The sequence below is a fragment of the Caloramator sp. CAR-1 genome, assembly GCF_030546345.1.
Taxonomy (GTDB): domain Bacteria; phylum Bacillota; class Clostridia; order Clostridiales; family Caloramatoraceae; genus Caloramator; species Caloramator australicus.
In genome coordinates this window covers 1-43969 of the sequence record NZ_JAUONW010000006.1, presented here as the reverse complement: position 1 = coordinate 43969, position 43969 = coordinate 1, and the positions used below count along the sequence as shown (strand labels likewise).

General features: G+C 32.7%; 43 protein-coding genes. 11 read left to right on the top strand and 32 right to left on the bottom strand.

All coding sequences use genetic code 11. The features are described from left to right. The 3 genes from tnpB to Q3V94_RS01430 all read right to left on the bottom strand — a co-directional run. Positions 1-999: IS200/IS605 family element RNA-guided endonuclease TnpB (gene tnpB / locus Q3V94_RS01440; protein WP_303524744.1), on the bottom strand; the 999-nt coding region annotated here is incomplete at its 3' end. Positions 1000-1103: 104 nt separating this feature from the next. Further along, positions 1104-1868 (bottom strand): LytTR family DNA-binding domain-containing protein, encoded by a 765-nt coding sequence (locus tag Q3V94_RS01435; protein ID WP_303524743.1) that lies wholly within the window; start codon positions 1866-1868, stop codon positions 1104-1106. After that, complete coding sequence (locus Q3V94_RS01430; RefSeq protein ID WP_303524741.1) at positions 1840-3492, bottom strand: LytS/YhcK type 5TM receptor domain-containing protein; 1653 nt, start codon at positions 3490-3492, stop codon at positions 1840-1842. Before Q3V94_RS01430 ends, Q3V94_RS01435 begins: the two co-directional genes overlap by 29 nt. A gap of 148 nt (positions 3493-3640) precedes the next feature. Between Q3V94_RS01430 and Q3V94_RS01425 the strand changes: the two genes are divergently transcribed. Together Q3V94_RS01425 and mgtE are read left to right on the top strand one after the other, a co-directional pair. Further along, a complete protein-coding gene (locus Q3V94_RS01425) occupies positions 3641-3802 on the top strand; it encodes a hypothetical protein (RefSeq protein WP_156792075.1) in 162 nt (53 codons plus the stop codon). Continuing rightward, entirely contained in the window at positions 3753-5087 is a 1335-nt protein-coding gene (mgtE, locus tag Q3V94_RS01420; RefSeq protein WP_008909267.1) for a magnesium transporter, read from the top strand. The genes Q3V94_RS01425 and mgtE overlap by 50 nt, the downstream gene beginning before the upstream one ends. 29 nt (positions 5088-5116) lie before the next feature. Here mgtE and Q3V94_RS01415 read toward each other — a convergent pair whose 3' ends face one another. Then, positions 5117-6751 carry a carbon starvation protein A gene (locus Q3V94_RS01415; protein ID WP_008909268.1) on the bottom strand — a complete coding sequence of 545 codons (1635 nt, stop codon included), beginning with the start codon at positions 6749-6751 and terminating at the stop codon, positions 5117-5119. An 18-nt stretch (positions 6752-6769) separates the two neighbouring features. After that, positions 6770-7267: a hypothetical protein gene (locus Q3V94_RS01410; protein ID WP_008909269.1), complete on the bottom strand. Its 498-nt coding sequence runs from the start codon at positions 7265-7267 to the stop codon at positions 6770-6772. A 118-nt stretch (positions 7268-7385) separates the two neighbouring features. Here Q3V94_RS01410 and Q3V94_RS01405 point away from each other — a divergent pair, with 118 nt between their 5' ends. Next, complete coding sequence (locus Q3V94_RS01405) at positions 7386-7850, top strand: spore coat protein (protein WP_303524737.1); 465 nt, start codon at positions 7386-7388, stop codon at positions 7848-7850. Between the two features lie 57 nt (positions 7851-7907). Here Q3V94_RS01405 and glmS read toward each other — a convergent pair whose 3' ends face one another. The 17 genes from glmS to cdaA all read right to left on the bottom strand — a co-directional run bounded on the left by glmS (position 7908) and on the right by cdaA (position 25075). Continuing rightward, complete coding sequence (gene glmS / locus Q3V94_RS01400) at positions 7908-9737, bottom strand: glutamine--fructose-6-phosphate transaminase (isomerizing) (RefSeq protein ID WP_303524736.1); 1830 nt, start codon at positions 9735-9737, stop codon at positions 7908-7910. Positions 9738-10075: 338 nt separating this feature from the next. Next, a complete protein-coding gene (gene glmM, locus Q3V94_RS01395) occupies positions 10076-11422 on the bottom strand; it encodes a phosphoglucosamine mutase (protein ID WP_303524735.1) in 1347 nt (448 codons plus the stop codon). Positions 11423-11495: 73 nt separating this feature from the next. After that, a complete protein-coding gene (locus Q3V94_RS01390) occupies positions 11496-11957 on the bottom strand; it encodes a DUF134 domain-containing protein (RefSeq protein ID WP_303524734.1) in 462 nt (153 codons plus the stop codon). An 89-nt stretch (positions 11958-12046) separates the two neighbouring features. Next, complete coding sequence (locus Q3V94_RS01385) at positions 12047-12865, bottom strand: ABC transporter permease (RefSeq protein WP_274767229.1); 819 nt, start codon at positions 12863-12865, stop codon at positions 12047-12049. 10 nt (positions 12866-12875) lie between these two features. Continuing rightward, on the bottom strand, positions 12876-13700 hold the full coding sequence (locus Q3V94_RS01380) for an ABC transporter permease (RefSeq protein ID WP_303524732.1): 825 nt from the start codon (positions 13698-13700) through the stop codon (positions 12876-12878). Positions 13701-13708: 8 nt separating this feature from the next. After that, positions 13709-14707, bottom strand: a complete 999-nt coding sequence (locus tag Q3V94_RS01375; protein ID WP_274767227.1) for an ATP-binding cassette domain-containing protein — start codon at positions 14705-14707, stop codon at positions 13709-13711. A gap of 281 nt (positions 14708-14988) precedes the next feature. Then, on the bottom strand, positions 14989-15519 hold the full coding sequence (locus tag Q3V94_RS01370) for a 2-oxoacid:acceptor oxidoreductase family protein (RefSeq protein ID WP_008907388.1): 531 nt from the start codon (positions 15517-15519) through the stop codon (positions 14989-14991). Next, positions 15519-16271, bottom strand: coding sequence for a thiamine pyrophosphate-dependent enzyme (locus Q3V94_RS01365; RefSeq protein ID WP_008907389.1), 753 nt, complete (start codon positions 16269-16271; stop codon positions 15519-15521). Before Q3V94_RS01365 ends, Q3V94_RS01370 begins: the two co-directional genes overlap by 1 nt. Next, a complete protein-coding gene (locus tag Q3V94_RS01360) occupies positions 16271-17344 on the bottom strand; it encodes a 3-methyl-2-oxobutanoate dehydrogenase subunit VorB (RefSeq protein ID WP_274767224.1) in 1074 nt (357 codons plus the stop codon). Before Q3V94_RS01360 ends, Q3V94_RS01365 begins: the two co-directional genes overlap by 1 nt. Before the next feature lie 18 nt (positions 17345-17362). Continuing rightward, a complete protein-coding gene (locus tag Q3V94_RS01355) occupies positions 17363-17572 on the bottom strand; it encodes a 4Fe-4S binding protein (RefSeq protein WP_008907392.1) in 210 nt (69 codons plus the stop codon). Positions 17573-17595: 23 nt separating this feature from the next. Next, entirely contained in the window at positions 17596-18270 is a 675-nt protein-coding gene (locus tag Q3V94_RS01350; protein WP_008907393.1) for a hypothetical protein, read from the bottom strand. Between the two features lie 8 nt (positions 18271-18278). Then, positions 18279-19346, bottom strand: coding sequence for a butyrate kinase (buk, locus tag Q3V94_RS01345; RefSeq protein ID WP_008907394.1), 1068 nt, complete (start codon positions 19344-19346; stop codon positions 18279-18281). Positions 19347-19358: 12 nt separating this feature from the next. Then, a complete protein-coding gene (gene ptb / locus Q3V94_RS01340; RefSeq protein WP_008907395.1) occupies positions 19359-20267 on the bottom strand; it encodes a phosphate butyryltransferase in 909 nt (302 codons plus the stop codon). Further along, positions 20264-21346, bottom strand: a complete 1083-nt coding sequence (buk, locus tag Q3V94_RS01335; protein WP_008907396.1) for a butyrate kinase — start codon at positions 21344-21346, stop codon at positions 20264-20266. Before buk (Q3V94_RS01335) ends, ptb begins: the two co-directional genes overlap by 4 nt. An 88-nt stretch (positions 21347-21434) precedes the next feature. Then, the gene (locus Q3V94_RS01330) at positions 21435-23039 is read right to left on the bottom strand and encodes an NAD(P)/FAD-dependent oxidoreductase (RefSeq protein WP_008907397.1); all 1605 of its coding nucleotides are present in this window, start codon (positions 23037-23039) and stop codon (positions 21435-21437) included. Between the two features lie 12 nt (positions 23040-23051). Then, a complete protein-coding gene (locus Q3V94_RS01325; protein WP_008907398.1) occupies positions 23052-24260 on the bottom strand; it encodes a YbbR-like domain-containing protein in 1209 nt (402 codons plus the stop codon). Next, complete coding sequence (gene cdaA, locus Q3V94_RS01320) at positions 24233-25075, bottom strand: diadenylate cyclase CdaA (RefSeq protein ID WP_008907399.1); 843 nt, start codon at positions 25073-25075, stop codon at positions 24233-24235. Before cdaA ends, Q3V94_RS01325 begins: the two co-directional genes overlap by 28 nt. Before the next feature lie 133 nt (positions 25076-25208). On the opposite strand from cdaA, the gene Q3V94_RS01315 reads away from it, so the two are divergent. The 4 genes from Q3V94_RS01315 (at position 25209) to Q3V94_RS01300 (ending at position 29032) form a co-directional block, all read left to right on the top strand. After that, positions 25209-25856 carry a BON domain-containing protein gene (locus tag Q3V94_RS01315; RefSeq protein ID WP_303524726.1) on the top strand — a complete coding sequence of 216 codons (648 nt, stop codon included), beginning with the start codon at positions 25209-25211 and terminating at the stop codon, positions 25854-25856. 48 nt (positions 25857-25904) lie between these two features. Continuing rightward, a complete protein-coding gene (locus Q3V94_RS01310; protein WP_008907402.1) occupies positions 25905-26951 on the top strand; it encodes a hypothetical protein in 1047 nt (348 codons plus the stop codon). A gap of 120 nt (positions 26952-27071) precedes the next feature. Then, a complete protein-coding gene (locus Q3V94_RS01305) occupies positions 27072-28238 on the top strand; it encodes a peptidoglycan-binding protein (protein ID WP_008907403.1) in 1167 nt (388 codons plus the stop codon). Between the two features lie 92 nt (positions 28239-28330). Then, positions 28331-29032, top strand: a complete 702-nt coding sequence (locus tag Q3V94_RS01300; RefSeq protein ID WP_303524724.1) for a L,D-transpeptidase family protein — start codon at positions 28331-28333, stop codon at positions 29030-29032. Between the two features lie 33 nt (positions 29033-29065). Here Q3V94_RS01300 and Q3V94_RS01295 read toward each other — a convergent pair whose 3' ends face one another. Next, positions 29066-30094 (bottom strand): DUF5050 domain-containing protein, encoded by a 1029-nt coding sequence (locus Q3V94_RS01295; RefSeq protein WP_008907405.1) that lies wholly within the window; start codon positions 30092-30094, stop codon positions 29066-29068. Positions 30095-30352: 258 nt separating this feature from the next. On the opposite strand from Q3V94_RS01295, the gene Q3V94_RS01290 reads away from it, so the two are divergent. Beyond that, positions 30353-30508 (top strand): DUF1540 domain-containing protein, encoded by a 156-nt coding sequence (locus Q3V94_RS01290; RefSeq protein WP_008907406.1) that lies wholly within the window; start codon positions 30353-30355, stop codon positions 30506-30508. Positions 30509-30529: 21 nt separating this feature from the next. On the opposite strand, the gene Q3V94_RS01285 is transcribed toward Q3V94_RS01290, so the two are convergent. The 3 genes from Q3V94_RS01285 to Q3V94_RS01275 are packed head-to-tail and all read right to left on the bottom strand — an operon-like array spanning position 30530 to position 32481. Next, the gene (locus Q3V94_RS01285) at positions 30530-31123 is read right to left on the bottom strand and encodes a lysine exporter LysO family protein (protein WP_008907407.1); all 594 of its coding nucleotides are present in this window, start codon (positions 31121-31123) and stop codon (positions 30530-30532) included. A gap of 2 nt (positions 31124-31125) precedes the next feature. Next, positions 31126-31398, bottom strand: a complete 273-nt coding sequence (locus Q3V94_RS01280; RefSeq protein WP_008907408.1) for a LysO family transporter — start codon at positions 31396-31398, stop codon at positions 31126-31128. A 27-nt stretch (positions 31399-31425) separates the two neighbouring features. Continuing rightward, positions 31426-32481: a hypothetical protein gene (locus Q3V94_RS01275; RefSeq protein WP_303524719.1), complete on the bottom strand. Its 1056-nt coding sequence runs from the start codon at positions 32479-32481 to the stop codon at positions 31426-31428. An 84-nt stretch (positions 32482-32565) separates the two neighbouring features. Between Q3V94_RS01275 and Q3V94_RS01270 the strand changes: the two genes are divergently transcribed. Continuing rightward, entirely contained in the window at positions 32566-33393 is an 828-nt protein-coding gene (locus Q3V94_RS01270) for a methyl-accepting chemotaxis protein (RefSeq protein ID WP_008907411.1), read from the top strand. Positions 33394-33412: 19 nt separating this feature from the next. Here Q3V94_RS01270 and Q3V94_RS01265 read toward each other — a convergent pair whose 3' ends face one another. Further along, complete coding sequence (locus Q3V94_RS01265; RefSeq protein WP_008907412.1) at positions 33413-37498, bottom strand: phosphodiester glycosidase family protein; 4086 nt, start codon at positions 37496-37498, stop codon at positions 33413-33415. A gap of 189 nt (positions 37499-37687) precedes the next feature. On the opposite strand from Q3V94_RS01265, the gene hydE reads away from it, so the two are divergent. Together hydE and Q3V94_RS01255 are read left to right on the top strand one after the other, a co-directional pair. After that, complete coding sequence (gene hydE, locus Q3V94_RS01260; RefSeq protein WP_008907413.1) at positions 37688-38725, top strand: [FeFe] hydrogenase H-cluster radical SAM maturase HydE; 1038 nt, start codon at positions 37688-37690, stop codon at positions 38723-38725. A 44-nt stretch (positions 38726-38769) separates the two neighbouring features. Further along, entirely contained in the window at positions 38770-40065 is a 1296-nt protein-coding gene (locus Q3V94_RS01255) for a hemolysin family protein (protein WP_008907414.1), read from the top strand. Between the two features lie 20 nt (positions 40066-40085). Here the strand turns inward: Q3V94_RS01255 and Q3V94_RS01250 are convergent, their stop codons facing one another. The 5 genes from Q3V94_RS01250 to Q3V94_RS01230 form a co-directional block, all read right to left on the bottom strand. Continuing rightward, positions 40086-41036: an L-threonine 3-dehydrogenase gene (locus tag Q3V94_RS01250; protein ID WP_008907415.1), complete on the bottom strand. Its 951-nt coding sequence runs from the start codon at positions 41034-41036 to the stop codon at positions 40086-40088. Between the two features lie 174 nt (positions 41037-41210). After that, positions 41211-42578, bottom strand: coding sequence for a sodium:alanine symporter family protein (locus Q3V94_RS01245; RefSeq protein WP_303524716.1), 1368 nt, complete (start codon positions 42576-42578; stop codon positions 41211-41213). Positions 42579-42761: 183 nt separating this feature from the next. Continuing rightward, complete coding sequence (locus Q3V94_RS01240; RefSeq protein ID WP_303524715.1) at positions 42762-43013, bottom strand: DUF5320 domain-containing protein; 252 nt, start codon at positions 43011-43013, stop codon at positions 42762-42764. A gap of 126 nt (positions 43014-43139) precedes the next feature. Further along, entirely contained in the window at positions 43140-43595 is a 456-nt protein-coding gene (locus Q3V94_RS01235; protein WP_274767204.1) for a DUF134 domain-containing protein, read from the bottom strand. A gap of 229 nt (positions 43596-43824) precedes the next feature. After that, positions 43825-43969, bottom strand: a 145-nt coding sequence (locus Q3V94_RS01230; RefSeq protein WP_303524745.1) for a zinc ribbon domain-containing protein, incomplete at its 5' end; no start/stop codon positions are given.

The window sequence follows — 43969 nt, the reverse complement described above, 5'->3', positions numbered from 1 at the left end:
TTTCCATTCTCTCAATGCTAAATTCTTTACATCAGGATTTTTATATCCACATTCACTACATGTTTGACTTGATGCATAATTTTGTGGTGCTATTATTATTTCTCTGCCATACCATCTTGCTTTATATTCTAACATCCTTCTAAATTCTGCCCATGATACTTCTGTTATTGCTTTGGCTAATTTATGATTTTGTTGCATATTCTTTACCTGTAAATCTTCTAAAACTATCACTTGATTTTCGTGTATAATTTTAGAAGATAATTTGTGAAGAAAATCTTTTCTTTGATTTGATATCTTTTCGTGTAGTTTTGCAAGTTTTTGTCTTGTCCTTTCATAGTTTTTACTTTGCTTTTGCTTTCTTGATAATGATTTTTGTATAATTTTAATTCTTTTTTCTGTTTTTCTTAACCATTTTGGATTTTCTACCTTTGTTCCATCAGATAAAATAGCAAATTCTTTAATTCCTAAATCTATACCTACTTTTTTATCTATTTTAGGTAATTCTTTAATTTCTTCTTCTACAAGTATAGAAGCATAATATTTGCCTGTTGGCGTTTTTGATATAGTTACGGATTTAATTCTTCCTTCAAATTGTCTGTGTTGTTTTATTTTTATTTTTGTCTTTAACTTTGGAACTTTTAGATAACTACCTTCAAGTGTTACTGTCCCATTTTGATTATTTGTAGTATAAGACTGGTAACCTTTCTTTTTCTTGAACTTTGGAAAGGCTGTTTTTTTATCTCTAAAGAAATTTTTATATGCTTTTTCTAAATTAAGCTGTGCATTAGCAAGGGCAAGGCTATCTACTTCCTTTAGAAACGGATATTCTTTTTTATATTGTGCAGGTGTATTGTTTAGCATTTCCCCTGTTTTTTTATAATGTTCTATTCTGTCATGTAGCATTTTGTTGTATATAAATCTTACACAACCAAATACTTTAGCAAAATATTCTTCTTGTTCTTTTGTTGGATATATCCTGTATTTATAAGCCTTTAGCAAAATTACACCTCCTTCCTGTAATACTGATTATATCATAAAAAAGAATTTATCAATCAACATTCATCACCCACTTATAGAAGTGGGCGACTTCTGTTACTCTTTAGTTAAATTCCTAATGCCTCCTTTAAATCTTTAACCCTTAGGCGACTTACTTGAAGCTCTGTTTTTTCGTCATCGTTCATAATAATTTTATAAGTTCCATTAAACCAAGGATATATCTCCTTTATTTTATTTAGATTTACTAAATAACTTTTATGAATTCTAAAAAATCCTGTCTTTTCCTCAATCTCATTTAAGGTATAATTTGTAAGATATGTCTTGTCCTTTGTTTTAACGAGAGTCTTATCATTTTCTATATAACAAAAATAAATAGCATCCAAATCTAGCAAAATAATCTTTTCGTTTTTTTCGCATGCTAGTTTTTTAATCCTATTTTGCCCTTCAAATTTTTCAACTAAATTTTTTATGCTTTTTTCAAGTAAATTTTTGCCGGCATATTTTTCAACATAATCCCTAAGTCTAATTAATGTTTTTTCAATTCTTTTGTCATTAAAGGGCTTTAATATATAATCAACAGCTCCAACTTCAAAGGCCTTTAATGCATATTCCTCATAGGCTGTTATAAAAATAAAGTAAATTTCTTTATTTAAAAGAGTTATTTCCTTTGCCAAATCCAACCCACTCATTTCCGGCATATTGATGTCCAAAAAAACAACATCTATTTTATTCTCCTTCAACCAGTTTAAAGCTGCCTTACCGTCATTAAAAATTCCTTTGATTTCTATAAAATCATATTTATTTAAAATAAATTTAAGTTCCTCAATTGCAGGCATTTCATCTTCAACTATTATGCAATTTATCCTCTGCATATACTCCCTCCTTTGGGACTTCAAAGCTTACTTTAGTTCCAGCTCCATTCTCTGAAAAAATATTTAACGTTGCTCCTTCACCATAATAAATCTTTAGTCTATCGTTTATATTTTTAAGACCTATACCTGAACTATCCTTCAAAACCTTCTTTAATCTATCCTTCTCTATTCCAATTCCTGTGTCACTAACTTCAAAAAAGACTTTATCTTTTATATCCTGAACTTTAATCTTTACTAATCCACCATCATGCTTTTTAGTTAAGCCATGCTTTATAGCATTTTCTACTAAAGGCTGCAAAATAAACTGTGGTATTAATATATCCCTTAACTTCTCATCTATTTCATATTGAATTTGTATTCTCTCCCCAAATCTTGCCTTCTCTATATTAAGATAAAATTCAATAAGTTCAAGCTCCTTGTTTAATGTAACAAACTCTTCGGATTTTAATGTCCCCCTAAAATAATTTGATAAATCTAAAATAAGATCCCTTGCCTTTATAGGATCTAATCTACAGAAGGAAGCAATTGTATTAAGAGCGTTAAACAAAAAATGAGGATGGACTTGAGCCCTTAGAGCCTTCAATTCCGAAAGTGCAGCAGTCTCAACCTTTTTGTTTAGCTTATATATTTCAATCTGAATTGCTAAAAGCTCTGCAAGTTCCCTTAAAAATTCCTTAAATCTCTTATCATGGTCATCTAAGGAGTCTACTTCTATCCCTAAAACCCCCTCTATTTCATCATTAATTATAAGAGGAATAAAGTAAAAATAAATCTCTACATGATCCTTGTTGTAAAGCATAATTATCTTTTCCACAGGTTTTTTAAAATAATCCTTAACCTGCATATTTATAGTATCAACATCTAATTCATCTCCAATATAGCATAAAACCTTTTCCTTATCTCCAATTAAAACTCCCCTAAAATTTCCATCAAATTTAATAATTTCAGCAATCTTTAAGGATGTATGTTTATTTAGACCCCTCCTTAAATAAACCGAAGCTTGTTTTGCTATATTTAAAGATTTTAAAGCATTTATGGCAGCTATTTCATTGTAATGTCTCCTGACTGTTTTAATTATATCAATAAATATTGCAACACCTAAGGCATTAATTATAATCATTGGAATGCCAATTTCCTTTTCAAGTTCTAACGCAAGATAAAAGGGTTTTGCCAACAACAATACAAGGAATATTTGAATAGTTTCTGCAACCACACCTGCCAAAAGGCCAAGGAATGGAGATAGTTCATGGCTTTTTCCTCTAAAATAGGCTCCCACAAGACCTTCAATTATTGTTGCAATCGCACAGGCAAAACCGGTAAATCCGCCAAGCAAAAGCCTATGTCCCCCCGCAATAGCACCAACAATTGCACCTACTATCGGGCCTCCTATATATCCTGCTACTATTGCCCCAATAGGCCTTATATTAGCTATAGCACCGCCTGTCACCCTAACTCCAAGATAAGTGCCTAATATTGAAAATAGGCTAAAGGAAATTATTAATGCTACCTTATCCCCTACAGTTAAATTCTTTTTAAAGAATTTTTCGAACAATGGCGAATGGGTAAAAATATATGCTGCTAAGGCAACAAGGGCCATTCTTTCAAAGAGAGTTATAAAAAGCATCCTTTTACCTCCAGATTTTTAATTTCAACTTTAATTATAACATAAATTCTTTTGAGCTTATAAAGAAAAATATTTCCTTGTCTATATTATGTAAATACTTTATAATAAATTTGTTCACAAATAGTGTAGTAGGATGGGGGTGAAGAGAATGGAAGAAGGAGGCAGTAGTAAAATAATCTTAAAAACAAACAAGAAAATATCCCAAACTAATTTTCCATTCTTAAAATTAACCCTATCATATTACATTAGGAGTGATGAAAATGAAAAACATAATAGAATTAATAAATCAAAAAAAATTCCTGGAAGCTAGAGAGGAATTGGCAAAAAAGAATGTTGTAGATATTGCTGCGTTACTTAGCGAAATAAAAGACAAAGAATTGGTCGTTAAGATATTTAGAATTCTTCCTAAGGATATTGCCGCAGATGTTTTTTCCTACATGGAACATGAACAAAAACTTTTTATTATAAATTCAATAACCGATGCTGAGGTAGCAAATATAATAAATGATCTTTATATAGATGATACAGTAGACTTCCTAGAGGAACTTCCAGCAAACATGGTCAAAAAAATATTAAAGAATACTGATGAAACTACCCGTGCAATTATTAATCAATTTCTAAATTATCCCGAACATTCAGCTGGAAGCATCATGACTATAGAATATGTAGATCTAAAAAAAGAAATGACAGTTGAAGAGGCCCTTGAACATATTAGAAAAACCGGTGTAGACAAAGAAACTATAAACACCTGTTATGTTATAGATGAAAATAGAATCTTAGAAGGAATAATATCAATTAGAAAGCTTATATTATGCGATAAAAATAGTATAATTAAAGATATTATGAAAAAAGACTTCATTTATGTAAACACTTTAGATGATCAAGAAACTGTAGCAAAGCTCTTTAAAAAGTATGACCTTATTTCTATACCAGTTACTGATAATGAAAAAAGGCTTGTAGGGATTATTACAATTGACGATATTATAGATATCATAGACCAAGAGAACACAGAGGACCTTCAAAAAATGGCTGCCATGGCTCCAAGTGAGGAAGAATATTTAAAAACAAGCACCCTACAGCTTGCCAAAAATAGAATTACTTGGCTTTTAATACTTATGATTTCTGCAACTTTTACAGGCAACATCATAAGAAAGTTTGAGGATGTTTTACAATCAGTAGTAATTCTTGCCGCCTTTATTCCTATGCTTATGGATACAGGTGGAAATGCTGGTTCCCAATCATCAACTTTAATAATCAGAGGACTGGCTCTTGGTGAGATAAAGTCTAAAGATGTGCTAAAGGTTATAAAAAAGGAATTGGGTGTAAGTTTATTAACAGGAATTGTATTAGCATTTGTAAATTTTATTAGATTACACTTTTTAGAAAAGACTAGCCTTTTAATTTCCATTACTGTTTGTATAAGCTTGTTCTTCACTGTTGTTCTTGCAAAGGTTGTAGGAGGTATTCTTCCAATAGCTGCAAAAAAAGCTAAGGTTGACCCTGCAATAATGGCAAGTCCATTAATAACAACAATAGTGGATGCCCTTGCCCTTATCATATATTTTACAACTGCAAAAGTTTTATTAAAAATATAAGGCTACCCATAACAAGGTAGCCTTATATTTTACGCCTTTATATCCTGTGATATTTTCTTATTTTTTATAACATTAATAGCTTCTAATAATAGAACAATCGCAAGTATAAACAGAACTATTGCAATTACAACCAATATATAATTTTTAGCTATAAAGTAATTTCTGGTCAGTATAATCAACGCAGAAAGCGTAACGCAGAACATAAAAATCATTGGAATAAGAGTAACTATCCTATTCTTACCTATTCTTGTTAACCATGCGGTAACAGCTAATAATGCAAGTGCTGCAAGAAGCTGATTTGCTGATCCGAAAATCGGCCATATCTTTTGATATCCATATGCTAAAATTAAAGATGCACAAACAATTGTAATTATTGTTGCAACATATTTATTAGTTAAAGCTGAATTCTTTCCTCCTACAGTTTCAAAGAATTCCTGGAATACATACCTTCCAAGTCTTGTTGCAGTATCAAGACTTGTTAACGCAAAGGCTGTAAATGCTAAAATTACAAATACCTTTCCAAATTCTAATGGAATTCCAAAGCTATTCATAAAGGTTGCAACGCCATTTGCAAATATCAATGCGGGTGTTCCTTCTGCCTTTGAAACATAAGCAATTGAAATCAAAGCAACAATTGCTAACATACCTTCAATAAGCATTGCACCGTAACCTACAAGTTTTGCATCTTCTTCTTTATCAATCTGCTTTGCCGATGTCCCTGAACTTACAAGGGAGTGGAAACCTGAAATTGCACCACAGGCAACTGTTACAAATAGTATAGGGAATAGATATTGTGCACCAGTCTTTGTTGTAACTGTAAATCCTTTAAAAGCAGCAAGTTCAAGATTAGGATGTAAAATAAATATTCCTAATAATCCTCCAAGAAGCATTGCATAAAGCATAAATGAGTTCAAATAGTCTCTTGGTTGTAATAATAGCCAAACTGGTAATACAGAGGCTAAGAAGATATAAATAAGAAGTATTACATACCACGTTGACTTAGAAAGAGCTAAGAAGGGGAACTTATATCCTATCCATATTGCAAGGAAAAGTAGTATTACTCCAACTACTGTTGAAACTGCAACGCCATAGCCTTTTCTATATACCATAAAACCAAATAAAACTGCAAGGACCATGAAAAGCATAGATGAGGTTGCAGCTGCTGGCCCTGCCTGGAAACCTTGCACCTCTGGATTGTAAGCAAAGGATGATGCTACGATATCAGTAAATGCTGCAACAATTAAAACTAACGTAAGCCAAGCAAAAAGGTTAAAAAGTATCTTTCCTTTTTTACCAACATTAGCTTCAATTATCTCACCTATCGATTTACCATCATGTCTTATAGAAGCTACTAATGAACCAAAGTCATGCACGCCACCTACAAATATACTTCCAATAACGATCCAAAGATAAACAGGAATCCATCCAAAAATCGCTGCCTGAATAGGTCCTGCGATAGGTCCTGCACCAGCAATGGAAGCAAAATGGTGACCTAAAAGAACCTTAGAGTTAGCTGGAACATAATCTACTCCATCGTATTTTGTATGGGATGGTGTTGGCCTTTTTGAGTCAATTCCCCATTGTCTAGCAAGATATCCACCGTATAATGTGTAGGCTGTTAAGAATAAAATTGCGCCTATAATAACTAGCCATACAGAATTCATAAAAACACCTCCTTATTTTTAAGGTGCTTCTTCAAGCACCTTTTTTAACGACTTGGCAGCTTTGCTAAAAATTAATTCATCGCTGGACAAGTCAACCAAAACTACTCTTACCTCACTCCAACCATGTAGATAAAATTTATATACTTTTTTATACTTAAATTTCTTTATATATTTTTTAATATCCTCTGTTGAAGCTTTGATGAGCAATATACCTGTTATGACGGTTGACATGTGATTAGGATTGGGTTTTACAAATTCCTTTTGCAATTCGACAAGGTTATTAACAAATCGTTTGACCTTATTTATATCAGCATTATGCACTATTTTTACAAATATAAATTCATTATTTTCATAACAATCTATAATATCCTTTTTTGTTAAAAAGGTTCTTATATTTTTAACATGGCTTTTGGCAAATAAATCAAATATTTCTCCATTATACCTAAACCCACTGTCAATATCAAAGTTCCTTTTTAACTTCTCATATAAAAAGCTTATAAATTTTTCTTCCTGCATATTTATTCTCCTCTTTTAATATTTACTAATATTTATTTCTATATATGATAAATATTTCCTTCTTATTAAATGTTATATTTTTTTAATTAATACAAATATTATATTTGAGGTGATATATATGAATTTAACTCAAAAAGAAAGAATGTTACTACAAGATCAAAAGTCCCATGAAGAGTTATGCATAAAAAAATACACAACCTATGCTCAGCAGGCTAAGGATCCTCAACTTAAACAAATATTTATGAATCACGCTCAAATTGAGCAGCAGCATCTTAATACAATAAACCAAATATTAAACGGTCAGGTTCCTAATATGAATCAGCAGCAAGGTCAAACTCCTCCTTCACCAAGCTTTACTCCTCCTGCGACACAGGCTGGAATTCCAAGCCAAAGTGAGGCTGATATGTGCAAAGACATTCTCGCAACCGAAAAGTATGTATCCGGAACTTATGATACGACTATATTTGAATTCAGAGACCACAACATAAGGCAGGTTCTTAATCATATTCAAAAGGAAGAACAGGAACACGGAGAAGCCATCTTTAAATACATGGAAAGCAAAGGGATGTATCAAGTGCAGTAAACAAAAGACATGGCTCCAATAGGTTAAAATTCTATTGGAGCCATTCTTATCCATTAATTACTCAACTGTTACTGACTTTGCAAGGTTTCTTGGTTTGTCTACATCGCAGCCTCTTTCAACTGCTGTGTAGTAAGCAAGAAGTTGTAGCGGAATTACGCTCAAAACCGGTGCTAAGATTGATAAAGTCTTTGGAAGATATACAACTGCATCTGAAACCTTTGAAATATCGTCATTGCCTTCAAAGGCAAAGGATATTACATGGGCACCTCTTGCAACAACCTCCTTGATGTTGCTTAACATCTTTTCAAACAGTTCATCCTGTGTTGCAAGGGCAATTACAGGAACTCCCTTGTCTATTAATGCTATTGGGCCGTGCTTTAGTTCTCCTGCTGCATAAGCCTCAGCATGGATATAGGAAATTTCCTTTATCTTTAATGCACCTTCTAATGCAACAGCAAAGTCAAGGCCTCTTCCAATATAGAACATATCCTTATGAACATAGTGCATTGCTGCAAATTTTTGAATTGTTTCCTTTTGTTCTAAAAGATGTTCCGCCTTTTCTGGAAGCTTTAACATTTCGTCCCTTATAAGTCTAAACTCTTCATCTGAAACATTGCCGTTAAGCCTTCCAAGATAAAGGGCTATTATATACATCGCAATAAGTTGTGTTACATAAGCCTTAGTTGATGCAACGGCAATTTCAGGACCTGCCCATGTGTATAAAACATCAGTAGCTTCCCTTGCAACTGAGCTTCCAACAACATTTGTTACAGCAATCACCCTTGCTCCATTTTCTTTGCCAAGTCTTAAGGCAGCAAGAGTATCTGCAGTTTCTCCCGATTGGCTTATAACTATCATCAAAGTATTTTTGTTTATAAGAGGATTTCTATATCTAAACTCAGATGCCACATCAACCTCAACAGGGACTTTAGCAAGTCTTTCTATAACATATTTTCCAACCATTCCTGCATGATATGCAGTTCCACAGGCTACTATATATATTTTATTTATATTCTGAAGATCCTCTTTAGTTAGTTTAATATCATCAAGTTTTATTTCATCTACTCCCGGCATTAGCCTTGAAGTCATTGTATCCTTAATCGCCTTTGGTTGTTCATGAATTTCCTTAATCATAAAATGCTCATATCCGCCTTTTTCAGCAGATGCAGCATCCCATGTTACATGGAAAACTTCCTTATTAACCTTTAATCCTTCAATTGTATAAATTTCAACATTATCCTTTGTTAAAACAGCCATTTCCCTATTGTCAAGAAGATATACATCCCTTGTGTATGGTAAAACCGCTGGAATATCTGAAGCTATAAAGTTTTCACCATTGCCTTTTCCTACAATAAGTGGACTGTCCTTTCTAACTGCGATGAGTTTATCTGGTTCTTTGCTGCAAACAATTCCAAGGGCATATGAGCCTTCAATTTTTGATACAGCCTGCATTGTTGCCTTTACAATATCCCCATCATAGAAATAATCTATAAGATGTGGAACTACTTCTGTATCTGTTTCAGTTTTAAATTCATAGCCTAATGAAATAAGCCATTCCTTAAGCTTTAAGTAGTTTTCTATTATACCGTTGTGAACAACGCTTATTGTAAAATCCTTGTTAGAATGAGGGTGGGAGTTAACATCTGAAGGCTCCCCATGGGTTGCCCATCTTGTGTGTCCAATTCCTAAAGAACCATCTATTGGATTAGCCTTCAATCTTTCCTCTAAGGCAGAAAGTCTTCCTTTACATTTTTCTATCTCAATTTTTCCATTATTTACAATAGCAACACCTGCTGAGTCATATCCTCTATATTCAAGCTTTGATAAACCTTCAATCAAAATTGGAACAGCCTTTTTAGGCCCTATATATCCAACTATTCCGCACATATATTTTCTCCTTTCATATACTTTCTAGCTAGCATTTTTGACCCGCTCCCCCTTTGTCCCGAAAATCGCTTTTCGGTTTTGTAGGGTAGCTAACGGTGGTCAGCCGCAGGGCATCCGCCGATTACTCGATAAACCCTGACCTCGTCAACTTATTGGCAACCCAATAAGTCCCGGCGCTTATAAGTTTTAACATCAAATCATCCTACTTTACTCTACTAATCCTCCTCCCTTCCTTTATAAATAAAGTCAAAACCGCCAAAGGGCAGTTTTGACTCTATTATATAATAATTATATGCAATTTTAAATATAATTGTTAAAAATTAATAAATTATTTAATTTTATCTGCATTTTTTCTCAATAAGTTCGGCAATTTTCCTTGCCATATTAGTAATCTTATCTAAATCTTCACCTTCTATCATAACTCTAACTAAAGGCTCTGTTCCTGACGGCCTTATGAGAACTCTTCCACTTCCATTTAGTTCTGCTTCAGTCTTTTCTATTTCCTTTACAATCTCCCCATCCTTTAAGTATGCATCCTTTTTGTCATTAGCAACCTTTGCATTTATTAGAACCTGAGGAAGCTCCTTCATTATTGAAGCAAGTTCAGACATCTTCTTTCTGCTCTTTTTTAGAACAGAAACAAGCTGAAGGGCAGTTAAAAGACCGTCACCGGTGGTATTATAGTCAAGGAAAATAATATGCCCTGACTGTTCTCCTCCTATTTTATAGCCACCCTTTAACATTTCCTCTAAAACATATCTATCTCCAACCTTTGTTTTTACTGTGTTTATACCTTCCCTTTTGCAGGCTATGTCAAGTCCTAAATTGCTCATAACAGTAACAACAAGGGTATCTTTATCAAGTTTTCCCTTTTCCTTCATATCCTTTGCACATATTGTCATTATAAAATCTCCGTTGACGATGTTTCCATTTTCGTCTACAGCAAGGCATCTGTCGGCATCACCGTCAAAGGCAAGTCCAATATCGCATCCTTTTTCTTGTGTGAATTTTCTTAATTCCTCCATATGGGTTGATCCACAATTTTTGTTTATATTTTTTCCATTAGGATTATTGTGGATAACATAAACTTCTGCACCTAACTCTTTAAAAAGCCTTGGAGCTGCAAAATATGAAGCACCTTCAGCACAATCAAGGGCAATTCTTAACCCTTTAAAATCAACGTCTATAGTTGATTTTAAAAATTCAATATAATCTAAAATAGCATCCTCTTTAAATTCCCTAACTCCAAGATCTTCTCCAATTGGGGAAGGCACTTCTGTAAGATTATTATTAATAACCTCCTCAATTCTATCTTCTACTTCATCTGGAAGCTTATATCCATCCTTATTAAAAAACTTTATCCCATTATATTCAACTGGGTTGTGGGAAGCTGATATCACAACGCCTGCATCAGCATTATATAATCTTGTAAGGTATGCTACTGCAGGAGTTGGAACAACTCCAACGCATATTGCATGGGCACCTACAGACATTATTCCAGCAACAAGAGCTGATTCAAGCATATCCCCTGAAATTCTTGTATCCTTTCCTACAATGATTGTAGGCTTGTGGGCACCTTCCGTTAAAACATAGGCACCTGCCCTTCCAAGCTTAAAGGCAAGCTCCGCTGTAAGCTCTCTATTAGCAATACCTCTAACTCCATCGGTTCCAAACATTCTTCCCATATCCTACTCTCCTTCTTGTAAACTTACATTTGATATATTAGCATATAGATACTTTCATATCAATAATTACTTTTTACAAGCATCTACCATGTTTTCTTCCACAACCCCTGCACTGTCCTTTCTCTTCATCTTTTATGCAGGAAAACTCCCTTGAGCCACATCGTGGACATCTTTCCTTTGATATTAAATTGCCTGTTGCCGCCTTCCATACTTCTCCACATTTTTCACACTTTGCAGTGCATTCGTTTATTATATAGTTTCCACCTTCTATTCTTAACACCTTGCCATTTACTAAACTGTCTGCAACTTTTTTCTTGGCTTCTGTATAAATTCTTTGAAACGTAGACCTTGCCACCATCATCCTTTCTGCACATTCAACCTGATCTAACCCCTCAAGGTCCATAAGTCTTAAGCTTTCAAGTTCCTCAAAGGATAAAATTATACAATCTTCATCAGGGGTGTCATTATCAATGGGACCAAATAACTTTATATTAGGGACATAATATATTTTTCTTCTTTTTTTAGGCCTTGCCATTCCAATTCCTCCATAAATGTAATTTCCAATAATATTTTATCATTATTCCAGATTAATTCAACAAAAATAGTCCCCACTTTAAAGTGGGTTTAATGAGTCCCTAATATTCCAAGTTCTTTGCATTTCCTTTCTACCTTTGCAAAGGCATAACTTCCAACTAACCAAAAGATAAATATAGAAATAACAATTATTAGAAACTCTTTATCTAACGGCATTAAGGGAGTCTGACCTAATAATAATGCTCTAATACTATCATTTACATAAGTCATTGGCAAAATCATCGATATAAATACAAATCCCCTTGGCATTACCTTTATAGGGAAGGCCATACCTGACAAGGCATTTAATGTAGAATTTGTAATATCAACTATAGGTCCAGCTTCCTTTGCAATTAAAACTAACGAAGCAACGAAAAGTCCAAGGCCAAACAAACCTATTATACCCGGCAAAAGAAAGGAAATAGCCTTTAATATATTTTTATTAACTGTAAATCCAAAGGCAAAGTGACATACTATTCCTATTAAAATCACTTCAAAGGTAGTGGCTAAAAATTGAAATAGTGTCCTTCCTAAAAGTAGGGCGATTCTATTTGAAGGAGAGCTCCAATTTGATTCCAAAACTCCCTGTCTCATCTCATCCTTCAACGAAAATCCTACTGACCAAAATATCATAGAAACATATGCAGATACCATAAACCCAAGCACCATAAAACCTATATAATCTGAATTTCCAGTATATTTTTCAAAGCCTTCGATTCTTCCGTTGACGCTAAAGGCCTTACCCATGAAATAAAAGGGAGATAACCACATCAACGGCTCAAATAAAGTCATCAACACGTTTACCGGATATCTAAAATACATCTTCATGCTAATTAAAAACCTTGCCTTAAGCACATTTAAAAAGCTCATCTTCCCACCCCTAAAATCTTTCTAAAGAACCAGATATTTTTACTCTTTTTTCTACTAATTTAAAAACCAACATTCCCAATATTAAAAATATTATACCTTCACCAGAACATAATATTAAATTATATGCAGTTTCCAATAAGGTTTTATCCATAATCAAAATGTCCCTTGCAGCTTGTATTCCAAAGGTAAAGGGTAAAAACTTGGCTAAAGCTTGCATCCAATTTGGCATTATATATATTGGATAAGTTATTCCACAAAGTATCATCATGATTCCCCTTGCAACATTTACAGCAGCATTAACTTCCTTTGCCCAAAGTATTAAACTTGCGAATATCATTCCAAGGCCATAAACTCCAGGAAAAAGTATAAGAAATACAACTATCCAATCTATTAAATTTCCAGTAAATTTAATTCCATAAATTAGCCTGTATTCTATGATTCCAATCACGCTAAACATAATGGATAGAACCATAGAAATTATGCCGGCACCAAGCAAAATTGAAAATTTGTTTACGGGACACAGCCAATTGGACTCTAAAGTTCCCCTTAACTGTTCCTCCCTTAAATATCCTCCATAATTCCACATAGTAATATTAACTGCCATCCAAACCATGGTGCCAATTACTATATAGCCCATTATATTTTCAGTTCCTGCAACCTTTTGAAACACAATAAGTCCTTTTTTATCAGGTCCAGCATATGCAAAGGAAGTTAAGATGTATAAAAGTGGAAAAATAAGAGGCCAAATAATAACTGAAATAAACCATGTAGGATATCTAAATAAAGTTGCTAAATCCTTTTTAGCCACAGCTAGAATAACCCTTAAATTCTGCATTTTTTCACCTACTCCCTTAAACTCTTTCCTGTTAGATGGATAAACACATCCTCAAGGGACGGTTCTTCAACATTTATATTTAGAACCTTTGCTTTTTTCTTTAAAACATAATCTAAAATCTCATGAATGACGCTTTCTCCATCATGATGATGGATTGTAACCTCAAAGGTTCTATTTTGTTGATTATAGTGGCTTAATACATTTTGAACCTTTTCTAAATTTTTCAAACCCTCAATAGTCTCATAAGACGTCCCTATAAGTTCTAATTTCATAGTTTTCACTTCATTTATACTTTTTTTAAGATTATCTGGCTTGTCGAGGGCGATTATTTTTCCTGAATCTATAATAGCCACCCTATCGCTTAAAAAATCCGCCTCCTCCATATAATGGGTAGTCAATAGTATCGTCTTGCCTTCCCTTTTGAATTCAAGAATTATCTCCCTTAAATTTATAGCCGACTGGGGATCTAATCCTAGGGTAGGTTCATCTAATAATAATATTGGTGCATTAGGCATTAAGGCTTTACCAAGGGCCACTTTTTGTTTCATTCCAGTGGAAAATTTTTCAACTATTTGATCTGCCTTTTCGCTAAGTCCTAGCCTTTCTAAAATCATTTCTGCCCTTTCCTTTGCTTCTTTTCTTTTAAGTCCATAAAGGGCACCAAAATACTCGAGGTTTTCCCTTGCTGTCAATTTCCAATAAATACTTCTATCCCCAGCTAAAACTGTTCCAATATTTCTTTGGGCTTTTATAGTTTCCTTTACAACATCTATTCCCAAAACTAATATAGTTCCTTCAGTTGGGAGTAAAAGCCCTGTTATCATTTTTATTAAAGTTGTCTTTCCTGCACCATTAGGTCCTAAAAGGCCAAATATTTCTCCTTTATAAATATCAAAACTAACACCATCGACTGCTTTGAATTCTTTTACTTCTGATTTTTTAAATAGTGCTCTTTTCTTTGAATAAAAATATTTTTTTACATCTCTAACCTCTATTGCCTTCTCCACCCCTACAACACCCTTTCCAAAAATTTCTTATAAGTTTATTTTAACATAAAACTTAATTTTTTCAATATTCATTTTAATATTTTTAATATTGTTCTTAATTTTATTTTTATTTGTGATTTATATTTTTTATTTTTATAATATTATAATTAATTTTATAACTTCACAACCAATCAATCGGCTATTCGATAAATTAAGAATGATAAAATTGAAAAAATATAGAAAATTATTAGATAATGCTAAAATATGCTATATAAAAAATAAAAGAGAGGCTAAGCCTCTCTTTATTTTGCAAACTCTGCTCCTCTTTCAAGGGCCTTTTTATTTAATTCGTAGAACTGCTCTTTTCCATGCTCCTTCAATGCCTTAAGAAGTGACTCCATTGAAACTATCTTAGTCTTTTCAACAAGAGCTCCTAAAAGAACCATGTTGGCAATCTTCTTTGATCCAACCTCTTCTGCAATCCTTTGTGCAGGTATTTTAATAACTTCTATGTCCGTTCTTTCTGGCTCTCTATTTACAAGGTCGCTATCCATTATCAAAAGTCCACCTTTTACAACATATCTTTCAAACTTATCAAGGGATGGTCTATTCATTACTACAACAGCTGTTGCATCCGTTACAAGCGGAGCACCGATTGGTTCATCGCTTACTATAACTGAACAATTTGAAGTTCCTCCACGCATTTCTGGTCCATAGCTTGGGAACCATGAAACATTTAAGTTTTCTTCAAGACCTGCATGGGCTAAAAATTTTCCCATTGAAAGAATTCCTTGACCGCCAAATCCTGCAAATATTATCTCCTGATGTGGCATTATTTCACCTCCCCAGCTGTTATATCCTTCTTAACTCCAAGAGGATAGTATGGTATCATGTTATCCCTTAACCATTTAATTGCTTCGTTTGGTGACAATCCCCAGTTTGTTGGGCAGATTGAAAGAACTTCTACCATTGTAAAACCTTTACCCTGCATTTGTAATTCAAAGGCCTTCTTTATAGCCTTCTTAGCCTTTATTATATTTGGAACGCTATCAACTGAAACTCTTTCAACATAAACTGCACCATCAAGAGTCGCAATCATTTCTGAAACCCTTATTGGATGCCCTGCAGTATTTACATCCCTACCATAGGGTGATGTTTCTGTAACCTGGCCTGGAAGCGTAGTAGGTGCCATTTGTCCCCCAGTCATACCATAGATAGCATTATTTACGAATATAGTAGTTATCTTTTCTCCTCTTGCTGCAGCATGAACTATCTCAGCTGTTCCTATAGCCGCAAGGTCACCGTCTCCCTGATAAGTAAATACTATACTATCTGGCACTGCCCTTTTAATACCTGTAGCAACCGCTGGTGCTCTACCATGGGCAGCTTCATACATATCGCATGTAAAATAATCATAAGCAAGAACTGAACATCCAACAGGTGCAACACCTATTGTTTTATCTAAGATTCCAAGCTCATCTATAACTTCTGCCACAAGTCTGTGGATAACTCCATGGGTACAACCAGGGCAGTAATGGGTTGGCACGTCTAAAAGTGCCTTTGGTCTTTCAAATACTATAGCCATTACTTAGCACCTCCTACGATTTCCTTAATTTTATTTGCAATTTCAGCTGGGGTTGGAACCATTCCACCGCTTCTTCCATAGAAGAATACAGGCTTTCTTCCGTTAACTGAAAGTTTTACATCTTCCACCATTTGACCTTCGCTCATTTCAATTGATATAAATCCAGCTTTAACCTTGTCCATAACTTCATCAAATGCCTTCTTTGGATATGGCCAAAGGGTTATCGGTCTTATTAGCCCAACCTTTATTCCTTCCTTTTCAAGCATCTTAATTGCATTTTTACATATTCTTGATAATGTTCCATAGGATACTATTGCTAAATCAACTTCTCCATCAAAATTGTAAAGTTCATATTTAACTTCATTCTTTTCTATTTCAGCATATTTTGCTTGTAATTTTCTGTTGTGTGCTTCTAACTCCTCTGGCTTTAAGAAAAGTGAATTTATAACATTATGATTTTGTCTTCCTCTTAAGCCATTTGCAGCCCAAGTTTTTTCTGGAAGATTTCTTGTAGTTTGTCTTTCTTTAAATTCAACAGGTTCCATCATCTGCCCAAGCATTCCATCTCCCATAACCATAACAGGGTTTCTATACTGATCTGCAACATCGAAGGCTTCTTGAACAAGGTCAACAAGCTCTTGAACTGATGATGGTGCATAAACTACCATTCTATAGTCTCCGTGTCCGCCACCCTTTGTTGCTTGGAAATAGTCGGACTGTGCAGGCTGAATTCCACCAAGACCTGGGCCTCCTCTAACGATGTTTATGATTACACATGGAAGTTCAGCACCAGCTATATATGAAATACCCTCTGATTTTAAGCTAATTCCTGGACTTGAGGATGATGTCATCACTCTAACACCAGCGCCTGCTGCACCATAAACCATGTTTATAGCAGCAACTTCGCTTTCCGCCTGTAAAAATACTCTTCCAACCTGTGGCATTCTCCTTGACATATAGGCTGCAACTTCAGTTTGTGGTGTTATAGGATAACCGAAAAAGCATTGGCAGCCTGCATGGATAGCAGCTTCACCTATGGCTTCGTTACCCTTCATTAATACCTTTTTAGCCATCTTATTTACCTCCCTAAATTATTTTTCAACAGTTATAACAACATCTGGACAAATTCTTGCACATGAAGCACAAGCAATGCATTTTACCATCTTCTCTTCTGTCACTGTCGCTGGGTGATATCCTTTGATATTCAATTTTTCTGAAAAGGAGATGATTTTCACAGGACATACTTCGATACACAAGCCACATCCCTTGCACCTATCTTCTCTAAATGTTACCTTACCCATACATAGGCCTCCTTTTAAATTAATTACTCTAAGTCACGCCTCCAAGGAGGAAGCATAAATATTTTTATTGGGAAAATATTTCCCCCAATTTCTTCTTTAACTTGTGAAACCAAATCTTCCCTTACTGCCGTAAAGGCAATAGGAATATTAATTTTTTCTGAAACTTCCTTGACAATCTCAAATCCTTCTTTAATCATATCTACTGTTGTTTCATATGAAAGATTAGTATTATTAATAAGATATTTTACCTTTAGCCTCGATGCCCTTTGGATTTCATCTATATACTGAATTATGCTATCTACATCATTGGTTAAAGGCCTTATTGTATTAATAACAAAATACATATCATAGTCTTCTTCTCTAAAGTATTTATTGTATTGTCCTAAAGCAACAGCTCCCTGATCATCGCCACCAACATCTAAAACAACTTCATATGTTTTATCATTAAACACAGTTAAAGTATTTAAAGGCACTGTCCCAAGCTCTGCATTTGAAAACTCCTTTGGTGTAGCGATAACCTTTATACCCTTTTCTTCTAAATAATCTGTTTGATCTCTTGTGCAAAAATATGGATTTACTATATCAAGATCGGCAATCGCAACCTTTTTACCCTCTTCATTAAGTTTTAGAGCATAATTTATAGCTATTTCAGTTTTACCACTTCCAAAGTGACCTGTAAAAACTCTAATTCTTGACATTAAATCACCTACTTATATTCTTTAGCAATCTCTTCTCCCCTTAAAACTCTAAGTCCACCTTCTGCAAGGGCAAGCATCTCATCCTCACCCGGATAAACTACAACAGGTGCAATAAAGCTTATTCTTTCCTTGATCCATTCTACAAATGTCTTACCATATGCAAGACCGCCTGTTAGAATGATAGCATCTACTTCTCCCTTTAAAACAGTTGCACACATTCCTATTTCCTTCGCAACCTGGTATGCCATTGCCTTATAAACAAGTTCTGCTTCTTTATTTCCTTCATTCATCATCTTTTCAACGTCTCTTGCATCGTTTGTTCCAAAATAAGCCATAAGACCGCCTTTTCCTGTTATTTTTTTCTTTATTTCATCTAAAGTATATTTACCAGAGAAACAAAGTTTTACAAGATCTCCAACAGGTAGGCTTCCTGTTCTTTCTGGTGAAAATGGCCCTTCTCCATCTAAGGCGTTATTTACATCTACGACTCTTCCTTTTCTATGCGCTCCAACAGAAATTCCTCCACCTAGATGAGCCACTATTAAATTTAGCTCTTCATATTTTTTCCCATGTTCCTTTGCATATCTTTTTGCAACTGCCTTTTGATTTAAAGCATGGAATATGCTTTTTCTTTGTATTTCAGGCATACCTGATATTCTTGCAATTTCATCCATTTCATCTACTACAACTGGGTCAACGATAAATGCAGGAATGTTAACTGACTTTGCTATTTCATAGGCTATTACTCCACCTAAGTTAGATGCGTGTTGCCCTTGAACGCCAATCTTTAGATCTTCTATCATTTTTTCATTAACGTTATATGTTCCACCTTCGATTGGTTTTAAAAGTCCACCTCTACCAACTACAGCATTTAATGATTCGATTGGAACATTCTTTTCCTTTAAAGCACTTAGTATAACATTTTTTCTAAACTCGTATTGTTCAAATATAGTATTGTATGGTGCAAGCTCCTCTGATGAGTGTCTTAAAGTTTCAACGAATACGGGGTTTAAGTCATCAAAAACTGCTATTTTAGTTGAAGTTGAACCAGGATTAATAACAAGCATTCTAAACATAGAAATTCCTCCTTATTTTGTAACTTCAGCCACTAAACTAGCAAGGGCAATTGAATACAACTTGCTTTCGTTGCTATCAGCTCTCGAAGTTAATATTACTGGAGCAGCTGCTCCTGAAAGAATTCCTCCATTCTTTGCGTTAGATGTATATGTAAGAGTTTTATACATTGCATTTCCTGTTTCAATATTTGGAACTAAAATTATATCCGCATGGCCTGCAACAGGGCTCTTTATTCCCTTATGCTTAGCTGCTTCTTCTGAAAGGGCATTGTCTATTGCTAATGGTCCATCGATTATGCATCCCTTTATCTGTCCTCTATCGTTCATCTTTGATAAAACTGCTGCATCGATTGTTGGTTGCATATCAGGATTTACAACTTCAACTGCTGCAACAACTGCAACTTTTGGCATTTCCATTCCTATAGACTTCGCAACTACCACTGCATTTTCAATAATTTCCTTTTTAGTTTTCAAATCCGGTGCTATATTCATAGCAGCATCAGTTAAAAGAAGCATTCTATTTAATGCTGGAACTTCAAACACAGCAACATGGGATAAAACTTTACCAGTTCTAAGTCCCCTTTCCTTGTCTAAAACAGCTCTTAAGAATGTAGCTGTATCAACAAGTCCCTTCATTAGCATATGCGCTTTCTTGCTTGAAACAAGTTCAACAGCTAATAGGGAAGCTTTTGCATTGTCCTTTTCATCGATTATCTCAAACATATCCTCAGGAATTCCAAGGATTTTTTCACATTCTAAAATCTTTTCCCTATCTCCAACTAATATAGCATCTGCAATTCCCATTTTCTTAGCTTCAAATACAGCCTCTAATACAGGCTCATCCTGTGCAACAGCAACAGCGATTTTTTTAGTTGGATAGCTTTTAACTTTTTCTAAAATTTGATCAAATGTTTTAATCATATTACCACCTCTTTTTCATATATTTTTGCTTCTTCTTCACCTTTAACTACTCTAAAGGCACCCTCTGCAAGGGCAAGCATTTCATCTTCCCCTGAAACTACTTCTACATCTGCAATGAATTTTACTCTATCTATAATTAATTCATTTAATAAATTAGAATGAGCAAGGCCTCCTGTTAAAATTATCCTGTCAACTTTTCCACATAAAACCGCTGCACAAGCTCCTATTTCCTTTGCGATTTGATAAGCCATAGCTTCAAATATAAGCTTTGCATATTCGTCGCCTTCATTTATCCTCTTTACAACTTCCCTTGCATCGTTTGTTCCTAAATATCCAACAAGGCCACCTTGACCAACCATTTTTTTCTTAAGTTCCTTATATGTATATTTGCCTGAAAATGCTATTTTTACAAGATCACCAACTGGCACCCCTCCACATCTTTCAGGCGAGAAGGGTCCACCCTCATTAGCATTATTAACGTCTACTATTTTCCCATTCTTAAGAGGGGCAACAGAAATTCCTCCGCCTAGATGGGCAACAATAAAATTAACTTCATCTAACTTTTTGTTTAGCTTTTTAGCTACCCTTCTTGATACTGCCTTAATATTTAAAGCATGGACTAACGACCTTCTTGGAATCTCTGGAAGACCTGAGATCCTTGCAATATCTTCAAACTCATCTACGGCAACCGGATCTACTATATATGCATTTATCCCCTGTGAATCGGCTATAGATTTGGCTATTATCCCCCCAAGATTTGACGCATGTTCACCCTGATAACCTATCTTTAAATCCTCAATCATCTTATCAGTCACTAAATATGTCCCGCTTGGCATTGGTCTTAAAAGACCTCCACGTCCTACAATTGCAATAAATTGTGAAAGTTCAAATCCTTCTTCTTTGATCCATTCTAAAATAGCATTCTTTCTAAATTCATACTGATCAGCAATTTTTTCAAATTTTGCAAGTTCTTCTGCTGAGTGAGAAATATTTTGCTGCCTTAAATTTTCAGTTCCCTTAAAAATAGCTACCTTTGTTGAAGTTGAACCTGGATTAATTGCTAGTATCAGTTCCCTCATGATACCCCCACCTTTTAAAAAAGTATCCACTTATATTTTAATTTATTACACTTTAACTTTGCAACTATAATTTAAATTTAATTAAAACTTATCCTTCATAAGGTTTAAACTTTTGCATGATTTTTTCCGCAACCTTCATTCCATCAACAGCAGCTGAAATAATACCTCCAGCATATCCCGCTCCTTCACCTGCCGGATAAAGCCCTGATATATTGGCACTTTCTAAATTTTCATTTCTTTCCATTCTAATAGGAGATGACGTTCTTGTTTCAACCCCCGTCATAATTGCATCATATCTTGCAAAACCTCTTATTTTTTTGTCAAAATCCTTCAATCCTTCTTTTATGGAATTTATTACATAATTAGGTAGACATTCACTTAAATTAGCAAAATTATATCCCCTTGTATAACTTGGTTTAACCTTGCCCAATTTTGTGGAAATTTTATCCTTTAAAAAGTCTCCAACCAGCTGAACAGGAGCTAAATAATTTCCACCACCTTTTTTAAAGGCAAGGCCTTCATAATGTCTTTGAAATTCTACACCTGCAAGGGGGTGATCCGAACCAAAATCAGAAGGGTTAACTCCAACCACAATTGCACTATTTGCATTTTCTTTATCCCTAGCAAACTCACTCATTCCGTTAGTTACAACCATATTTTCCTCAGATGAAGCTGCAACTACAGTCCCCCCTGGACACATGCAAAAGGAATAAACAGGCCTTCCTGACCTTGTTGTATAGGTTAATCTGTAGTCAGCTGCCTTAAGCCTTGGATGTCCTGCAAATTTCCCATATTGATTTTCATCTATCATTTTTTGAAGATGTTCAATTCTTAATCCTATTGCAAAGGGCTTTGGTGATATTAAAAGTCCCTTATTGAATAAAACTTCATAAGTATCCCTTGCACTATGCCCTATTGCTAGTATAACTACATCACTGGGAATTTCAATGTTATCATTTACAATTATGGATACCAGTTTGCCATCCTTTATATTAAATCCAGTAACCTTAGAATTAAAGTAAATTTCACCTCCTAAAGATATAATCTTTTTTCTAATATTCTTCACAACCGTCTTTAATATATCCGTTCCAATATGTGGTTTTGCAACATACTTAATCTCCTTTGGTGCACCAGCCTTTACAAATTCATCTAAAACAAAATCACATCTTTTATCCTTTATTCTCGTTGTAAGTTTACCGTCTGAATATGTTCCTGCTCCGCCTTCCCCAAACTGAACATTGGATTCTTTATTTAGCTTACCTTCCCTCCAAAATATTTCAACATCTTTGTCCCTTTCATCGACTTCCTTTCCTCTTTCAAATATTATCGGCCTATAGCCATGCATAGAAAGTAAAAGTCCAGCAAATAATCCTGCTGGCCCTAACCCGATAATTATTGGTCTATAATTTAACTTTTCATTACCATATTCAATTTTCAATTCTTCTTCCTTTGGTTCAATCGTTATATCTTTATTCGATGCCCTTTCTACTATCTTTATTTCATCCCTACACTCAAACATAACTTGATAAACAAAATCAATTTTTCCCTTTCTTCTTGCATCTACCGATTCCTTTAAAATCCTGAAATTTTGCATATCGTCAACTGAAATATTCGCAAGCTTTGCTGCTTTAGGTTTTAATAGGCTGATGTCCTCATCAATAGATAGTCTTATGTTGTTTATTTTAATTGGCATATGCAACCTCCATCATTTTTTATTTATATTTACTGTAGCTTCATTTATATGCTTTCTTTTTAGAGCCACATTGTTAGGCAAATCAAGTTTTATTGGAATTTGATATTCGCCCTCCTGCTTATCTGATACATCTACATAAGCAATAATAGAATCTGAACTAAGAGAATTAATTATGCTTTCTGATCCCATAACTGTAACGTTAATCTTTGTTGGATAAACTAAATAATCATAATCGTTGTTAACATTATGAATTTGTAAATCTACCGATAATGTCTTTTCTATTTTATTTTCTACCTTTATGTCAACGGTTATACTTTTTATATTATTTGCTAGTGAAATGCCTTCTGGGATTATCAAATTAATATCTTTATAGGTTGATAAATTAATCTTTGACAAATCCATCGGTTCTGTCTCAATATAATCAACAGCATTAATTATGTCTTTTTCACCAATTATTTTAACAGATGCAGGCATTGGGCTTATTGAATGTAATATTTTATTGTCCGGAACTTCGCCCTTTGTTTTTACTATAACAGGAACTTCTTTAGACGGCTTAATCGGAAAGTAAACATCAATATATTTAGGCTCAATATTAAGGTATTGGACAGAATCTCCATAACTGTCTATAACCTTTATTGGTAAAGAGGCTGAAAAATCAGTATCCCGCTTAGATAAATCGACATTTATAACAGCACCTATAGCTTTAGCTACATATGTTTCTGGTCCTCTTATTAAAATCTCTGAGGGCTTTATATTTGGATTAACATATCCAAAGCCTTCCTTAGGCTGGCCAGTTATATTTAAGCTTACGGGAACAGTCTTTTCAAGTAAGCTATCGATCTTTACCTTGACATAGGGAATTCCCCTTTCATAAAGAACAGAAACCCCTTTAGGTGCCGATTTAACCTCAACCGGAACATTGTTAATTCCCTTTTTAATATATCCTCCTAAATCCGCCTCTAATCTAAAGTCTTCAGGTTTTGCCTTAAAAACATCCATTGCTCTTCCTGTAATTGTTAAATTTACCGCAAAGGTTTGGTTAGGAACTATCGTCAAATTGTTTTGTTCTAAATTATCAAGATTAGTAAAATAAACTGGAATATCTTCTATAACCCTAGTTTGTGTTGGATTTTGTTCCCCCATAACATAAATCCATAAAACAAAAGCAATAAATACACAAAAAATCATAGTTATTATTTCTTGTTTGTTTTTCCAAGCCATATTTTCACCTTCTTAAACATTGTTGAATCAGTAAACATATTATGGATAAGAAGCTTTGTTAGGACATTTTTTAGCCTTTCTATGTTGTATCCCCTTGTAAGTCTTCCATTTATCGCCAAAGAAATAGTGCCGGTTTCTTCAGAAACAACAATGGAAATGGCATCTGACGATTCTGTTACACCTATTGCTGCCCGATGTCTTGTTCCAAGATCCTTATTGACATTTTGCTCTGTTAACGGCAGAACACATCCTGCAGCAACAATCCTATCTCTTCTTATTATTACCGCCCCATCATGAAGTGGAGAGTTTTCAAAGAAAATATTTTCCAAAAGCTCGGATGAAACAATACCATCGATTTTTGTTCCGCTTGCCACGAAATCATTAAGTCCAGTCTCCTGTTCAATAACGATTAGAGCACCTGTTTTAGTCTTTGCCATATTATTGACAGCCACAGCTATTTCATCTACAACCTTTTGAATTTCTTCATCCGATTCAAAAAACTTTTTAGTTAAGAATCTACTTCTTCCTAAATGTTCCAGAGCCTTTCTCAATTCTGGTTGAAAAATAATAAGTAACGCAATAACTCCAACTGTTAATGTATTTTTAATTAGCCAATATAAAGTTACAAGTCCAAACCAATCGCTAAGTTTCATAACAACAGCGATAAAAACAAGTCCCTTTAAAAGCTGTTCAGCCCTTGTCTGTTTTATAAAAATATAAAATTCATAAAAAATGTAAGCTACTATTAAAATATCAATAACATTTCTTATACTCATATTTTTAATAAGATCCATAATTCCAGTAAAGCCATTCATATAACTTTCACTCCCACAATAAATCTCAACTATAATTATATATCAAAAAATTTTTTATTAGTATAATTTAATGAATTAAATTTTTAGATTATGGAAAAATTATTTAAGGAATATAATGTAAAGGAGTGATCCTATGTTAGAAAATGAAAGAATAGAAAATGAAATTAGAGATCTACTAGAAAGAGAACTTAAAGAACTTTCTATGGATATAAACGTAAAATGTGTAAATGGTCATGTAACTTTATATGGAATAGTTGACACACTATCTGAGAAATTAGCTGTAGAAGAATTAGCATCAAGAATTGATGGGGTAGATTCTATTGAAAATTCAATAACCGTCTCAACTGATGGAACAATAGAAGACAAAGAAATTGAAGAAAACGTAATGAATAAATTTAAAGGACATCCTGAACTTACCTCAGTTGGTGTTCAGGTTCAAAGAGGAACAGCAATTTTGAAAGGCAGGGTAAAAACATTAAAGGAAAAAAAATTAGCCATGAAATTAGCATCAGAAGCCCTTGGGATTAAAGACGTTGTATCCCATGTTGAAATTGATTCTTTATATAAAATTGACGATGTTACAATCAACAACAGAATACAAACTGAACTTGTAAACAATAATCTGGACAGAAATGATATAAGGGTTTTCGTTGACAATGGAAGTGTAAGATTAACCGGTTATGTGGATAGTCTTCATGATATGGAAACAGCTGAGGAAATTGCAGAAGGCATCGAGGGAGTAAGAAATGTAAAAAACTTTTTGAAAATTAGAAGGAAATAATTGGATTTAGTAGAATTTTATTAGTAAATATTTATTGGAGGGGGTTCAATGAGAAATAAAATCCAAGGAGAAATAAAAATAAATAAAATTAAAATACTAATAGTTTTATTAACCTTAACCCTTACTTCTTCAATCATCTATTTTTCTTTTTATTACTTATATAACTCTATAAACCAATCCTATTTAAAGCAAGTTAAAAAGATATTAAACAATGCAGAACAATTAAATAAGGACATTTCAAAAAAATTAGCTCTTTTACAGTCGATTTCTATTGATGATAATACATCCATTAAAAATTTAATATCTGAAATTGAAAACAAAGAAGTTAGAATGGGTGACTTAATTATTGAACTACAAAATATTACTCCGCCGGAAAAATACACATATGAGCATAAAAAAGTTATTGAATGTATTAATACAAACAAAAAACTCCTTACGCAACTTAGGCTTATTATGAATAACCTAAAATCCAACAAAATATTTAATGCTATAGATAATTTCAACAAATACATGCTTGAAACTCAGGAAAAATATAACAATTTAAAAATAGCTAAAATCAAATTACCTTCTGAATTTGCTATTTTGCCAAACAATTTACATACATTTGCATATAAATACTATTCAACCTACGAACAAAAAAATAGATTATTTGAACAATATCAAAATTATTTTATCGAAATGGATAAATTGATTAATGAATTTATTTATATAAAAACAGATTTAAATACTTATTTAGATAATATAATGAATAGTCAAGATTCTATCTACTCAACAAACATAGCGATAGAAAAAAAATTAATTAAACTTGAGGCATTACAAGCGGCATTTTCAAATTTATCAATTCCTGAAAAATTAGTTAACATCCATTCCAAAATTGACGATATTATAAACTCTTATGTAGACTACTGCAAAAACTTCAAAGAAACCATAAGTCTTCTTTCTCAAACGGGTTCTGACCAGGAAACACTTACAAAAATCAATCAAAAATTCGAAGAAGCTCAAAAATCGTATATCCAAATAACCAACCTATGGATAGAAACCTTAGAAGAATACAACAATCAAAAACAAGCCTTTTCCGATTTAAACAATCTCTAGGGGGAGCCTTTATGGGCTCCCTTAAATCATGATCATATTGCCACCCCTGCCATAATTTGTTCATTAAAATTTAAATAAAATTTTGATATAATTTAAAAAAAGATTTAAGGGGTGGTTAGCATGGTAAAGAGAATAGCATCACTATTAATAGCCTTCCTACTTATAATCCCTTCAGTAGTCAACGCTGCTATAACCCTCCCGTTATATTATGGTAATAGGGGTGAACAGGTTGCAGAACTTCAAACTAACCTTAAAACATTAGGCTACTACACATCAAACATCGATGGAATATATGGCTATACCACATACTTAGCGGTTCAGAAGTTTCAAGCCGATAACTCACTAAATCCAACTGGGACTTTAGACCTTGTTACTCTTAACCAACTTAACAAAGCATTAGCTAATGAACCGAAAATATTATCCTTTGGAATGAGGCATGAAAGTGTTTCCGAACTTCAAACTTATCTTTACGCGTTAGGATATCTTTCAGTTCAACCAACAGGATACTTCGGTAGCCTTACACAAAGTGCAGTTATGAATTTTCAAAGGGATTATGGTCTTAATGTAACAGGAAGGGCTGATAAAACTTTATTTAACAAGCTTTTTGAGGTTATCGATAATAAATACAGATCATATACTGATTATCAAATTTATTATGTGCAAAAAGGGGACACGCTCTGGAGTATATCACAAAAGTTTGGAGTAACGGTAAATGATATTTGTAGTGCAAATAATATAACTACTTCAACAGTTTTATCCATTGGACAAGCTATGAGAATTCCCAAAATTGTAGTTCCTGTAAAGCCATATTATCCAAAATATGGCGAGTATCTTGATTGGTTTACGCAAGCTCAATATATATTCCCAGTAGGTGCTGAAGCCACTGTTATAGATTACTTTACAGGAAAAAGCTTTAGAATAAAAAGAACTATAGGATCTGGTCATGCCGATGTTGAAACGTTAACGGCACAGGATACAGCAATAATGAAGGAAATATTCGGTGGAAATTGGACATGGGATGTTAGACCTATTATTTTAGTTGTAAACGGAAGAAGAATTGCAGCTTCAATGGCGGGTATGCCACATGCTGGTCTTGATGCATATCCTTCAGGGGTAAATGTATATAATAGATCCGGTAATTATGGTTATGGTCCAAATTATGATTATATAAAGGGTAATAATATGGACGGACATTTTGATATCCACTTTGTTAATTCATTAAGACATAAGGATTGGCAGGTAGATGAAAGGCATCAAGCTATGATAAAAATTTCTGCAAATAGATAAGTATTAAACCAGGCTTTTGGCCTGGTTTTTTTGTAATATTTCCCTTCAATATGAAATATTATTTTATAGAAACTTATTTTAAAGGTGGTCATGTGAAAAAAGCTGTTCTAATCATATTCATTATATTTATATCACTAATTGTCATAATAAGCGGTAAAATTACTTTTATTGATGGAAATAGCGTTTTTAAAGAAACATTTTTAAATAAAAAATTTACTAATCTGTATATCTTCGTCGATATAACTGAAAATAAAATGTATCTTATATCAGAGGGAAAGGTTGTAAAAACTTATCCTGTTTCCTCAGGAAAGTATAAAACTCCATCCCCTATCGGAACCTGGACAATAACAAGTAAGGCAAGATGGGGCGAAGGATTTGGAGGTTATTGGATGGGTTTCAATGTCCCTTGGGGTATGTATGGAATCCATGGAACTGATGAACCTTGGTCCATAGGTCGTCCCCTCTCCCATGGATGCATACGTATGTTTAATAGGGATGTCGCAGAACTTTATAGAATTACTCCAATTGGAACAAAAGTTACAATTTACGGCGGCCCCTTTGGCCCCTTTGGAAGCGGATTTAGGGTTTTAAAACCAGGTGATAGAGGTTCCGATGTTTATGTAATCCAAAAAAAATTAAAGGAATTAGGGTTTTACAATGGCTATGTAAATGGTATTTATAATGAAAGCACAAAACATGCCATTCATAGTTTTCAACGAAAACATGGGCTTTCTGTTTCAGATTATATCGGCATATCCTTTTATGGCAAGCTTGGAATTTATCTGTTTGATTAGTCCCCAATTGACTTAATCCTTCAATTGGGGAACTTATTTTATATCTATAAATTTTAATTCACCTAAAAAATTTTCATGATTTTTAGATTTTACTAACACACATAAAATATTGTTATTATATGAAAGTAAAGATATGTAATTTTCTTTAGGTAGTAAGGTAATTTTTTTATTTTTTAAATCAATAAGTTTTATATTATCTCCATCCGCTTTTGATAATACAAATAACATATTGTCTTTAACATAAAAATCAATTACATTTTCAAGCAAAACCTCTTCTTTATAGTTTTTTAATTCTATTCTTATTAATTTGTTCCCTTTTAAGTGATAATTTATATAATATAAAAATCCATTATCTAATATTAACTTCCCTAAATTAAAGTCAGCTCCAAAGTCAACTGCATTTGTTTTTATTTTTTTTGCGACTTTGCCATAAAAATTCATAACTACCAAATTCAAATTGCTATCAATAAAATAAATATTTTCATCATTGGCCTGAAGGGCATAAACTTCTTCATCATATAATCTAGATATTGAATAGTTTTCTAAATCAATTTTATATATCCCCTTCTGCCCCCAAGTCAAAATCATGTTGTTTATAATAATTCTATTTTCAAATAATGCATTAGCGATATTAGCTTCAAAGGGAAGAGCTATCAAATCCCTTCCATTCCATATTTTCCTTAATTCATTTTTATAGTCATAATAAAATATTTTGTCATTTAAGATGAAAAAATTTAGATATTTTTTAAATACCTTGTTTTGACTTACCTTGTCTACTCTTTTATTTTGAAGGTCAAACCTATATAAATAATTATCTTTGCTATTTATAAAGAAAATGCTGTCACCATATTTAATAAATCCCATTTCATTTGAATCTTTAATTAATAAAGATTTATCTTTATAAATATTAAAATCATTTGTATCTATAAAATACTCTCCACCATCAAGATAATAAAATTCTGGATATAATAAATTAAAACTTTTCTTTGCATTAAGGTCATTTGTTTTATAAATAAAGAACATAAAAAAAGCAAGAATAAAAATTAATATCTTTTTAATCACTATCATCCCCTCTTCCATAATTTACTATTTAAAATACTTCTTTTTTAAATAAATAAATCCTTCAAAAATTAGTGTATATTCGTCCTTCAAATTCATGTATATTACAACACTAATCCATTTTATTCTTAATTTTTTGCCTTTAATATAAGTTTTATTCCTATTTTTTCCTATATTTCGCAAAATTATTTAACAAATCATAGCATAATATTTTACTTATTGCACACAATAATTTTGTAAAAATTTAATGGAGGTGTTAATATGGTAAATAGAAGCATTGCTTGTAATGTTCGTGACTGCAAATATCATGCACAAAACGAAAATTATTGCACCCTTAATGCAATCCAAGTTGTAAACCATACTACTCCTGCAACTACAAAGGAAAGCACAGACTGTGGCAGCTTTGAGAAAAAATAAAGGATCTGGCTTAGCCAGATCCTAAATATTATAAAAAAATGGGACAAGGAAAGGAACTAAAAAGGTTAGAATTGTGCCGGTCAAAAAAGCAATGACGACGGTCTCTTCATCTGTAAATTTTGAAATAACAGGCAAAGTTGTATCCATTGCTGTTGCCCCTGATGGTGCTATTGCAGTTATGTAGTTTATTTTGCTTGCTATAAAGCCTATGGATAAAACGGCTAAAAGTTCTCTAAAAACGTTACTTAAAAATGCAACTGTTCCAGCTTCTGCACCTGCTAAATTTGTCAAAATTACTGCTGATAGGCTATACCACCCAAAGCCTGCCGAAATAGCCAAAGCTAAATTTGTCTGTAATTTAAAAATTAATCCTACGATCAAACCTCCAAACAAGCTACCAATAACTACAGCAAGAGGAACTAATAGTATTTTAACCCCCTTTTTCTTTATCTTTGTAAGGACCTCTTTATTCAATCCAATATCTACCCCTACCGAAAAAATCAAAAGATTAAGTGCTATAGTTGATATTTTATCAATATCTTTGAACATTTCCGGCGAAATGAAATTTCCAAAGGCTATTCCTAATGTTAAAGAAATTAAAATAATATAGACCATCTTTATTCCTCCCTTAAAAATTTTATATAAATAATATATACAGCAATCGCACTAAACAAAGCTGTAAAAAGGGCAAAGGAAAAAGATTTAATTCCAATAAGTTTAATATTTTTAACAATATTTTCATCGTTTCCGATCTTAATTCCCATAGTGAAAATAAGCAAAAATAATCCAGCTAATTGAAATTTTGAATTAAATTTAACTATTGTATCAGGCAGTTTTAAAAATGCACCTACCATAATTCCTAAAAATAAACTTAAAAAAATTAAATACACACCCATCTCCCCTTTATTATTTAAAATTTAACTTATTTCAAATATATAATTTTCTTCCAAAGTTTTCAAGCTATTATTCTTAAATTGTAAATAATAAGTTCCCTTATCAAGTTCTAATAAATAAAAGCCCTGTCTTTCAATAACTTTTAATTCCCTTTCATCAGCATTTTTAATTGTCAATTTTATATCCTTTGGAAGTTGAAAAACCTTAAGCATTATTTTTTGTTTATATTCTACATCTATTTTAAATATATCAATATCCTCAATATAATCAATGCTTCCTGAAAAAAGCATATTCTTTTTTATTTTATAAGCCTTATCAAGAGTGTTATTGTATTCATACGAATCCATGTTTACTTTAATATCATCTTCCACTATTCCTTTATATCTCATAGGATAAAATTTTTTACCGTTTTGCCCCTTTTTGATTTCTTCATATGTTCTATAACTTACTACAGTTTTATCCTTACTTTTTAAACTATTACTATGCCTTGCCTCAAGAGTTATAATTCCCTCTTTATCATAACTTTCTTTTAAATAAATAAACGTGTGCTCACCTTCAGCATTAAAAATATCCATAGGTTTAATTTTTTTTATGCTTATATATTTAAAATATCTTTTTAAAGTCTTTGTAGAAACCTTTTCAGGTAAATTATACACAGCTCCTACAAATCCTGAACAGTCAAGTCCGGCAGTTTTTGCCTTATAGCCTCCTTCTGTTAAAACATTGCCTGGGACATAATCCTTTTCTATAGCATCTTTAAAATTTTTAACATCAATCCTATCGCTAATATCAACTGAAATATATCCTCCCCAACAGTAGGGAATGCCAACAACAATTTTCCTCTCATTCCCTAAAAAATTAGGCAATTTGATATCATCACGATTAAACACTTTAGGTTGATATTCCCAAACAAAATTAATTATCTCCATCGCCCTTTTATACGCCTCTTGCCTTGTGACTTTTTTTACCTGAATCTTTTCCTTTTCAATTTTTAATAAAAAAAATATAAAAATTAATAAAAGTATTGCGATAACTAATCTAACAAACAATTTTCTATAAATCATCCTTTTTTTCCTCATATCTTCACCTAACAAAATTACTAATTTAAAAATATTACTTTAAACTATATTTTATGATAAAATCATAAAGAGAGGGGGAATTTTATGAATAATCTTGAAAATTTCATCCAATCCTTTGAAAATGTTTTGCCTTACCTAATTAAGTTCTTTGATGAAAAGGTTGCCTTTAATATCTCTGACAGAGAAAAATATCTTAAAGTTTATTATCTTGATAAACTAAACATATATGTTAAAGAAGGAGACCTTATATCAAAGGATGGTGCAGATTATGAAGCCATAAAAACAGGTAATGTAATAACTAAAGAAATTCCTAAAGAAATATTCGGCGAGCCAATTAAATGCATATCTGTCCCTATTAAAAACGATAGCAAAAATGTAATTGGTGTTTTGTCTATAATTAAAAGCACGAAAAAGCATGTTGAAATCCAGGAACTATCTAATAATTTAAATGATGCTTTGTCTCAAATTACTGAAGCGATAAGCAATATAGCCGTTGGAGTCCAAAACGTTTCTGAAGCCAATAGAAAAATTCAGCATACTATTCAAGAGGCCAATGAACAGGTAAAAAATACCGATGAAATTTTAAAATTTGTAAAAAACATTGCAGATCAAACAAATCTTTTGGGATTAAATGCTGCTATTGAAGCTGCAAGAGCTGGAGAGAGTGGAAAAGGATTTGGAGTAGTAGCTCAAGAGATAAGAAAACTTTCTACCTCCAGCAATGAATCAATTAAAAAAATAAATGAAATCCTTAAAAATATACAAAAATATGTTAACGATATAAGTTCCGATATAAACAAAACTAATATAGTTTTCCAAGATCAAGCAACTGCTCTTGAAGAAATTTTAGCAACTGTAGAGGAAATCTCTGCAACTGCTCAAGTTCTGTTTGAAATGACCAGCAAAAGATAAATGAGGCTGCAAAGCAGCCTCATTTAATTTGAACCTTCATAACCGCTTTCTTGTCTTTATAAACAGCTACGACTTCTCCTTTAATGCCCCTTTTCCCCTTAACTGTCAATACTCCGTTTTTTATTATTCCTATTTTACCATTAATCAAATATTTTATTTTATTGTTGTCAATTATATGGCTATTACCATATATATCATATCCAACGATGTTTAATCTATAACTTTTTCCATTAGATATAGTTAAATTGTCTTTGTCAAATTTAATTTTTGTTAAAGGAACTTCTTTATCTACAACCTCAACCGGAATATTTAAAACAGTTGAACCTACTTTTATGGTTAATGTCGTTAACCCAACGTTTCTTGCTTCAAAGCTCCAGTTTTTAAAGGATACGACATTAGGATCTTGGTTAGCAATTGAAATTTCTACATCTTTTAAGTTCGTTAAATTAAATATATTATTATAGCTTCCAAACGTAATATAACCCAAAATTTCTATATTTTGTTTGTTTCCCTTAGGTAAAACTATTTTATTTATCGGCTGGCCCTTCTTATCTTTTATTCCGAGATATTCAATTACTGGAACGCTTTTTATAGTTATACTATCGTTTATATATAACCTTGCAAAGCCTAAATATCCGCCATCTTCTAACTTAGCATATCTTTTACCCGATCCGTTTCCAGCTATTAAAAAGTCTACCCCATTTTCATTCCATTTTTTGAATATATGTTGATGACCGAAAATTACAAGAATATTTTTATCCTTATTTTTACTTTTATAATCAAAGATTATATCCTTTAAAAGTTTGTTATCCCTTTCAGGCATATTATAACCTTTGTTAATAAAATCCCTAGTCGGAACATGAGTAAGAATTATTATATTTTTTTTATTTGATATACTTAAGGCTCTCTTTAAAAATTCATATTGGGTTGGATCAGTGTTATATATTGAAGACATCTTTGAAGAATTTAATGTAATTATATTGGTATTCCCGTAGGAATAAAACTGAGTAGAGTCTCCAAAATTTATTAAAAGCTCGTTAGAGTTATTTAACGAATCGTGGTTCCCGGCTGTTATTATAAATGGCTTTGTTACCTTAGATAAAACTTCCTTTATTCCATCCCATTCTTCCTTTGTATCACCATCGACAATATCTCCTGCATGTAAAATAAGGTCCGGATTATCCTTACTTGAAGTTTCTATAAGCTCGTCTAAATAATACTTAGTATGTGTGTCAGCAAAGACATCAATAACTATATCCTTTTTGCTAATAACATTCATATCTTCAACCCAAAACTTTGAAACTACAACATCCGAAACATTGCCCTTTTGATCCCTTGCATAGATTGTAAGGGTATGTTCTCCATTTGACAATGGATTTTTAGGTAAGGCGAATCCATAGCCTGAAGTCTTATCGTAAAATACATTTTGCTGGATTGAATCAATAAAAAGGAATATATCATTTTGATTTACTCCCGTTTTATCGTCTAAAATATTAAATCCTATCCTCGGCATGTTAGTTCTAACCTTTGAAGAATTTAAAGGATATAAATTTGTAATTTTAGGGCCTTCTTTATCTTCTTCTAAAACAATATTAAAATTTCCTTCAAAACTAGTCTCGTTTCCCGCCTTATCTTTTAACTGAACATTTAAAATATGATTACCTTCAGCTAGCCCAATAAAATCAACATATATTTCCTTATGAATTTCATCATAAACTCCTTTATAGGCTTTTCCATCTATTTTAATATTTATTGAATTAGGATCAATTCCTGAAATATCATCGTTAACCCTTAATGTTAGTCTTCCATTAGTTGTATACATAGTTTTGGGCTTAAACTCTAGAACCTTTGGTGGAGTATAATCATTACCTTCATTATAAATAAACTTTAAATCATCTAAATAAATTGTAGATAATCCTTTCAATGATTTATCATCTTCTACAAATGATAAATTCATAAAGGTTAATGGAATAGATACATCTGGAATATCAGCTGTTAAAAATGTCCATTTTCCATTTTGAAGCTTTGTATTAAATGGAATTTTATAAACATTATCATTATTATCAACTAAATTTACATAAACTTTTGCATTTGTTCCCTCGCTATATGCCCAAACTGATATTTTTTTAGGTTTTACATGGGAAACATAAAGGTTAATTAAATCATTATTTTTTTCATCGTAAAATGTAGGATAAAGGTTGCTTGTTAAACTCTCCCTTCTATCCCATTCATTTAAGTCATAAGAAATCTTAAGGGCATACCTTCCATTTTTAACTTTTTGATCTGTAGTTTCTGCCTTTGAACTTAAAAGACCTTCAACAAAATATCTTGAACTTTCATTATGTTCAAAATCATCTATTATCATTTCATCAACGTCCACATATATGAGTGCCTTTGAAGCTTTATCCCCTATTTTTGCCACAACTTCTCCCTTCCCTTTTTGAAGGGCAGTAAAATTCCCTAACTTATCGATTTTACCTATGTTATTATTCACACTCCAGGATATTAATGATTCTGAAACAATAACATTTTTGCCATTTAATTTAGCTTCTACGCCAAATTTATTTTTTTGATTTATACTCATCCATAGATTGTTTTGAGATATTTTTAGTTCACTTATCTTATCAACCACATTAATATTTAAAATTGCCCTTTTCCCTTGGTATTCAGCAATTATTTTCCCTGTAATTGCTTTATTCCCTGCAATAAATATTCCATTAACTATTTTCCCTAAATCCTTATCAATTGTCCATTTTATATCAGCTTCCTTTAAATCAACCCTGTTATAATTAGTATCATATCCTAAAAGCTTTAAGGGATATTGAGAATTTTTATAAATATAAACATCATTTTCAGGGAAATATATATTATTTAACACATAACTCGGCCCAGAATTATCAACAAATAAAATTCCATTTGTTATGTTTCTTTCTCTACCATCCGATAACCTACTAACTACCTTTGAACTATCCTCCCATGGAAATTTAATGTTCATTTGTGTAGAGCCACCGCCATCTAAAACAACAGCATTTACAGCGCCTAAGTTTTTCATATATACTCCAAGTTCCTGATAAGTAGCTCCATCGCTTATATACCCATCTTTATTACCATAATCAACAATTACTGCAATTATCTTATTGTCATTAGTAATTCCTATAGCTGTTCTTGCTCTTTTTGAATTAACATGGGTAGGATTTGCTCCATTGTTTATTATCTCTTGAGAAGTTAATGCCTTACCATCCTTTACTATAAAAGCATACGTTCCTATCACATCTTTAATTGGTTTATCAAATTCCACTTTTATTTTAACTTTATCCCCAACCTTTAAATTATCCTTAACCCAATTAAACTTTTTGCCGTTGCTTGCAAGGACTATGCTGTCCTTTGGAATAATAATATCCTTCTTATTTACTCCTAAGTCTACTACAACTCCTTCATATTCTTTTCCAAGCTCAATTTGTGAAATCCCCTTTATAACAGTTAAAGCTCCGTTTTTATAGTAATCCTTAAAATCTACTTTTCTTTCATCGTTTAAAAGATTGTTTAATAAAATAATGGACTCTTTAAACTTTTCCCTATTAACGTTATCTATACTAATGCTTGCATTTGATTCTAATATTGTTAAGCTTGCCTGCATGTGAATATAATCTATAAATGGTATTCCTTCTTTTGTTAGCCCAAATACAGGATAGATGTTTTCTTCGCTTCTTGAAGAAAATCCAGTTAAAATGAATCCATCCCTTACCTGAGGGCCAGTGCTAAACCCCGAGGTCATCTCGAACATATCGGCATTAATACCTGCAACTACTTTTTTCCCCTTTATCTGCTCTCTTTCTATTTGATTAGTTAATGTGTCTGATTTTTTTACTTTATCTTCAGCTTTTGAAAAAACAAGTTCTATATTTTTATTGTTTAAGTCAGCATTTAAAATATATAAATTTTTTCTATCAGAATTTTGGATATATTTTCTTGTATATGTTATTCCCTTTGCTATCTCTGTTTTGTAAATTTCTGTTTCTGAATTTTTTGTTTTCGAGTAGGCAACATTAGATAAAAGAATTAATGTTGACAAAGCAATGCTTAAAATCCTTGAAGCCTTCTTCATATAATCACCCCAACACCTTTTAAAAATTAGACGCAATTATTAGTTTATTGTTCATTTTTCTATATTATACCACTAAATTTTTAAATCGTTAAATTTTTGATAATTTTCGACATAAATAGCTAATTAATATTTATTATTAATGAAAAATATATTATAATTTTTATATATAAACACTAAGAGGTGATCGCTTTGTTAGATGTAATTAAAAAAGCAGAAGAAACCCATAGTTTAAATAAAGATGAATTAGTTTTACTTTTAAAAGAGGATAAATTCGATAAAGAAATTTTTGAGGCTGCAGACAGAGTAAGAAAAAAATATGTTGGAGATGAAGTCCATTTAAGAGGTCTTATAGAATTTTCCAATATTTGTAAACAAAATTGTCTATACTGTGGATTAAGGAGAGATAATAAAAACGTAGAAAGATATAGGCTATCGGAAGAACAAATCATAAATTTTGCTAAAAATGCAAGAAATTTAGGATATAGGACAGTAGTTTTGCAATCCGGTGAAGATGATTATTTCAACGTCGATAGAATGACAAGAATATTAAGGGCAATAAAAGAACTTGATCTTGCAATTACCCTAAGTATAGGCGAAAAAAGTTATGAAGAATATAAGGCATATAAAGAAGCAGGGGCAAATAGGTATCTTCTTAGAATTGAAACTACTGATAAGGGACTTTACGAAAAGCTTGACCCTAATATGAGCCATGAAAATAGAAAAAGATGCCTTATGGATTTAAAAAAATTAGGCTATGAAGTTGGAACAGGATGCCTTGTGGGACTTCCTGGGCAAACATTAGAATCCCTTGCTGATGATATTTTGTTTTTTAAAGAAATAGATGCAGATATGATAGGTGTAGGGCCATTTATTCCAAACCCCGATACACCCCTTAAGGATGAAAAAGGGGGAACCTTTGAATTAAGCTTAAAGGTTATGGCTTTAACTAGGCTACTTTTACCCGATATAAATATTCCTGCAACTACAGCCATGGAAACTTTAAATAAAAACGGAAGATTAATAGCTCTTCAAAGCGGTGCTAATGTTGTAATGCCAAACGTTACGGAAGGAGAATATAGAAAACTTTATGCCCTTTACCCCGGTAAAATCTGTGTTAACGATACACCAGCCCACTGCTTTGGATGTATCTCAGGAAAAATCAATAGCATTGGAAGGCCGATATCCAAAGATTATGGATATAGAAAAAAGATTTTTGAAAAGGCTTAAAATTTCATATAATAAATATAAAGTAATTTTGAGGGGGCCTTTATATGACCCGGGCATATCAGGTTTTTATAGATTTTTTATTGATATTTGTTTTAATTTTAATTAACGGTTTTTTTGCTGCTTCTGAAATAGCAATTATTTCAGTTAATAGAAATAAGATTTCCATGCAGGCACAAGAAGGGGATAAAAAAGCCCTATTGATACAAAGACTTTTTAAAGAACCAAGTAAATTCCTTGCAACAATTCAGGTTGGTATAACATTAACAGGATTTCTCGCCAGTGCATCAGCAGCAGTCAGTATATCAACCTACTTTTCTCAATACTTAAAAAGATTAAATATCCCCTTTAGCGACCAAATTTCGCTATTACTTGTTACACTATTTATTTCATATATAACCCTTGTTTTAGGAGAACTTTTGCCAAAAAGACTTGCTCTTCAAAATCCTGAAAGAATTGCCTTTAGCATAATAGGAACAATAGTATTTATATCGAAGATAACAGCTCCATTTGTAAAGATATTAACATTATCAACAAACTTTTTTGCAAAGCTTTTTGGTGTTGGTGCAACCTATGAAGAGGAAAAGGTTACAGAGGATGAAATTAGAATGATGATTGACGTTGGAGAGGAAAATGGAGTTTTAAACGAGACTGAAAAAGAAATGATAGACGGTATATTTGAATTTGATGATACCTTAGCAAAGGAAGTTATGACTCCAAGAACAGCAGTTTTTGCAATAGATATTAACTCCCCATTGGAAGAAATAATCCATCAAATTATTGAAGAGCAGTATTCAAGAATTCCTGTTTATGATGGTGATATAGATAACATAGTCGGAATTCTTTATATGAAGGATTTATTTGTTGAAATGGCCTCAAAAAAATTAGATGAAATTTCAATTAAAGATCTTCTCCGCCCTGCATATTTTGTTCCAGACACTAAAAAGATAGATAGGCTCTTTAGAGAGCTTCAAGCCAGCAAAAACCATATGGCAATACTTATAGATGAATATGGAGGAGTTTCAGGTATAATTACTATTGAAGATTTGATTGAAGAAATTGTGGGAAATATTGCAGATGAATACGATGAAGATGTTAAGGATTTTCAAAAACTTGACAGCAATGTTTATATAGTCGATGGACTCGTTAGCATAGATGAAGTAAATGAAAAATTAAATCTTAAACTGCCAACTGAACATCACGATACAATTGGCGGTTTTGTTCTTAACCTTATTGGGAATATCCCTGAAACTGGTGAGAGCGTCCAATTTGAAAACATAACCTTCACTGTTGAAAAGATTGATGAAAAAAGAATTGAACAAATAAAAATTCACATAAATTAAGGTGCCGAATGGCACCTTAATTATTTCAACTTTTCTCTAAGTTTTTCGAGCATATCAACTGTCATTGAAGCAAGGTCATATTTGGGATTCCATCCCCATTCTTCCCTTGCAGCACTATCATCTAATGAGTCTGGCCATGATTCTGCAATTGATTGTCTAACTGGATCCACATTGTAATCCATTTCAAATTCAGGAATATGCTTTTTAATTTCAGCTGCAATATGTTCCGGAGCAAAGCTCATTGCTGTTATGTTGAAGGCATTTCTGTGCTTTAGTTTTGATGGGTCAGCTTCCATAAGCTGAACTATAGCCTCAAGGGCATCTGGCATATACATCATGTCCATATATGTTCCTTCTTTTATGTAGCATGTATATTTCTTATTCTTAATCGCTTCATAATATATATGAACTGCGTAATCTGTAGTTCCTCCACCTGGTAGGGTTTCGTAGGATATAAGTCCTGGATATCTTACCCCTCTTGTATCAACGCCATATTTTAAGAAATAATAGTCACAAAGGAGCTCTCCAGCAACCTTAGTTACACCATACATAGTAGTTGGTCTTTGAATTGTATCCTGTGGTGTTTTTTCCTTAGGAGTGTTTGGACCAAAGGCTGCAATTGAGCTTGGAGTAAATACTGCAAGCTTCATTTCCCTTGCGATTTCAAGAACATTATATAATCCGTTCATATTTACATTCCAAGCAAGGTCTGGCTTTGCTTCTCCTACTGCTGAAAGAATAGCTGCAAGATGGATTATAGTGTCAGGAGAGTATTTTTTAACTACTTCTGCAAGTTTTGTTGCATCAGTAACATCTACTACTTCAAATGGACCTGATTGTAATACTTTTTCTGGACCATTTGGATTCTTATCTGTCGCAATAACGTTACTATCCCCGTATAGTTTTCTAAGATACATAGTAAGTTCTGAACCAATCTGGCCTAAAGCTCCTGTTACAAGTATTTTCTTCATAAAAAATACCTCCAATAGTAATTTATTTTACACTTAAAATTATAGCATTATTATATTATTATTGCCATAATAATTTTTAATAAATTGCAACTTTTTATTCATTTTGATAAAAAAAACAAAAATTAATATCAAAATAGGGTTTGAGAATTTTTCTCAAACCCTTTAAGTTTAAATTTACTTTTCTATTTTTATTGCTTCCTCTTCACATACTTCATCTAACTTATCATCCCATAGATATTTCTTAGTTTCACTTACAATTACTCCACTCAGTGCAAGAAGTGCAATAAGGTTTGGAACTGCCATAAGTCCATTCATAAGATCAGCTAAATCCCATACAAAAGATAATGACCACACCGATCCAATATATACAAATATTACCCAAAGTATTCTATATGGCAATATTGCCTTTTTGCCAAATAAATATTCAATAGCCTTTTCACCATAATATGACCATCCAAGAATAGTTGAAAATACAAAGGTTAGCAAACCTACAGTTAATACAATTGGACCTATAGTTGGAATCTGTGAGAAGGCAGCCTTTGTAAGTGCAGCACCCTTTAAGCCCTGCTGCCACAATCCTGAGTTAACAAGAACAAGTCCCGTCATAGCACATACAACTACTGTATCCCAGAAGGTCCCTGTTGCTGAAACAAGAGCTTGTCTTACAGGGTTTCTTGTTTGTGCTGCAGCTGCTACAATAGGTGCACTACCAAGACCTGATTCATTTGAGAAAAGTCCCCTTGCAACTCCATATCTCATGGCAAGCATTATAGTTGAACCTGCAAAACCTCCAACTGCAGCTTGGCCTGTAAAGGCGGTTTTGAAAATAAGTGCTATTGTATGAGGAACAGTTTTGTAATTCATTATTAAAAGAATGAGGCATCCTAATACATAGAAAAACGCCATAAACGGAACTAATATATCGCATACCCTTGCTATACTCTTTATACCACCTAATATAACTATAGCTGTTAATATTGCCATTATTATACCTGTGATCCAAACTGGAACCTTGAAAGTTTCGTAAACCATGCTTGCAATTGAATTTGCTTGAACAGTATTACCAATGCCAAAGGCAGCTATACTTGTAAATATCGCAAACAAAAGACCTAACCATCTTTGTTTCATTCCATATTCAAGAACATACATAGGCCCACCTGCCATAGTTCCATCCTTTGTTTTTACCCTATATTTTACTGATAACAAAGACTCTGCATATTTTGTTGCTATACCAAATACACCCGTAAGCCATGTCCATAAAACAGCCCCTGGTCCTCCTAATGCAACAGCAGTTGCAACACCAACTATATTACCTGTTCCAATTGTTGCTGCAAGGGCTGTTGCCAAAGCACTAAACTGACTTACGTCCCCTTCAGCAAATTGGTCTTTAGTTATAGAAAGCTTAATTCCTTTTCCAATATATTTTTGTATAAAGCGCAACCTAATGGTTAAGAAGATATGTGTTCCGAGCAACAGAATAAGTAGCGGCCACCCCCAGATAAAACTATCAATTTTTGCAACAAGATTAGCAAAAGCCTGCATAAAATCCCCCCACTCTTTTATATTTCTATTAAAATATATGTTTTATAATTGAATCTTATTGTTAAAATTAATTATTATTTATATATCGATATATATTTTATATAAATTTAAAACTCTATTTTAAAATAAAAAAGCACCACAATATATCTTTATTGATTGATATATTGTGGTGCAATAATATTTTTATTCATTTGTCATGCTAAGCATTTTATTTATCCAATTTAGTCTTTCTTCCAAGATTGCCTTTTGCATCTTAAGGAATTCATTGTCATTATAAGCCCCAGCCAAAAATCTTTTCCCGAAATGTCTTCCTAAACCAAGTCCTAATCCACAGCCTCTGAAATTATTTTTTTGTCTATTACCATTGCAATATCCCATTCCTCTTCCTGATCTTGCTCCCCTTCCTATTGGACCAGTTCCATCTCTTCTTGGCATCCTTTTCACCTCCATAATAATATTTGGCATATGCTATTTACAATTATTATTATACATAATTTTGAGCATATGTCAATAATAATTATTAAAATTTAGGCATGTTGAAAGTATTCAACATGCCTCTTTCTATTCGCTATCCTTTTCAAGATGTCTTCTACACCATTTCCTGCAGAACTTTTCCTTTTTGCTACACACAACATTATTAGAACCACACTTAGGGCACGTAGATTTATCTTGCTCATAATTAATTTCATAAACATTGCCGCAATCTAAGCATACATTTTTACAAAAATGCGTAGTATAATGGCCACCACTGATTTTTATTGCTTTGCCTTCTGTTAGTGCTATTGCAACTTTTTTCCTTGCAGAATCGATAATATTTTGAAAGGTTTGTCTTGATATTTGCATCCTCACTGCACATTCTTCTTGATTTAATTCTTCTATATCCTTTAGCCTCATAGCTTCCAGTTCTTCTACTTTTAGAACCACTTCTTCTAAATCGCATTTAGGTTTTCCCCAAGGGACAAAATAAGTGTCCTCTGGGAAAAATTCTACTCTTCTGAATTTAATTGGTCTTGGCATTTCAATTCCTCCCTGCATACATTACATAGTCCATAGAACATAATATCCATGTCATATATTTCTATATTATTTTCTTCTTCTATTCTATTATTAAGTTTAACATATTCAATATCTATTTTACTACTAGTGAACTACCCCCACTTATAGAAGTGGTGGCTTCGTGGTCAAGGTAACTTCTGTTACCAGATTACCCACGCTCAAAGGGCTGTTCCTTCCCCATATATACCAATCACATGGCTAATTTTAGCAAATTCTTGCTTGCATTTATATCTCTATCATGAACTGCACCACACTTTGGACATTTCCATTCTCTCAATGCTAAATTCTTTACATCAGGATTTTTATATCCACATTCACTACATGTTTGACTTGAT

Bases quoted from the DNA above. Each gene is read 5' to 3' on its own strand.
- Q3V94_RS01435 (WP_303524743.1), bottom strand. From the start codon at position 1,868: ATGCAGAGGATAAATTGCATAATAGTTGAAGATGAAATGCCTGCAATT.
- Q3V94_RS01430 (WP_303524741.1), bottom strand. From the start codon at position 3,492: ATGCTTTTTATAACTCTCTTTGAAAGAATGGCCCTTGTTGCCTTAGCA.
- Q3V94_RS01425 (WP_156792075.1), top strand. From the start codon at position 3,641: ATGGAAGAAGGAGGCAGTAGTAAAATAATCTTAAAAACAAACAAGAAA.
- mgtE (WP_008909267.1), top strand. From the start codon at position 3,753: ATGAAAAACATAATAGAATTAATAAATCAAAAAAAATTCCTGGAAGCT.
- Q3V94_RS01415 (WP_008909268.1), bottom strand. From the start codon at position 6,751: ATGAATTCTGTATGGCTAGTTATTATAGGCGCAATTTTATTCTTAACA.
- Q3V94_RS01410 (WP_008909269.1), bottom strand. From the start codon at position 7,267: ATGCAGGAAGAAAAATTTATAAGCTTTTTATATGAGAAGTTAAAAAGG.
- Q3V94_RS01405 (WP_303524737.1), top strand. From the start codon at position 7,386: ATGAATTTAACTCAAAAAGAAAGAATGTTACTACAAGATCAAAAGTCC.
- glmS (WP_303524736.1), bottom strand. From the start codon at position 9,737: ATGTGCGGAATAGTTGGATATATAGGGCCTAAAAAGGCTGTTCCAATT.
- glmM (WP_303524735.1), bottom strand. From the start codon at position 11,422: ATGGGAAGAATGTTTGGAACCGATGGAGTTAGAGGTATTGCTAATAGA.
- Q3V94_RS01390 (WP_303524734.1), bottom strand. From the start codon at position 11,957: ATGGCAAGGCCTAAAAAAAGAAGAAAAATATATTATGTCCCTAATATA.
- Q3V94_RS01385 (WP_274767229.1), bottom strand. From the start codon at position 12,865: ATGAGCTTTTTAAATGTGCTTAAGGCAAGGTTTTTAATTAGCATGAAG.
- Q3V94_RS01380 (WP_303524732.1), bottom strand. From the start codon at position 13,700: ATGCAGAATTTAAGGGTTATTCTAGCTGTGGCTAAAAAGGATTTAGCA.
- Q3V94_RS01370 (WP_008907388.1), bottom strand. From the start codon at position 15,519: ATGCCACATCAGGAGATAATATTTGCAGGATTTGGCGGTCAAGGAATT.
- Q3V94_RS01365 (WP_008907389.1), bottom strand. From the start codon at position 16,271: ATGGCTATAGTATTTGAAAGACCAAAGGCACTTTTAGACGTGCCAACC.
- Q3V94_RS01360 (WP_274767224.1), bottom strand. From the start codon at position 17,344: ATGGCTAAAAAGGTATTAATGAAGGGTAACGAAGCCATAGGTGAAGCT.
- Q3V94_RS01355 (WP_008907392.1), bottom strand. From the start codon at position 17,572: ATGGGTAAGGTAACATTTAGAGAAGATAGGTGCAAGGGATGTGGCTTG.
- Q3V94_RS01350 (WP_008907393.1), bottom strand. From the start codon at position 18,270: ATGTCAAGAATTAGAGTTTTTACAGGTCACTTTGGAAGTGGTAAAACT.
- buk (WP_008907394.1), bottom strand. From the start codon at position 19,346: ATGTTTAGAATGCTTGTTATTAATCCTGGTTCAACTTCAACTAAAATA.
- ptb (WP_008907395.1), bottom strand. From the start codon at position 20,267: ATGATTAAAACATTTGATCAAATTTTAGAAAAAGTTAAAAGCTATCCA.
- buk (WP_008907396.1), bottom strand. From the start codon at position 21,346: ATGAGGGAACTGATACTAGCAATTAATCCAGGTTCAACTTCAACAAAG.
- Q3V94_RS01330 (WP_008907397.1), bottom strand. From the start codon at position 23,039: ATGCCAATTAAAATAAACAACATAAGACTATCTATTGATGAGGACATC.
- Q3V94_RS01325 (WP_008907398.1), bottom strand. From the start codon at position 24,260: ATGGCTTGGAAAAACAAACAAGAAATAATAACTATGATTTTTTGTGTA.
- cdaA (WP_008907399.1), bottom strand. From the start codon at position 25,075: ATGAATGGCTTTACTGGAATTATGGATCTTATTAAAAATATGAGTATA.
- Q3V94_RS01315 (WP_303524726.1), top strand. From the start codon at position 25,209: ATGTTAGAAAATGAAAGAATAGAAAATGAAATTAGAGATCTACTAGAA.
- Q3V94_RS01310 (WP_008907402.1), top strand. From the start codon at position 25,905: ATGAGAAATAAAATCCAAGGAGAAATAAAAATAAATAAAATTAAAATA.
- Q3V94_RS01305 (WP_008907403.1), top strand. From the start codon at position 27,072: ATGGTAAAGAGAATAGCATCACTATTAATAGCCTTCCTACTTATAATC.
- Q3V94_RS01290 (WP_008907406.1), top strand. From the start codon at position 30,353: ATGGTAAATAGAAGCATTGCTTGTAATGTTCGTGACTGCAAATATCAT.
- Q3V94_RS01285 (WP_008907407.1), bottom strand. From the start codon at position 31,123: ATGGTCTATATTATTTTAATTTCTTTAACATTAGGAATAGCCTTTGGA.
- Q3V94_RS01275 (WP_303524719.1), bottom strand. From the start codon at position 32,481: ATGAGGAAAAAAAGGATGATTTATAGAAAATTGTTTGTTAGATTAGTT.
- Q3V94_RS01270 (WP_008907411.1), top strand. From the start codon at position 32,566: ATGAATAATCTTGAAAATTTCATCCAATCCTTTGAAAATGTTTTGCCT.
- Q3V94_RS01265 (WP_008907412.1), bottom strand. From the start codon at position 37,498: ATGAAGAAGGCTTCAAGGATTTTAAGCATTGCTTTGTCAACATTAATT.
- Q3V94_RS01255 (WP_008907414.1), top strand. From the start codon at position 38,770: ATGACCCGGGCATATCAGGTTTTTATAGATTTTTTATTGATATTTGTT.
- Q3V94_RS01250 (WP_008907415.1), bottom strand. From the start codon at position 41,036: ATGAAGAAAATACTTGTAACAGGAGCTTTAGGCCAGATTGGTTCAGAA.
- Q3V94_RS01245 (WP_303524716.1), bottom strand. From the start codon at position 42,578: ATGCAGGCTTTTGCTAATCTTGTTGCAAAAATTGATAGTTTTATCTGG.
- Q3V94_RS01240 (WP_303524715.1), bottom strand. From the start codon at position 43,013: ATGCCAAGAAGAGATGGAACTGGTCCAATAGGAAGGGGAGCAAGATCA.
- Q3V94_RS01235 (WP_274767204.1), bottom strand. From the start codon at position 43,595: ATGCCAAGACCAATTAAATTCAGAAGAGTAGAATTTTTCCCAGAGGAC.